The sequence below is a fragment of the Paraburkholderia caledonica genome (assembly GCF_000383275.1).
GTDB lineage: Bacteria > Pseudomonadota > Gammaproteobacteria > Burkholderiales > Burkholderiaceae > Paraburkholderia > Paraburkholderia caledonica.
The window spans coordinates 458,622-516,292 of record NZ_KB911037.1 but is presented as its reverse complement, the minus strand read 5'-3'; the positions used below and the strand labels follow the sequence as shown (position 1 = coordinate 516,292).

Here is a 57,671-nt window from a genome sequence, read left to right as displayed (position 1 = left end):
GCCGAAGAGCAGGCGCGCATGACCGGTTGCACGGTCAGCGCGGCGAATGTGATCCTCACGGCGGGCGCGCAAAACGGCGTGTTTGCCACGTCGCTTTGTCTGCTCGAAGCAGGCGACGAGGTTATCGTGCCCGAGCCGATGTACCTCACCTACGAAGCTTGCGTGCGCGCCGCAGGTGCGACGCTCGTGCCGGTGCCGGTCGATCCTGCGCGTGCATTTCACCTGGATTGCGACGCGCTCGAACGAGCCGTGACACCGCGCACCAAGGCGATTTTCTTCGCTACGCCGTGCAATCCAACAGGTGTCGTGATGCCGCGCGCGGACCTCGAACGCATTGCGCGGCTCGCGTGCGAGCACGACCTGTGGGTGCTGTCCGACGAGGTCTACGCCGATCTCACGTTCGAGCGCGAACATGTGAGCATCATGTCGCTGCCCGGCATGGCGGAGCGCACGGTCACACTCGGCAGCCTGTCCAAATCGCATGCAATGGCGGGGTGGCGCGTAGGCTGGGCGATCGGACCCACGCAACTGATCGAACACATGGGACGCCTCGCGCTTGCCATGCTGTATGGCTTGCCGGGCTTCATCCAGCAGGCCGCATTGACGGCGTTACAGGAGAAGTCGAGCATCGTCGCGCAGATGCGCGACATCTACAGGCGCCGTCGCGACGTCGTGTTCGAGCGTTTGAGCCGGGTCCCGCGATTGCGCTGCCTGCTGCCCGAAGCGGGCATGTTCATGATGGTCGACGTGAGCGGCACGGGCCTCGATACCGTCGATTTCACATGGCAGCTGTTTCGCGCGCAAGGCGTGTCGGTGCTCGACGCGAGTGCTTTTGGCGAGACCGCGAACGGTTTCGTCCGGTTGGGCTTTGTCGTCGACGAAGCGCGGCTTGCCGAGGCGTGCGAGCGGATTGCGGCGTTTGTCGCGGCGTTGCCGTTGGAATCGAACCCGTGAGTACGCGCTCGCAGCGAAAATCGCGCAGGGCGCCCAACGGTATAATTCATTCGCTCCCGTTTAGCTCTGTCGCGTCGCATACTGCCGCTAACGAATCATCCTGAACAACCGGCTTTGCCAGCCGTAGCCTATGCACTTTCGCCCGATCCAGTCTTTCACGCGCAAACGGCTCTCCGACGTCGTCGCAGATCAGATCAAGCAATTGATCTCCGACGGCACGCTGATGCCGGGCGACCGGCTGCCCGCTGAGCGCGATCTGGCGACGCAACTGGCGGTGTCGCGGCCTTCGTTGCGCGAAGCGCTGATCAGGCTGGAATCAGATGGCTATATCGCCACGTCGGGGCGGGGCGGCTTTACGGTGGTCGATCTGACGGCGCCGATCATTTCGAAGCCGCTCGCCGAACTGCTTTTGCAAAATCCGCGCACCAGTGCCGACATTCTCGAGTTGCGCCAGGGGCTCGAATCGATTTCGACCGTATATGCCGCGGAGCGCGCGACCGCCGCCGATCTTCGCAAGATCAAGACTGCGTTCGACGCACTGAAGGCGGCCTCGCAGTCGCAAGATCGCGTCAATCTGGCGGAGCTGGATGCCGCTTTTCACCTGGCGATTGCCGACTCTACGCACAACATCGCGCTCGCCCATGTCATGCATGGCATTCACACGCTGATTCGCGAAGGCATGCGTCAATACCATCGGCTGATCGATTACGACGAGGCGATGGAAAAGCAGTTGATGAGTCAGCATCAGGCCATCTACGACGCCGTCGTCGCACGCGACGCACAAAAGGCACGCAAGGCGGCCGAACGGCACCTGGCCTTCGTGCGCGAGATTTATCAGGAAGACGCCGCGAAGCTTTAGGCGTCGCATTTCGCGTGGCCATCTAACGATTGACACGCTCGGGCGACTTCCTTATATTTTGGTCAGACCAACAATACCAGTCTGACTGGCGACGATCTTACGCGTCCCGAGTCTGCGTGCCCCATTCCCTGTAATGAGCTTATGAAAGTCGCCCTCTTTATCCCTTGCTTCATCGACGCGTTTTATCCCGAGGTCGGCATTGCCACGCTCGAACTGCTCGAACGCTTCGGCATTCAGGTCGATTACCCGCAGGAGCAGACCTGCTGTGGCCAGCCCATGGGAAACAGCGGCGCGCATGCAGAAGCGGCTGGCGCGGAGCGGGTGTTCGCGCGCAACTTTGCGGGCTACGACTACATCGTCGGACCATCGGCGAGCTGCATTCACCACGTGCGCGAGCATCTCACCGCGATCGATCAGACGGACGAAGTCAAAAAGGTGCGGGCGAGCGCTTATGAACTCGTCGAGTTTCTGCACGACGTGGTGGGCGCGCGTGAATTTCCGTGGGCCGAGTTTCCGTATCGGGTAGGTCTGCACAATAGTTGCAGCGCGTTGCGGCATCTGAAAGAGGCGTCGATTTCGGAAGTGGCGGGCCAGCCATTTTCCAAGCCGCGCGCGTTGCTTGAAGGCGTGAAGGGTATCGAGTTCGTCAAGCCGTCTCGCCCCGACGAATGTTGCGGTTTCGGCGGCACGTTCTCGGTGACGGAAGAGCCGGTGTCGGTCCGCATGGGGCAGGACAAGGTCCGCGATCATCTGAATGCGGGTGCGCAATACATTGTGTCGGGCGACATGTCGTGCCTGATGCATCAGCAAGGCTGTGCGGAACGCATGAAGGCGGACGCACGCTTCATTCATATTGCACAAGTGTTGAACGGGGCGTGCGCATGAGCCGGATCGACCACGCGAAGGCAGCAGGCGAGTTCATCAAAAAGACGGAACATGTGGCGTTTCACGACAAGCGCCTGTGGGATTTGCGCGAGAAACGCGACGCCCAGGCGCACGGCATTGCCGAGTGGGAGACGCTGCGCGAACTGGCATCCGGTATCAAGGAACACACGCTGTCGCATTTGTCGGAGTACCTCGAACAGTTCGCGGCCTCGGCCGAGGCGAACGGTGTCGTGGTCCACTGGGCAGCGACGGCCGAAGAGCACAACGCGCTCGTACATAAGATCATGTCCGAGCGCGGAATGACCACGCTCGTCAAAAGCAAGTCGATGCTCACCGACGAATGCAAGATGCGCGAGTATCTCGAACCGCGCGGCATTACCGTAATGGAAACGGATCTGGGCGAACGCATCCAGCAACTCGATCATCAGGACCCGAGCCACATGGTGGTGCCGGCGGTCCACAAGCTGCGTGCCGATGTCGCCGAACTGTTTGGCCGAACCATCGGCACTGATCCGCACAATAGCGACATTCACTACCTCGCGGAAAGTCAGCGCATGAATACGCGGCCGTATTTCGTACGCGAGAAAACGGCCGGCATGACCGGCTGCAATTTCGCGGTCGCGGAAACGGGCACGGTTGTGGTTTGCACGAACGAAGGCAACGCCGATCTTTCGGCAAACGTGCCGCCGCTGCATATCGCATCGATCGGTATCGAGAAGCTGATTCCAAAGGTCTCGGATCTCGGTGTGTTTATTCGCATGCTCTCGCGCAGTGCGCTTGGTTCGCCGATCACGCAATACACCTCGCATTTCCGTGCGCCGCGTCCGGGCACGGAGATGCATTTCATCCTCGTCGATCATGGCCGCTCGGAACGGCTCGCGATGGACGACTTCTGGTACTCGCTCAAATGCATCCGCTGCGGAGCCTGCATGAACACGTGTCCCGTGTATCGGCGCAGCGGCGGGCTGTCGTATGGCGGTACTTACTCGGGGCCGATCGGCGCGATCATCAACCCAACCTTCGACCTGAAACGTTATAGCGCGCTGCCGTTCGCGTCCACGCTCAACGGCAGTTGCACGAACGTGTGTCCGGTGAAGATCAATATCCACGAGCAGATCTATAAATGGCGCACGGTGATTGCCGAGCGCCACGAAGTGCCGTTCGTGAAGCAGGAAGTATTGAAGATGGCAGGGCGGCTGCTCGCGAGCCCGACGCTGTATCGGGCAACCGTAGCTTCAATGAGCGGCGCATTGCGGCGGCTACCGAACTTCGTACTCTATAACCCGCTGAATATCTGGGGCAGACAACGCGAATTGCCCGATGCGCCGAAACAGACCTTCCATGCGTGGTACAAGCAAAACCGCGGAGGTGGCGATGGCAACGCGTGAGGCCTTTATCGCGAAAGTGCGGCAGGCGCAACCGGCGGCGCGCCCGCGCCCCGACGTGCCGTTGTTTAGCGCGGTCGGTGGCGATCTGCGCGCGCGCTTCACGTCGGCATTGCAAACGATGGGCGGGACTTGCGTCGAAGCGGATGCCGCGTCGGAAGTTGCGAGTCTGATCCGCGAGCGATTTGGCGCAACTGTGTCGATCGCTTCAGCCACTGCCGAAGTGTCCGGCACGCGCCTGCTCACGGCCGACACCGAACCCTCGTCGTTACAGGATATCGACGTCGGCGTGGTGCGTGCGCGTTTCGGTGTCGCGGAGACCGGCTCGGTGTGGTTCAGCGAACGCGAGTACGTGGTCAATGCGTTGGGCTATATCGTGCAGCATCTCGTGGTTCTGCTCGATCCGGCGCAACTGGTCGACGGCTTGCAGGACGTTTATCGCCGCGACGACTTTCGCGACGCCCGTTACGCGGCACTCGTCACGGGACCTTCCGCGACCGCGGACATCGAGGGCGTTCTGATTCGCGGCGCGCAGGGCGTGCGGTCGCTGACGGTGGTGTGGCTGGCCGCTGAGTAGGCGCGGCGGTGGAGTTTGCTATCATTACTGTATAAACGTACAGGTCATGCAAACTCCGTGGCAACCGATGCTCCGCCGGATTCCCTCGCCGGCGATCCTTACTATCTGCTGAATTTCGAGCGTGCGCTCGCCTGGCTCGCGCAACGCTACGACGATCTGCTCGACGCGAGCGAGCGCGCTTTTCTCGACACATTCGCGCGCTTGCCGCAGGCGTCGCGCGCATTGTTGGTCCGGATGCTCATGCGCAAAGGCGCATTGTTTCGTGCAAGTCGTCTTGCCTACGGCGAAATCGGCTGCCCGTTGCAAGCCGCTGCGCCCGTCTCGGCGCTCGGCTGGGTAAATCCCGCGCCACACCTGACGCTTGACGATCTGTTCGCCCTCACCACGCGCGCCGAATTACTGGACATCTTCGCCGAGGCGCTTTCACTGATTCCGGGCGCACGGAGTCTGCGCAAGCCCGAATTGCTGGAAGCATTACGTCCGTTCTATCCCGAGCGGGACGAGTTGGACGGGCATGACACCGATAGCTGCATCGCGCGCCCGTTGTCCGCATGGCACCCCCGAACGACCGATTGCGTGTTTCGCGTGGACATTGCGCCGCTGTGCGACCGTCTGCGTCTGATGTTCTTTGGCAATCTGCAGCAGGACTGGTCCGAATTCGTGCTCGCCGATCTCGGCGTATTCAGGTACGAAAGGGTGGCTTTCGGGCCTGCGTCGCGAGCGTTTCAGCAGCGCGCAGATGTCGATGTTTACCTCGCTTTGCAAGCATGTCGTGACGAACTGGACTCGATAGCAACGTCCGGCGCGCTGATCGGTCTGGAAGTAGAAAACGCTGCGCTCAATGACCTCGTGGCTCGGGTTCAAAGCGTGGAAACGTGCAACTCGTGGCTCGAATTGCGACGCGCCAAGCTGCTCTTTCGCATCGGCCAGCATTGCGAGCGCCGACAGATGTGGCCCACCGCGCTCGCGGTGTACGAGGTTTGCGCGTGGCCCGGCGCGCGACATCGGCGTGTACGCGTGCTTGAACGAGCCGAGCGTTTCGAAGCTGCGCTTTCGCTAGCGTTGAGCGCTGCAGCATCGCCCGAAAGCGAGGAAGAGGCACAGCGCATCGCGCGCATGCTCCCGCGCCTGCGTCGCAAGCTTGGTGGGCCGGCGGTGCGCGCGGCCGCTGCGCGAGCGGCCGAACGTAGTACGTTGCTATTGCCCAGACCCCAAGCGCCGCAGTCCGTTGAATACGTCGTGCGCGATCATCTGACATGCGAGTCGGCGCCGGTGCATTACGTCGAAAATGCATTAATCAACTCGCTGTTCGGACTGCTTTGCTGGGAACCGGTATTCGTGGCGCTGCCCGGTGCGTTTTTTCATCCGTTTCAACGCGGCCCCGCTGATCTTCACGCGCCGGACTTTTATGCGCGTCGAGCCGAACAGTTCGCTGCGTGCCTTGCTCAACTCGATAGCGGCGCGTATCGCGAGACGATTGCCCGGCATCTGCACGGCAAAGCAGGCGTGCAATCGCCGTTCGTGTTCTGGGGAATGCTTACGCCGGAGCTTGTCACGACGGCGCTCGACTGCTTGCCCGCCGCGCATCTGAAATTGTGGTTCGAGCGTTTGCTGCTCGATATTCGCGGCAATCGCTCGGGTTTGCCCGACCTGATCCGCTTCTGGCCCGCCGAGCGGCGCTATGAATTGATCGAAGTGAAAGGGCCCGGCGACCGCTTGCAGGACAACCAGATTCGCTGGCTAGCTTACTGCGTGCAGCACGGCATGCCGGTGCGCGTGGTCGACGTGCGTTGGGCTGACGAAGCGCTTGACCATGCGATCGCCGATCCATCCGTCGGCGCGCAGGCGCACGTCACGCTGATCGCGGAGCGCACCGCATGAGCTACGTCGTCGCCGTGCGAGCCATGTGCGAATTCACTGCGCGACGCGGCGACCTCGATCTGCGATTCACACCCGCGCCCACTTCGCTGGAAGGCATGGCGGGGCACATCACGGTTGCGGGCCGCCGCGCAAGCGGATACGAAACCGAAATCACGCTGACCGGTACGCATCGCAATCTCACCGTGAGGGGTCGTGCGGACGGCTACGATCCGGTGGCGCACCGCCTGGAAGAAGTGAAGACGTATCGAGGCGATCTCGAGCGCATGCCTGACAATCATCGCACGCTGCATTGGGCGCAGGCGCTGGTGTACGGACATTTGATGTGCCGCGCACGTGGATTCACGGAGTTGACGGTCGGGCTGGTTTACTTCGACATCGGCAGTCAGAAGGAAACGTTACTCACGCAAACGCACACGGCGCGCGCACTGGAGATTTTTTTCGTCGAGCAATGCGAGCGGTTTCTGGACTGGTCGGTGCAGGAGGAGGCGCATCGTGTCGCGCGCGACACGGCGCTCAACGCGTTGCAGTTTCCGCATGCGCAGTTTCGCTGCGGGCAGCGCGAACTGGCGGTGTCCGTCTACCGTGCAGCGCGCGACGGTAAGCCGCTGATGGCGCAGGCGCCAACCGGCATCGGTAAGACACTCGCCACGGTCTTTCCGCTATTGAAGGCGTGCGCGACGGATCAGATCGATCGCGTGTTCTTTCTGACCGCGAAGACGCCTGGCCGTGCGCTCGCGCTCGACGCGATCGAAACGCTTCGCCGGAGCGCCGGGTCTTTACCGTTGAGAACGCTTGAACTGGTGGCGCGCGACAAAGCCTGTGAGCACCCCGACAAAGCCTGCAACGGCGAGTCGTGTCCGCTCGCGCGCGGCTTCTATGACCGGCTCGACGCGGCACGTAGCACGGCGCTCGCGGGCGAAAGGCTCGATCGCGCCGCGGTGCGCGAAGCGGCGCTTGCGCATGACGTCTGCCCGTATTATCTGGGCCAGGAACTCGCGCGTTGGGCCGACGTGGTGGTGGGCGACTACAACTACTACTACGACAGCAGCGCAATGCTCTACGCGCTCACGCAGATCAACCAGTGGCGCATTGGCGTGCTGGTGGACGAGGCGCATAACCTGCTCGACCGTGCGCGCCGCATGTACACGGCGTCGCTCGATCAGGCGGCGTTGCGGATCGCGCGCAAGACGGCGCCGCCTGGCTTGCGCAAGCCGCTTGAACGGTTGCAGCGCGAATGGAATGCGGTCAAGCGGGCGCAAACTGCGTCGTATCAGGTCTATCCAGATGTGCCTGGCAAGCTGCTCTCGGCCGCGCAAAATCTGATTGGCGCGGTGACGGATCAGCTCGCGGACGCGCCGCTCTCAATCGACGAGACGTCGCTGCGTTTTTTCTTCGACGCGATGCATTTCGTCGCTCTCGCAGAGCAATTCGGCGAGCATTCCATTTTCGATATCACGCTGACAACAGATCGCCACGCGCCACGCGACAAGACCAGTTGCACGCTCTGCGTGCGCAACGTGGTTCCTGCTCCGTTTCTCGCGCCGCGATATGCAGCGGCGCGCACGACCGTGATGTTTTCGGGCACGCTTAGTCCGCATCATTTCTACCGCGATACGTTGGGTCTTGCACAGGAGACGCAATGGCTCGACGTTGAAGGGCCGTTTCGCGCGGAGCAGTTACAGGTGCATGTCGCCGGCAACGTGTCGACGCGCTGGCGCGATCGCGAACGTTCGCTCGAGCCCATTGTCGATCTGATCGCAAAGCAGTACACCGCGCAGCCCGGCAATTACCTGGGTTTCCTGAGCAGTTTCGATTACCTGCAGCAGGTGGTCGCGCTCATGCGCGAGCGTCATCCCGGATTGCCGGTCTGGGCGCAGGAACCGGGCATGGACGAAGCGGCACGCGACGCGTTTCTCGCGCGGTTTCGAAGCGCGAACCAGGGCATCGGATTTGCGGTGCTTGGCGGCGCGTTTTCGGAAGGCGTCGACCTGGTCGGGCAACAGCTGATCGGCGCTTTCATTGCGACGTTGGGCCTGCCGCAAATGAACGAGGTCAACGAACAGATGCGGCGCACGATGGACGCGCGTTTTGGCAATGGCTACGAATACATGTACCTGTACCCCGGTTTGCAAAAGGTGGTGCAGGCGGCGGGGCGCGTGATCCGCACCGAGCTCGACGAAGGCGTCGTGCATCTGATCGACGACCGGTACAGGCGGCCCGAGGTGCGCCGCCTGTTGCCTCGGTGGTGGCAGGTCCGGTAATTCAATCGACGCGCGCAGCCCGTACCTCATTCGTGCGGCGACGTTGCTCCCGGGTTTGACGGTGTGCCGGGTCCGCCCGCAGGCTTCGAGTCGACAGGGATCTGGTCTTCCACTGGCGCGTCACCCTTCGAAGCGCCGTCAGGCGATACACCCGCCGATGCGCCGTCGGCGGACGGGCTGCTCGAAGGCGCTTGCTCAGGCTCCTGTTTTGGAGGCTCGCCCGCTTCGACGCGGGGCGCGACGCTGTCCGGGTCCCACGTCAGCAGATTGCGCTGCGGGTTCGCGATTTCGATGCCGCGCTCGCGGAACTGGTCGAGAATGCGCCGGTTGAATTCGCGCTGCACACCCCAGCGCGCCGAATCGCGGCACTGCATCTGTCCGGCCAGCGTAACGGCCGAGCCGTCCACGGCGTCCACGCCCCAGAAGCTGAAGTCGGACAGAATGCCGTCCTTGAACTTCTCTTCTTCGCGCAGCGCGGCCCCGATTTCCTTGAGCGTGTCGATCGCGAGATCCACGTCCTGGCCGAATACGATATTCACGCGAACCGCCGCATTGCCGATGCCGCGATTCGTGTTGTTCACTGTCGATACCGAACTGAACGGCACGGTGAAAAGCGAACCGTCGCTGCCGCGCAGCCGCACTGTGCGGATCGACAGATATTCGACGGTGCCGGATACGCCCGCGAGCGTCACCCAGTCGCCGACTTGCATCGCGTTTTCCATCAGCAGGAAGATGCCCGTGATGAAATCCTGCACGAGCTTTTGCGAGCCGAAGCCGAGCGCCACGCCGAAGATACTCGCGCCTGCAAGAAGCGGCCCGATGTTCACGCCAAGTTCGCTCAGGCCCGTGAGCACGACCACCAGTGCGATCACGCAGAAAAGCCCGGTGCGCAACATGGGCAGCAGCGTGCGCAGACGTGCGGCGCGCACGAGGTCGCCGCTCGTCGTCCAGCGATCCAGCCGCTGCTCGACCGACACATTTACGCTTTCCCACACGATGAGCGCGATCACCGCCGCGACGCCGATCGTCACGATGGCTGACGCGAGGCGGTGGCCGACACTGCCGTCGCGGAACAACTCGCCCACATCGACGCCCCACACCTGGAGCAACGCGAGCGCGGTGACGATGCCGATGATCCACGAGACCACTCGCCGCAGCAGCGGGTAATAGCGGAACGCATGCTGATGCACGAGCGACTTGCCGGCGGCGTCTTCGTGTCCGTTGAAGAGCCGCGCGAGGCCGCCGAAGATGACGATGGCGAGCACCCGAGCGCCCACCAGCACGGCGAGCGACATGCCGCCGAGATGCAGCAGCGCGTGATAACCATTTTGCACGTCGAGCGCCCAGATGAACCACAGAGCCATTACGACGAAGACCGAGAGCCACGCCCATGCATCGGCGAGTGCATTGCCGACCATTTCAAGCGACTTGCGCGCGGCCATGCGCTGGCGAATGAGTTCGCCGACCGGTTTCGCGCATTGCAGGATCAGGATCGAGATCATCACGTGGCCGACGAGCGCCACGACCTTCATCAACGCGAGATGCGCCGCCTCGCTCAGGCCGAGCGAGTGCGCGATTTCCGCAATCGCGGAGCCCACGCCGACGACGCTGACAATGCGAATCACCCAGCGATGTACAAACGCGGCCCATGCATCGCTCATGCGCAGCAGACGCAGACGCGGTGCCGTGGGCTGCAGGAAAAAGCCGCTGATGATCACGATCACGCGGCACAGCACGTAGATATCGACGAGCGAATCGAGGGCGCGGTCTTGCGGCGTGCCGTCGTCGGTGAAGATCGACATGAGCGCGCTCGCCGCGCCGACGAATACCGCGAGCGGCAGCAGACGCAGAACCGTGATCAATAGCGCGCGCGGCAGGCGCTGCAGAAGCGTCCAGTGATGCGTGGCGTTCTGCTTGCCCTTGGCTTCCGTGACCTTGCCGTTCGCGGCCGTGGTTGAAGGCGCAGGCGTGACGGCAGGCTGTCCGGTTGCCGGTGACGTTGCCGCGCTTGCCGCAGGTTCTGTTTTCGCCTCCGCTCTGGCCTGCGCTTCCGCCCGTATCTCGGCGACCGGCGGGGCAGGCAGCGGCGGAGCGGCGTTCGCAGCGTCGGCGGGCTGCGGTTCGACGTCTACCGGTAAGTCGGTGCGTGGTGCGTCTGCGGCGTCGGCACGTTCGCGGCGCGCAGCGAGCGCGAGATACGCGCGACGCAACAGACGGCGCGCGAGCCATTCGAGCACAAGCGCGGGCAGCAGTGCGGCCAGCAGCGACCACGCAACGTGCGCGAGAATCGAGCGCGCCTGCGGATTTGTCGACTGCCAGTTCCACCACGCGCGCACCGAAGCGACGTCGAGGAGCGCCGTAATCGAGTTGCGCAGCGACGCGCCCAGATTGACGGCCCAGTGCGCGCCCTGACGAGCCAGTTGGGACGCGAGTCCGTTGGATTTGAACGCGTTCGGCACGAGAGCGGCGGCGCCGCTTGCAGCAGCCGGCGCCGAGGCGGCCGGCGCGGCGGAGGCCGGTGTGCTCAGCGCGCCGGCAGCAGCGATGGCCTGCAAGGTATCGGCCACCTGCGCGCGGCGCTTGGGATCGTTGAGGACTGAGAGCGCTTGGCGCGCCTGTTCAGGGGTCAGGGTGACAGTAGCGCCCGAGGCGGGCGTGGCAGCCGTCACCGCCGCGAAGACGGCCGGGGCGCCAAGAAGGAGGAAAAAGAGGAAGCAGGCGTGTAGTAATTTGCGCATAGGGTGTAAGACGGGCTGCGGGTGCCGATGGCGTGCGAAACATCGGTCGGTCTGGCGGTTTGATCGACGCCTTAACCGACACGGCTTTTGTCGCACAAGTTCCTTTGACTGCGGCCGCGTTGTAAAGGAAGACCGCGCTGGCGGGCGTGAGCCGGCCTAAGGCAATTGGCGAAAGCAAATTGCTTGCCTGAGTCTGCCGGACTCTACGCGAAGGGGATCATAACAAGGCGTGCCGCGGTGCCGCGCGGCATCGACGAGTGGGAACCTGACTGCCCGGACGGGCGGGGAGGTCGATGCGGGCATGCTGCTGCCGGTGGCGGACTTGCCGCAGCCGATCGCCGGAGGGCTGCGGCCCGCCCAAAAACCCCGCGAGAACTAGGCAGAAGCCGCCGACATAGGAATAGGCATGCGAGGCTCGCGTTCGCCGTCTGCGTCCCCGTCGAGGTCCGCGTTCGACGTGCGCCCGCCTGACGGCTCCGCATGCAGCCGATCCGCGTGCATCAGCCGGTATAGCGTGGCGCGGGAAATGCCGAGCTCGGCCGCCGCCTCCGACAACTTGTAGCCGTGCCGCTGCAGCGCATGTTCGATCGCGTCTTTCTCGGCTTTGCTGCGAATCTCTGCGAGCGTGACGGCCGGCCCATTGTCCGTCTCGGGCAAACCCAGGTCGCTCGCGTTGATGAAGCGGCCCTCGCTCATCACGACGGCGCGCCGCACGCAGTTGATCAGTTCGCGCACGTTGCCGGGCCACGCATAATTCGACATCGCGACGATCGCGTCGCTGGACAGTCCGCGCAGCTTGCGCGCGCCGTCCTGCTTGTACATGCTCAGCGCATAGTTCGCGAGCAGCTTGATGTCGCCGCCGCGCTCGCGCAACGGGGGCTCGACGAGGCGCAGCACGCACAGCCGGTGATACAGGTCGGACCGGAAACGGCCTTCTTTGACCGCCTTGTCGAGGTCGACGTGCGTTGCCGAGATGACCCGCACATTCACGTGGATCGGCCCGTTGCCGCCGAGCCGCTCGATCGTGCCTTCCTGCAGAAAGCGCAGCAACACGGCCTGGCATTCGTGCGGCATGTCGCCGATTTCATCGAGAAAGAGCGTGCCTTCGTGCGCGCTTTCGATTCGCCCGATCTTGCGTTGAAGCGCGCCGGTAAAGGCACCGCGCTCGTGGCCGAACAGTTCCGCTTGCAACAGGGTTGGCGGAATCGCCGCGCAATTGATGGCGACGAACGGCCGGCCGGCGCGCGGCGAGCGTTCGTGGATCGCGCGCGCGGTCAACTCCTTGCCCGTGCCCGACTCGCCGGCGACGAACACCGGCGCTTCTGTCGTGCCGCATTTGTCGATGCGCCGGTACAACTGCTGCATAGCCTCGCACTGGCCGACCATGCCGTGCCGTCCGAGCGACGGTTCCGGCGTTACATGCGCTTGTCGCAGCGCCGACAGCCCGTGCGCATGACCCAGCGCGAATACGAGCCGCTCATTGAGCCACGGCCGTGTGACGAAGTCGAAGCAGTAATCGAGGATGAAACGGCTGATCAGTTCGTCATCCGCCTGACCCGGCGCAATTTGAGCGACCCAGTTCGTTTCTGGCCGGCGCATGCACGAGGCTAGGGCGGACAGTTGCTGCGACGTACAGTCTTCCGGCAGTTCAATGAGGCCGACCTTGATATTGTCGCGCTCGATCATGCGTTCTGCGCTCGCGGTGGTTTTTGCGTGTACGGCGTGCCATGCGGATGCGGCGAGGAAGTCGGCGAGTTTCTTATCGGGCGAGTTCGACACGTAAAGAACGGTGCGTTCGGTGTCCGCAGATGCGAAAGTCATATTCATTACCCCCGATTCGGTGCTGCTTTCAAGACTGCTGTTCGACGTTGTCAAGGATCGCAAGCCTGACCGGGCCTGCGGAATAACTGAGCCAGCAGCCTGGTTGCAACCCCGGGCACGAAGCTCTGAGCCGTCGCGGGCGCTACTGCCCTACTGGGGGCGACGGCCGATCGACTGTAAGGTCATAGCGGGGCAAGCAGCGCAGCGTGAACTGCGAGGTGCAGCCTATTGGCGGCAGACAGGTGAACGTTTCGCGTTGCACCGGCCGGAGTATTTCATCCCCGAATCACTTGTACCGTTTCTTATCTCCTTGGCTTTTTTGTTCGCGCTCTAAACGGCGCGTGACTTAAACATAAGCGAAAGCGCTTTGGAATGCTATACAAACAAATCAGGAAGCCGGCAGTTTGCCCTCCTGACGGGCGTTTATTCGATTCCGGCTGATAGCGGCGCGATTGCGGCCGGACAGTTGCCCGATTGCCGGCCTAATGCGCGCATAACCGGAAGCCGTTCGGACAGCACACGTCAAGCCCCGTTATGCGCGGTGGAGTACACAACGCGTGGACGAACCCTGAGCGAGCAGGTCCGTTACGCGATTTTCGATGTTTCAGGTATGCAACATAATCGACAGCGCGTTTTCCACGGCATCTGGATCGATTCTATCTGCTGCTATGTCGGCAGATTCGTTCAGAACTTGAACGCAAACCGCGAAGGGGCGCGGTGTACCCGGCTTTAACGCTTATATGAAGCGCATATTCCGTGCGTTCAATTGACGTTTTACGCACGATGGCGGCCTCGATGAGCGTCTCGTATACGAATCATCGGAGCTATGGCACGGCGGCGAAAAAACCGGCCAAAGCCGCGCATGCCGGCGAACGCCTTGTGGCACAGGACTTCGACCCGCATGGCATGGCCATTGCAATAAGCGAGTCACAGCGAATCTGTTGCTGCCGGTCGGTGAGGGAGAGGGGAAGTCGAAAAAAACGACCGGCAGCACAACGACTCGCGGACGCGGCCGGGGAAAGCCAATGCGTTCTGCGAGGCTGCGGCGGGGTCATGGACAAGCGGACGTCACATAACACGGGGCGAATGACCGATGCGAAACGGTCGTTCGCCACCCGGCGACGCAAATCTTTGACCTCGTCGATTTTTTCGTCTGTGGAGGTGCAGGTGGCGGAGACATAACGACAGGTACCTCGCGCGGCAACGTTTGCGCGAGCGACATGCAAACGGGGAAAGGGCAGCGCACGGTCTGGACCAACCGGCGCGACGAAACGGGGAGAAGGCCAGAGCTTCCATAGAGAAGCGCACAAGCGAGGTGGACCGGGCGCCGTGTTCGCGTGTTTAGCGTGAGCACGGCGGACCTGGAAGGCTGCATGCAGCCGTCAGCATGTCACCGAACGGGGATGTCATGAAAACGCACGTTATCGGCCCGGTGTGCAGGCCGCGCCACGACCATCCAGCCACGGCACGTAGTGGCGAAGTTATCCGTCTTCGTTACCGGGCGCACGTTGGTGCGCCGCGCGGACTGTTTGCCGCACCGCCGGTGGATCTGCTCACGCTCGTGATTGCCGACGCAATGAAGCGCAAGGCGCAGGCGGAGATTCAGCGCCCGGAATTGCGCGATGCATACGAGATGCCGGTTTCGCGCGAGAGGAACGCCGATCGCGATGCGGACATCAGTCAGCGGGAATACGACGAATCGGACTGAGCGCTGCTGGTGAGTTGAGGGAGTTGAGGGTGGCTTGCGCGAGCATCCCGAACGATGACAGAACATTCGAACCGCTGCGCCGACGTGCTGGCCGCTTCACGCTTCGTGGCATCATGTAGAGACTGCCACAGTCAGCGAGCCGGGCGCGGCGTCCTCCATGGCCAACGAATCCAGCGGTTTTAGCGGCATTTCTTCGATCCTCTCGAATCCGATTCTCAACACGGACTCGTATAAGGCATCGCACTATCTGCAGTACCCGCCGGGAGCGTCGGCGATGTTCTCGTACATCGAATCGCGCGGCGGGCGCTACGATTGCACGCTCTTTTTCGGCCTGCAGATGCTGATCAAGGAGTATCTGTGCCGGCCCATCACAGCGGCAATGATCGAGCAGGCGAAGGCGTTTTTCAGCGCGCATGGCGAGCCGTTCAACGAAGCCGGTTGGCGTCATATCGTCGAGCATCACAACGGGTATTTGCCGGTGCGGATTCGCGCAGTGCCCGAGGGTTCGGTGGTGCCTACGCATAACGTGCTCGTCACCGTCGAGTGCGACGATCCGCTGGTATTCTGGCTCGCCTCATATCTGGAAACCATGCTGCTGCGCGTGTGGTATCCGGTCACGGTAGCGACCCAAAGCTGGCATCTGCGCAAGACGATTCACGCCTATCTGTCAAAGACGAGCGACGACCTCACGCAACTGCCGTTCAAGCTGCATGATTTCGGGGCGCGCGGCGTGTCGAGCGCGGAGTCGGCGGCAATCGGCGGCGCCGCGCATCTCGTGAGCTTCATGGGCTCCGACACGGTGCTCGGCGTGGTCGCGGCGAATCACTACTACAACGAGAGCATGGCCGCTTTCTCGGTGCCGGCCGCCGAGCACAGCACGGTCACCTCATGGGGCCGCGAGCGCGAGACCGACGCGTATCGGAACATGATCGCGAAGTTCGCCAGGCCGGGCGCAATCGTTTCGGTGGTATCGGACTCCTACGATCTGTACGCGGCGCTCAAGGTTTGGGGCACCGATCTGAAGCAGGCCGTGCTCGATTCCGGCGGCACGCTTGTAATCAGACCGGATTCGGGCGATCCGCAATCTATCGTCTTGCAGACCTTGCATGCGCTGGAGGCGTCGTTTGGATCGGTCCTGAACAGCAAGGGGCGCCGCGTGCTCAACAACGTGCGAGTGATTCAGGGCGACGGCGTGAATCCCGACTCGCTCGAGGCCATTCTCGCCGCAATGGACCATGCGGGCTTCGCGGCGGACAACATCGTGTTCGGCATGGGCGGCGCGCTGTTGCAGCAGATCAATCGCGACACTCAGCGTTTTGCGATGAAGTGCTCGGCAATCCGCCTCGGGGATACATGGCACGACGTATCGAAAGATCCGGTGACGGACACAAGCAAACGGTCGATGAAAGGACGCCTCACGCTGTTGCGCAACCGTCGAACGGGCGACTACCGCACGGCGACGCTGCCGCTCGCGCCAGCAGTGAACGCGGCGGCAGGTGAAGGCGATTGGGAAGATGCGATGATCACCGTATTCGATTCGGGCAAGCTGCTGGTCGACGTTTCGCTGTCGGAAATCCGCGCTCGCGCGCATGCGCACGAGGCATAGCGGCTGCGCATGCAGGCCCGCAGCGGCAAGGATTCGATACAATCCGGCGAGTTGCGGTTAGCGGTTATCGCTGGCTGTAACGCGGCTTCAACGCGGGTGCAACTCGGCTGCAACGCGGCTGCAACTCGCGCTCCAATACGGGCAACGCAAATACCAGAACAATGAGCCACTCCAATATTCAACTGATCGAGCGCTTCTACACCGCGTTCCAGCGGCGCGACGCCGACACCATGATCGCCTGCTACGCCGACGACGTCGTTTTCAGCGACCCCGCATTCGGTGAACTGCACGGCGACGAAGTGCGCGACATGTGGCGCATGCTCGTCACGCGCGCGCAGGATTTTTCGCTGACATTCGACAGCATCGAAGCCGACGAACATAGCGGCCGCGCGCATTGGACCGCTGGCTACGTGTTTAGCCAGACGGGCCGGCCGGTGGTCAACCAGATCGATGCGCGCTTTGCATTCCGCGATGGGCTGATCGTCGAGCATCGCGACAGTTTCGATTTGTGGGCGTGGATGCGTCAGGCGCTGGGCGCGCGAGGCGCGCTGCTCGGTTGGTCGCCGCTCGTGCATCGCTCGATCCGGTCGCGGGCGAGAAGAGGGCTTGCACTCTATCGGCGCCAGGACCATAACACCTGAGCGCGTGGGTTGGGGCCGATGCAGTATCCTTGTTTCATCGATTAGCGGGGACACGTATGCCGGTAGTGGATGCCGCGTGGCACGAATGGCTGCGCACGAACGCAGCGCGTGGCTGCACGATCGACTCGATGATCGAGGCCATGACGCAAGCCGGTTTTGCCGCCGAGGCAGCCGGCGAAGCGGTGCGCGCCGCCTTTGGTCCAAGTACGGCGAGCGAGACGAGCGCGCCCACGGCGGCCGCCTCAGCGGCGGGTGGTACCGAAGCGGCGTTGCCGCAAAAGACGCCACACACATACCGGTACGACGACGCGCCGGTCGCGCAGGGTAATACGATCCACGCCCATGACCGGGACGTGCAGGTATTGGCGCGCTGCGAGCGGCCGCAGGTGATCGTGTTCGCGAACGTGCTGTCCGTGCAGGAGTGCAGCGAGATGATCGAGCGTTCGCGGCATCGGTTGAAACGATCGACCACCGTCAATCCCGCGACCGGTCAGGAAGACGTGATCCGCAACCGCACGAGTGAGGGCATCTGGTATCAACGCGGCGAAGACCCGTTGATCGAAAGGTTGGAACAGCGCATTGCGAGCCTGATGAACTGGCCGGTCGAGAACGGCGAAGGTCTGCAGGTTCTGCACTATGGCCCTACCGGCGAATACCGGCCGCATTACGACTATTTCCCGCCCGATCAACCGGGCAGCGCGGTCCATACGGCGCGCGGCGGCCAGCGCGTGGCGACGCTCGTCATCTATCTGAATGACGTGCCTGAAGGCGGCGAAACGATCTTCCCTGAAGCGGGCTTGTCGGTGGCGGCGAACCGGGGCGGTGCCGTGTATTTCCGCTTCATGAACGGTCAGCGCCAACTCGATCCGCTGACCTTGCACGGCGGCGCACCGGTGCTTGCCGGCGAAAAGTGGATCGTGACCAAGTGGGTGCGTGAGCGCGCGTACGTCTGATCTCAATATCTGGGCGCGCGTTGGCGCATTCGAACTTCGTGCTCAGGTGCTGCCGTAGACGTCCGGGTCGTGTACTTCCATGAACAGCGCCGGGTTCGACAAAGCCTTGAACCCGTGTGGCCGATACACGTGGTGCGCGTCTGTCGTTGCCAGCATGATTCTCCTCAAACCCTGCAGCGACTCGCTCGCGAAAAGTTGCGTGAGCAACGCGTGTGCGTATCCGTTGCCGCGATACTCGGGCAGCACGAACACATCGCACAGGTACGCGAAAGTCGCGTGATCCGTGACCACGCGCGCAAACGCGACCTGCTTGCCCCCGACATAGCCGCCAAAACACAGCGACCCGGCAATCGCGCGTTCGAGCGTTTCGCGGGGCATGCCTTTCGCCCACGGCGTTTCTTGCGACAGAAACGCGTGCACCATTGCGACGTCGAGCTTGTCCTTGTCGCTGGAAACTTCAAGTTCGCTCAGTTCATTAGGGGTCGCCACGCCGTCTCCTGAAATCTGTTAACCCTTGGCCGGGCCTTCCGCGCCGCGCGAACCGCCGCCGATGCTCTGGCCCGCATCGCGTGAAAGACCCATGTAGCCGATCACCGACACGAGCGTCAACACGCCCGCAAGTAAAAACGCGAGGCGGAAATCGTCGAGCGTGAACACGCGGCCCGTCGTCTCGCCGTTGAAGAACGCCGCGGCCCGCAGTGAAACCGCGCCGAACGCAATGCCGAGGCCGATGGTCATCTGAGCCGCTGCGCTCCATAGCGTGCTGGCCGCGCTCATTTGCGGCTGCGCGACGTCGGCGTAGGCCAGTGTGGCGAGTGTCGAAAACTGCATCGAGCGCGCTACGCCGTACACGAACACGACGATCAGCACGAGCGCAAGCGGAACGTCCGGCGTCAGCAACCCGCACGCAATGATGAAAATGCCGGCCACCGTCACATCGACAATCGACACCATGCGAAAGCCGAAACGTTGCAGGATTCGCGTGGTCAGCGCCTTCATGCCGAGATTGCCGAGCGCGCTGGCGAGCAGCAGCAGCCCGGACTTGAACGCCGACAAGCCGAAGCCGACCTGGAACAGCAGCGGCATCAGATAAGGTACCGCGCCGATGCCAATGCGCGTGAATGAGCCCGTTATGACCGTCACCGAAAACGTGGGGATTTTCAGCGTGGAAACGTCGATCAACGGATGCGGATGCCGCTTGGCATGCTGGAACGCGACGGCACCCACCACCAGGCCCAGGACGATGATCGCCCCACCGATCCACGGGTTCTCGGCGGGCTGGCTTGCCAGTTCCGCGCCGTACAGAATCGCAGTGAGCGCGGTGCCGCTCAGCAGCAAACCGACGACGTCGAGCGGCTTGCGTTCGCTGCCGCGCAGGTTGGGCACCAACGCGAGCGCCACGGCCATGGCCGCGAGACCGAACGGCACATTGAGCAGGAAAATCCAGCGCCACGACGCATAAGTGGTAATGAAGCCGCCGACTGGCGGGCCGATTACCGGCGCGGCGATTGCGGGCCACGTTATCGTTGAAATGGCCTGCATCATGCGGCTTTTCTCGGTGCTGCGAACCACGATCAGCCGGCCGACCGGCACCATCATCGCGCCTCCGATGCCTTGCAGCAAACGCGCGGCGGTGAATTCTGCGACGTTCTGCGACAGCCCGCACAGCACCGAGGCGACCGTGAACACGCCGATCGCGCTGAAGAACACGGTGCGCGAGCCGCAGCGGTCGGCGACCCAGCCGCTCGCCGGGATGAAAATCGCCAGCGCCAGCATGTAGGCCGTCATGCCGAGACTGATGCTGTTGGGCCCGACGCCGAACGAGTGCGCCATCTGCGGCAGCGCGGTTGCGATCACCGTGGTGTCGAGGTATTCCATGAAAAACGTCGCCGCGACGATATACGGCAACCAGCCGGCATGCTTCAGAGGCGTGCTGCTTGCGTTCATTGCATGGCCCCCGGCAGCGTGCGCGTGTGTACGTCGCGAAGGCCGCGAGCGCATGGGCGAATTCCACGCGAAATACGCAATGCTATGCACTTCATGTTTTTGACTTTCTCTCGAATACGTGTTTTCGCCGTCCCTGCAAAGCGGACGAGCGACAGGAACGGGGCCGGGGGAACGCGTCGGTCATGCTGCTAGCAGAATGACTTGCACTGGACGCGTGCCGCGGTGATATATCGCCGGCTCTGAATCCTATCGCAATCGGGGGCGCTGCATAGGTGATGCGTGGCACAGACCAATGCGTCCAGTCCAAACAGCGCGCCGACTCGTGCTGACTTGTGCTGACTCATGTATGACTCATGCCGAGCACGTCGCGTGCCGTGCCCGGCCGTCAGCAAACACGTTTCGATGCGACCCGCGGTTCAGTCCTTCGCCGCGTATTCGCGGTCCAGCCGGTCATACAACGGCTTGTTCACGAGACGCTGGCGCTCGCTGAACGGAGCGACGAGCGTCGCGTCCTCGTCGAGGCGGCCGTTGCTCTTCAGGCTGCCGAGCGCGCGTTGCATGCCGAGCACCGCACCTTGCAAGGCGGCGTTCGCGTACAGCACGATGCCGTAGCCGAGCTTCGCGAGCGCTTCACGTGACTGCACCGGTGTCTTGCCGCCGATCACGATGTTGATCAGCTGCGGCTTGTCGAACAGCGACGGCAAACGCTCGATGTCCGCCAGCGACTCCGTTGCTTCGATGAAGAGAATGTCGGCGCCCGCCTCGATAAAGCGATGACCGCGCTCGATCGCGTCTTCGATACCGTGGACTGCCGCGGCGTCGGTGCGCGCCATGATCTGCAGATTCCCGTCCTCGCGAGCGTCGACCGCCGCGCGGATCTTGCCTGCCATTTCGCTGGCGCCGATCACTTCCTTGCCGGAAAAGTGCCCGCACTTCTTCGGCATCACCTGGTCTTCGAACTGGATCACGTCGGCTCCGCTGCGCTCCAGCACGCGCACGGTCTGGCGTACGTTCAACGCGTTGCCAAAGCCGGTGTCCGCGTCGACGATCAGCGGTAGCGCAACCGCATCGCGAATTCGCGCGGTGTGCTCGGCGACCTCTGCAAGACCAATGAAGCCGAGGTCGGGCAAGCCGAGCGACATGTTGGTGACGCCCGCGCCGGTGATGTAGATCGCCTCGAAACCGGCGTCCTCGATAACGCGAGCGCTCATCGCGTTGAACGCGCCTGGCACGAGCAGGCCCTGGCGTTCGTTGACCTTGGCGCGGAAGGCGGCGCGGCGCGCGGCGGAAGTTGTCATGACGGGTGTCTCCGGAGGGAAAGCTCAGTAAGGGTGGCCTCGAAAAGGCAGAAAGTATGCCAACGAGTCGGCGCTGACAAGTAACGTCGTGAAATCAATCGCTTAGTGAAGCGAGGCTCGCAGTCGGCGTTTCGTGGCAGAATGGTTGACTGTTCCATGAAACGTTTCCTGAAACGATCGTGGAACGTTTCAACCGCCTCTTCTGGAGCGTTTCACATGTCGACCTTTGCGCCGTCTCTCGTCAACGCAGATTCGGGCCGCCCGGGGATTGCACTGGTAAGTATCAGCCGCCTCGAATCGCTTTGCGAGACGATTGCACCGCGCTACGCCGGCCGTGCGAGATTTTTCTCGATTCGCGAAGGCTATGGCTCGGCTGTCACCGCGCTGCAGGCGTACGTCGACGTGGGCTCCGTCGACGTCGTGCTCGCGGCGGGCTCGAACGGTGCGTATTTGCGCGACCACCTGAGCGTGCCTGTCGTCATGGTCAAGGTGAACGGCTTCGACGTCCTGAGCGCGATCACCCGCGCCACCACCGTTTGGCCCAACGAGCCGATCGGGCTCGTGCTGCACGAAACGATCTCGCATGAACTGGCCGATCTCAGCGGCTGGCTGAGCGTCGGCCTGAAACAGCGCGCCTACCGCTCGGTCGATGAGGTCAGAACCGCAGTGAGGGATCTCGCCGCCGAAGGCTGCCGCGTAATCATCGGACCGGGCATGGCTTGCGATCTCGCGCAGCAGGAGGGTCTGGAGAGCGTGTTCCTGTACTCGCTTGGCGCCGTCGAGGAAGCGTTCGAGCGCTCGGTCGAACTCGCGCGCGTGAGCCGCCAGAAGGAGTCGAAGCGCGTGCGCCTGAACACGATCGTCGCGCATCTGCGCGACGGCGTGGCCGCCTTCGACGACGCAGGCCGGCTCGAAGCCGTCAACCCCGCGATGCTCGAGCTACTGGGCCTCGACCGTGACCGGGACGTTTCGGCGCAACTCGCGCGGACGGTCGGCCCGTGGCTGCGCAAGGCGCTGCAAGGCGACGGCGCGCTCGACGAGCGCATCGAGCAGATCGGCGAGCGCTCGCTGATCGTCAATTGTGTGCCGATAGTCGAGCAGGGCGCGCGCTCGGGCGTCGTCGTGACGGGGCAGGACGCGCTGGTCGCGCAGCGGATCGACCGGTCGTTGCGCACCAGTCAGCGGCCGAGGCATCTGGTTGCGCGGCATCGGCTGGACGATCTGATCGGCGAATCGGCGGCGCTCGAACGCGTGCGCCGGCTCGCGCGCGCCGGCGCGGCGCACGATGTCACCGTCTTATTGACCGGCGAAAGCGGCACCGGCAAGGAACTGGTCGCGCAGGGCATCCACAATGCAAGCCCGCGGCGCGGCAATCCGTTCGTCGCGTTCAATTGCGCGGCGCTTCCCGAGGGGCTGATCGAAAGCGAACTGTTCGGTCACGAGGAAGGCGCGTTCACCGGCGCGCGGCGCGGCGGCAAGCCCGGCCTGTTTGAAATGGCTCACACCGGCACTATTTTTCTCGATGAAATCGGCGAAATGCCGCCCGCGCTGCAAAGCCGGCTGCTGCGCGTGCTCCAGGAACGCGAGGTGATGAAGCTCGGCTCGGGCCGCGCGACACCCGTCGACGTGCGGGTGATAGCCGCCACGCACCGCGACCTGCACGCGCTCGTCGACGAGGGCGGGTTTCGCGCGGATCTGTATTTTCGTCTGAATCTGCTTCAGATAGAATTGCCGCCGCTGCGTGAGCGGCGCGCCGACGTCGCTTTGCTGGCGCGGCACTTGTTAAGCCGTGATGCGCTCCAATATGGATTGTCTGAAGCGGCAAGCGACCGGGTTCTGCAGTTTCTGACGCCGCTCTTCGAGCGCTACGCGTGGCCGGGCAACGTGCGGGAACTGGAAAATCTGCTGGCGCGCGCAGCGATCTATCTCGGCGATGCAGCGAGTGAGCAGCGCGTCGATCCTGATGGCAACGTTCAGCGCGACCTGTTGGCGCTGTTTCCCGAATTCAGCCGTATGGAGCAAGCGGGCGGCAACGGGAGGCTTGTTAGAATTTCCGCAGACGCCGCCACGCCCGGCGCCGCCCGCGCCGCGCCGAGCCGCGACGACGCACTGGAAGCACTGGCACGCTGCGGCGGCAACCGTGCAGCGGCAAGCCGGGCGCTGGGCATCGGCCGCACTACGCTGTGGCGGCTGCTTAAAGCGGATGGCGCGCGATAGCCGACGGGGCCGGATCAGATAGCACAAATCTATCAATATAATTAAAACAATCCACTTTACCTATTAAGCGCCGTCTGACATACTGACTCCACTTTCCAACCACTCAGAAAGAGGACTCAGTAAATGCCGATCATCAATAGTCAAGTCAAACCGTTCAAGGCACAGGCTTATCACAACGGCGATTTCGTGACCGTCACTGAAGAAAGCCTGAAGGGCAAGTGGTCGGTTTTCGTTTTCTATCCGGCCGACTTCACGTTCGTTTGCCCGACCGAACTGGGTGACCTGGCCGATCGCTACGCCGATTTCCAGAAGCTCGGCGTTGAAATCTACAGCGTGTCGACCGACACGCACTTCACGCACAAGGCATGGCACGACACGTCGGACACGATCCAGAAGATCAAGTATCCGATGATCGCTGACCCGACCCTCGCGATCTCGCGCAATTTCGACGTGCTGATCGAAGAAGAAGGTCTGGCGCTGCGCGGCACGTTCGTGATCAACCCGGAAGGCGAGATCAAGCTGTGCGAAGTCCATGACAACGGCATCGGCCGTGACGCTGGCGAACTGCTGCGCAAGGTGCAAGCTGCGCAATACATCGCAGCACATCCGGGTGAAGTCTGCCCCGCCAAGTGGACGCCGGGCGCTGAAACGCTGACCCCGTCGCTCGACCTGATCGGCAAGATCTAAGGTTCGGCAGCTTCAAAGCCTCAGGCAGTACTAGCGCCTTAGCGGCGCATCGGCGTGCGGGCCGCTTCTTACAGCGGTTCGCGCGTCCCCGGTTCGCCTGTGTCCTATCGGACACAGGCGGGGCCGGGAACCCAACACCCCATCGTCACGGAATCGAATAGCCATGCTTGATGCCAATCTCAAGACTCAGTTGAAAACGTACCTCGAAAAGGTTAGCAGGCCTATCGAGATCGTCGCCTCGCTCGACGACAGCGCGAAATCGCAAGAGCTGCTGGCATTGCTGAACGATATCGCGACGTTGTCGGAACGTGTCACCGTGATCGAACGTCGCGGCGACAGCGAACGCAAGCCGTCGTTTTCGATCGGCGAGCCCGGCAAGGACATCGGCATCCGCTTCGCGGGCATTCCGATGGGGCATGAATTCACGTCGCTCGTCCTCGCATTGCTGCAGGTCGGCGGCCATCCGGTCAAACTCGATGACGCGGTGATCGAACAGATCCGCAGTCTCGACGGCGACTATCAGTTCGAAACGTATTTCTCGCTGTCGTGCCAGAACTGCCCGGAAGTCGTGCAGGCGCTGAACGTCATGGCGCTCATCAACCCGCGCATTCGCCACGTGGCGATCGACGGCGCGCTGTTCCAGAACGAAGTCGACGCACGCCAGATCATGGCCGTGCCGACCATGTTTCTCAATGGCGAAGTGTTCGGCCAGGGTCGTAGCGGCGTGAAGGAAATTCTCGCAAAGCTCGATACCAACGCCGGTGCACGTGCCGCGAAGGAACTTGAAAATAAGCCGGTGTTCGACACGCTCATCGTCGGCGGCGGTCCCGCTGGCGCGGCTGCCGCGATTTATTCGGCGCGCAAGGGAATTGCGACCGGCGTCGTCGCGGAACGCTTCGGCGGTCAGGTACTCGACACGCTGGCGATCGAGAACTTCGTCTCCGTCACGGAAACCGAAGGGCCGAAGTTCGCTACGGCGCTCGAACAGCACGTGAAAACGTATGAAGTCGACATCATGGACGTGCAGCGCGCCGAAGCGCTGATTCCCGGCCGCATCAACGAAGTGCGCCTCGCAAACGGCGCGGTGCTGAAGGCCAAAACGATCATTCTGGCCACGGGCGCCCGCTGGCGCGAAATCAACGTGCCGGGCGAGCGCGAGTACCGCAATCACGGCGTGGCGTATTGCCCGCACTGCGACGGTCCGCTCTTCAAGGGCAAGCGTGTCGCGGTGATCGGCGGCGGCAACTCGGGCGTGGAAGCGGCAATCGACCTCGCGGGTATCGTGCGTGAAGTCACGCTGTTCGAATTCGGCGCGACGCTGCGTGCCGACGAAGTGCTGCAGCGCAAGTTGCGCAGCCTCGCCAACGTGACCATCGTCACGCAGGCGCAGACTACCGAAATCACCGGCGACGGCAAGAAGGTCAACGGTCTCGTCTACAAGGACCTGCGTTCGGGCGAAGTGAAGAACGTCGAACTGGAAGGCGTATTCGTGCAGATCGGTCTGGTGCCGAACACCGAGTGGCTGAAGGGCACGGTGGAGTTGTCGAAGCACGGCGAGATTGTCGTCGACGCACGCGGTGCGACGTCGGTGCCGGGCGTGTTCGCGGCCGGCGACGTGACCACGGTGCCGTTCAAGCAGATCGTGATTGCAGTCGGCGAGGGCGCGAAAGCATCGCTCTCCGCGTTCGATCACCTGATCCGCAACAGCGAAGAAACGGAAACCGTTAGCGAAGTCGAAGCCGAAGCTGCGGTTTGACGATAAGATTTAGCTGGTAATGAAAGACGGCGGCCCGCGGGCCGCCGTTCTTATTTGTGGACGCGGATGTGTACTGGACATCCCGCCAGACTGCGCTGACAGCCAGCGCCAACGCGAAAAAAAAGCCGCCCGGTTGTGAAACCGGGCGGCTCTTGCTCAAGCGTAAGCCTGTGAAGACGAACGGCTTAGCCCCACAAGTCCGACACTTCGTTATCGCGCAGGTCGAACACCAGTACTTCTGCGTCGCGGCCTTGGGTGAAGGTCAGTGCTTCTTCGCCGCGCACACGGGCGCCGTCGCCTTCACCGAGTTCCACGCCGTTCACAGTGACGCTGCCGCGCGCCACATGGACGTATGCATAACGGTTGCTCGCCAGTTGCAGCTGCGCCGTTTCGTCGCCGTTGAAGAGTCCGGCATAGACGCGTGCGTCCTGTTGCAACACCAGCGAACCGCTCGCGCCGTCCGGCGACAGAACGAGGCGCAGCACACCGCGCTTGTCGTCCGCGCTGAAGTGCTGCTGCTGATAGCGTGGCTCGGTTCCCTTTTTCGCCGGCGCTATCCAGATCTGCAGGAAGTGCACCGGCTCGCTCTTCGAATGGTTGTATTCGCTGTGCGCCACGCCGGTTCCTGCGCTCATCAACTGGACGTCGCCGGGCACGATCACCGAGCCGGTTCCCATGGTGTCCTTATGCTCGAGCGCGCCTTCCAGCACGTACGAGAAAATTTCCATATCGCGATGCGGGTGCTTGCCGAAGCCTTGAGCCGGCGCGACACGGTCGTCGTTGATCACGAGCAGATCGGAGAAGCCGTTTTGCTTCGGATCGTGATAGTTCGCGAACGAAAACGTATGACGCGAGCTGAGCCAGCCGTGTTCCGCGCGGCCGCGTTGATTGGCGTGTCTGATTTCAAGCATCTCTTTCTCCTGTCGACCAGAGGTTGCGCGACGCGCATGTTCTGGGTCCATGCAACTTTCGTTGCGGGCGATCCGGGCAACTGCTTGTCCGTGATCCATGAACGACAGTTTAGGTCAACTTGAACGGCTTTAATCGGGCTAAAATCAGAAACACCGTCTCATATCAGTGGACAATGACAATGCAACTCGATGACATGCGGATCTTCGTCGCTGCGGTCGACGCTCATAACTTCACCGCTGCCGCCAAGCGCCTGTCGCTGTCGAAGCAGTTCGTCAGCCGCCGGGTTATGGCGCTCGAAGAAGCGCTCGGCGTGCCGCTCCTCGTGCGCAACACGCGCAAGCTGGCCGTGACAGAACTGGGACAGGAGTTCTACGAGCGCGCCAGACGCATTCTGGGCGAGGTGGAGGAAGCGGAGCAGGCCATGTCGCTGCGGCGAGCCGGGCCGCGTGGGCTGCTGAGGGTGAGCGCGCCGATGTCGTTCGGCATGATGCATCTGTCGCCGCTCGTCGCCGACTTCCTGCGCGAGCATGGCGACGTGCGCTTCGACATGGAGTTGAGCGACCGCACCGTCGACGTGGTCGGTGAGGGGTTCGACATGGCGGTGCGAATCGGCGTGCTGCCTGACTCCACGCTCATCGCGCAAAAACTGGTGGATGTGAATCTCGTCGCGTGTTGCAGCCCGGGCTATCTGCGCCGTCGCGGCGCGCCCGCTACGCCTGCCGACCTCGCGCGCCATTCATGTCTGCTCTACGGACACGGCGGCGTGGTGACGTGGGATTTTGCAGTAGATGGCGCGTTGAAGGGCTTCGAAGTACACGGGCCGCTGCGCGCCAACAATGGCGACCTGATCCGCGATGCGGCGGTAGCCGGCCTCGGAATAGTTCGGCTTCCTGATTTTATTGTCGCCGGCGCGCTGCGAAGCGGCCAGCTCGTCACCGTGCTCGATGACTTCCTGCCGAGCGCGACGGGTGTCTATGCCGTCTACCCGCAGCATCGGCAAAGCTCGCTGACCATTCGTGCTTTCGTCGACTTTCTGCACAAACATCTGAAAAAGCGTCTTGCAGCGTAGCGACCGGCGGCAACGGCCCCACGTTCGAAAACGGACGCGGGCCGCTGCATGTCTCGCGATGATCAGCCGTCGCGGAAGATAAAGCTATAGCCGTTCAGGGCAGGCACGCCGCCGAGATGCGCATAGAGCACGCGCGAGCCCTCGGGAAATTCGCCATTGCGCACCATGTCGATCATTCCGTGCATCGACTTGCCTTCGTACACCGGGTCGGTGAGCACGCCTTCCAGACGGGCGCACAGGCGGATCGCCTCTAGCGTGCCGTCGTTCGGCAGGCCGTATTCGGGGCCGCCGAAGCGTTCGTCGAGCACGACGTCGTTAGCCGTGATATCTCGGCCGAGGCCCACTTTCTCCGCGGTGCGACTCGCGATTCGCGTGATCTGCTCGCGGGTCTGCGCCGGTTTCGCCGACGCGTCGATGCCGATCACGCGATCTGCGCGGCCGTCGGCGGCGAAACCCACCACCATGCCTGCCTGTGTGCTGCCCGTCACCGAGCACACCACGATGTAGTCGAACTTGAAGCCGAGTTCCGCCTCCTGCTGGCGCACTTCTTCGGCGAAACCGACAAAGCCGAGACCGCCCAGCGGATGGTCGGAGCAGCCTGCCGGAATCGCGTATGGCTTGCCGCCGGCGGCGCGCACGCTTTCGAGCGCGTCTTCCCAGCTCTTACGAAAGCCAATGTCGAAGCCGTCCGGCACGAGGCGCACGTCCGCGCCCAAGATGCGCGACATCTGAATGTTGCCGACGCGGTCGTACACGGCGTCCGAATAGTTGACCCAGTTTTCCTGCACGAGTACGCACTTCATGCCGAGATGCGCGGCCACTGCCGCGACCTGGCGCGTCTGGTTCGACTGGATGCCGCCGATCGACACGAGCGTATCGCAGCCTTGCGCGAGTGCTTCGGGAATCAGATATTCGAGCTTGCGCGTCTTGTTGCCGCCGAACGCGAAGCCGCTGTTGCAGTCCTCGCGCTTGGCATAGAGATGCACCTTGCCGCCCAGATGATCGCTCAGCCGCTTGAGCGGCTGGATGGGTGTTGGCCCGAAGGTGAGCGGATAGCGGGGAAATCGTTGCAAGTTCATGGTATCTCCGGTGTCGGTTGGTTCGGCGCGGTGCGTGGCAACCGCGGTCAACACATGGTAGGAAAAACGCCGGGAAATGAGCTTGCGAATAAAATCGTGCAAGCAAAATTTTGGTAATGTAACAATGAGATAGGCCTATCGAAATTGTGCACGGAAGCAAATGAACAAAACTAAAGTTCGCGGCCTTGCCGCAACCCGCGCCACGGCAACTGCGGAAGCCGATCCGCTGCAATCGCTCGATCGCATCGACCGGGCGATCCTGCGTCACTTGCAAACGGACGCGTCGATCTCGAACGTCGCGCTGGCTGCGAAGGTGAAACTGAGCGCGCCGGCTTGCTTGCGGCGAGTCGAGCGGCTCAAGGAATCGGGATTGATTCGCGGCGTTGTCGCGTTGATCGACCCGAAGGCGGCGGGCGCCGGCATGCTCGTCATCATCGGCGTGGTGCTCGATCGCTCAACGCCCGAATCGTTCGCCGAGTTCGAGAGAGCCGCGCAGAAGGTGGCCGGTTGCATGGAGTGCCACGTCGTGACCGGCGAATTCGATTACTTCATGACGATTCGCACGCGCGACAGCGACAGCTTCAACCGTCTTCACGCGGAACAGCTGCTTTATTTGCCGGGCGTGCGGCAAATTCGCTCGTTTATGGTGCTCAAGGAGATCTTGTCGACCACCCGATTCCCGCTCTGACGCCCGTGCCATCAGGCACGAAGCCGCAAACGGGCGCATGCTGTCGGGGTGCATGTCATTAACGCGCCGCATGTGCGACTAACACTGTGGACACTCGGGTCATACGCAATCCGCGCCGGCAAGAGTGAACCGCGTGCCTTTGCGAAGGCGGAATCAGGACAGGACATCATGAACATGGACAAACATATCGACCGCAAGAGCGTCCGCTCCCGTGCGGCCAGACTTTCACTCTCCGTTGGTTTCGGTGCGCTCGCGCTGCTGCTTGCACAACGAATGGCGTTTTCATCCGAGGGCGCAGTGGCCATCGCGCCCCCCGCGCTCGATGAGCCGGTCGCCGCGGCCACGGCTCACGAAGAAACCGCCGTGTTCGCAGGCGGCTGCTTCTGGGGCGTGCAAGGCGTATTTCAGCATGTGCGGGGCGTAAAGCAGGCCGTGTCGGGCTATTCGGGCGGCCAGCGCGACACCGCCAACTATGAAACGGTGAGCGGCGGCGCGACCGGGCACGCGGAATCCGTGCAGGTCACGTTCGACCCCACTCAGGTCACCTACGGCCAGTTGTTGCAGGTGTATTTCTCGGTGATTCACGACCCGACGCAACTCGATCGCCAGGGGCCCGACAGCGGCACGCAGTATCGCTCGGCGGTGTTTCCGCTGAACGATATGCAGCGGCGCGTCGCACAGGGCTACATCGCGCAGCTCCAGAAGGCGCATGCATTCGCAGCGCCAATCGTGACGAAGGCGGAGCCGTTCAAAGGCTTCTACCCCGCGGAGTTCTATCACCAGAACTATCTGACGCAGCATCCGAACTCGGGGTACATCGCGCTATATGACATGCCGAAGGTGGCCAATCTGAAACGTATGTTCCCCAATCTGTATCGCGACACGCCAGTGCTGGTTCAGGCAGCGCAATAGAAACGCCGGAAGCGCTGAAGTCGTGCTTATTGTGCGCGTGTAGGAGCGCCGCCCCTGAGCGGCGCTTTTCTATTACAAGGCTTTCTGCCGACGATCGCCGCCGCGTTCGGCAGCCATCGACCGTGACCCGCCAAGCACCGTCTGCAAGGCAATGGAGGCATGCTTCAATCGCTTGGGCCCATATCTTGCACTAGCTCGTCCGTCGGCAAAACTTTCGCATGGTCTGTTATGACGAATACGTGGGCAGGAAGCTTGTTCCTCCTATCGGCAGACCTTCAATTTGCGCGTTTTGCCGTGCAATGCGTGTCGGTTGCTGAAAAACTTACATGCTGCGCGTAGCAACGCGGCGGTCGGCCCGACTCTTGTGCTGCGCGGGTGAGCCGGGCCGGAAAAGATAAACCCTCTTCGCGATACGCGAGATTGGAGGCATTGGTGTTGAACAGCCGTAGAAAGCGGATCGGCAAGGTCCGCAATAAACAAACAGGCATCGCGGCTACTTCCATGGTGGCCATGACTATTGGCGGCTTTGCCGCGCTACCGGGGGTTGCGTCTGCGCAGACGCCTTCGCCGTTGGGCGAGTGGCAATACTCGGTCGGTATTCCGCTGCAAAAGATGTGGCAGCCGAACATTCCCGACTGGCAGGTGCGCGTTGGCGCCGCTACGTCTTTCCAGCCGCGCTACGAAGGCTCGGAGCGGTATCACCTGATGGCGGGTCCCAGCATCGACGTCCGCTATAAAGACCTGTTCTTCCTGTCGAGCGGCGAAGGTTTCGGGGCGAACTTCGCACAAGGCGAGAACTGGCGTGCAAGCCTCGCCGTGGTGTACGACCTCGGTCGTCGCGCTCACGACGATCCGCAGGAACTGAACGGTCTCGGCAACATCAATCCGGCGCCGGGTTTGAAGCTCTCGGGCGAATACGTTGTATCGAGAGACTTTCCGCTCGTGCTGCGCGCAGCCGTGCGCCGCTATTTCGGAGGCTCAAACGGGTGGATCGGCGATCTCGGAGCGTATATGCCAATGCCGGGCAGTTCGAAGAAATTCTTCTGGTTCGCCGGCCCCAACGTGACGCTCGCGGACTCCACTTATATGAACAGCTGGTTCGGCGTGAACCAGAACCAGGCCGCCCATTCCAAATTCCCTCAGTACCACGCGAGTGCGGGTTTCAAGTCGGTCGGCTTCGGCGTTAGTGCTGTATGGCTGTTCGACAAGCACTGGTTTGCTACCGCCGACGGCGCGTTCCAGCAACTCGTCGGCAGTGCCGGGAATAGCCCGATCACGCACCGCAAGGCCAATGGCGTTGCGGACGTCTCGATCAACTACCGGTTCTGAGCGAAGCGCAACCGTGGCGGTTGCGCAACCGTCACGGTTACGGATTCACGCGCGTGCCCTGCAGCCGGTGCGTGTTTTTGGACGCGGCAGCGGCGGACGCTGCCGCTGCCGATACGCCCGCCGGACCGGCTGGAATATCGCTTGGGCGTGAAGTGCCCGCGGCTTGCGGATAAAGCGCGAGCAGTGTGCGCAACACGCCGTTTGTCCAGCCGAAGCCGTCCTGCAACGGATACTCGCCGCCGCCCGCGGACACGCCGGGCGACGCTGCATCCACATCGTATTTTTCGACGAGCTTGCCCGTGTGCTGATAGTACGAGACGTTGGTTTTGATCCAGCGCGTCGCGATGGTTTGCGCGAGCGCCGGTTCGCTATAGCGACGCAGCCCGATCACCGCGAGGTATTGCAACGGCGCCCAGCCATTTGGCGCGTCCCATTGCTGACCGGTCGCGACCCTGGTGGTAGCAAGGCCGCCGGGGCGCAACAGCTCGCGCTGCAACGTCGCGGCGACGGCCTTCGCCTGCTGACGGCTCGCAACCCCCGTGTACAGCGGATAAACAGTGGCCGCGGTCAGCCTGTGCGTGAGCGTGCGATGTACGAAGTCATAGTCGCCGAATGCCTGCAATTGCGGGTCCCACAGCACACGTCGAATCGTGTCGGCTCGTGTGGCGGCGCGCTGCGACATGTTCTCCGCATGCGTGACGTCGCCGCGCACGCGGTACGCCTTCGCGAGTGCGCGTTCGAGATCGACGATCAGGCAATTCAGGTCGATCGGCGCGAGCGACGTCACATCGACCGTGGCAAGCGTCTTGCCGTCGGCAAACCAGCGCGAGCTGAAATCCCAACCCGTTTCGCCGCCTGCGCGCAGGTTGCGCCACAGATCGTCCGCGTTGCGTTGCGGCGTTTGCTGCGAGGTCGCAATGTCTTCACGATACGACTCGTCGCGCGGCGCCGCGCGTTCGTCCCAATAGCGGTTGAGGAGCGAGCCGTCCGCGAGGCGCACCACGTGCCGGTTCGCGTGACCCGCGGGCAGCCCCTCGCTGCCGTCCATCCAGTAAGCGTATTCGCGTTGCAGTTCCGGCAGGTATTGCGCGTAGACGGCGTCGCCGTCTTTCTCGGCCACGAGCCGCACCATCTGCGCGAAGAACGGCGGTTGCGAGCGGCTCAGGTAGTAAGTGCGATTGCCGTTCGGTATGTGGCCATAGCGATTGATCAGCGTCGCAAAGTTCTTCAGTTCGTCGACGACCCACGCATGGTGTCCGCTTGCTTCCAGACCCAGCATGATGAAGTACGAGTCCCAGTAGTAAATCTCGTCGAAGCGGTCGCCCGGAACGATGTAGGCATCGGGCAGCGGCAGCAGCGACGACCACGGACTCGCCGCGGCATCCGGCTCACGGCGCAGCACGTTCCACAGCGTATCGATATGACTCACCACGTCCTCGTTCGGATCGGACACATAGCTCTTCGACATACGAACGGGCAGCGTGAAATTGCGCTTCACGAAGTCGCCGAGGTTAAAACCCGGTTGCTGCCTGGCGGTTTCGTACGCCGCGGCAATTTGCGCCGGCGGCGCGAGCGGCACCATGTCGGCGAAGGTCTTGCTGTCGGGATAGAGGTGAGCCAGTTGCACGTCCCGGTAGAGGTCGGGGTATTGCTCGGAGGGCGGCACCGGTACCACCGGCGACGCCTGCACGGGGGGCTCGACGTGCAATGCGACACGCGTGATGCCGCTTGCTTGCGGCGCTGCATCGGCAGCCGGGGCTGCAGCCGCGATCGACGCATGCAACATGAGCGCGGCGGCGAGCGCGGCCACATGGGCAGCCACAGGCGTGGTACCAAGCCAGGCGCCAGGCCGCGCGACATGCAGGGTCAGCGCGCGACGCAGATGGAGACGGGCAACAGCGGCGAAAGCGTGAACTGTCATCGGCAGGAGAAAGGACGTCGAAGCATGAATGGGTCAAAGAGGTGGACAGGGTTCGCATCATTGACCGCGCGCGCCCCGGCAAAGTTGCGTGTATCTGCTCGGCCTTGTCCAGCAAGGCGGAGCGCGGTGGCGCACGCAAAATGCAAAGTCCGTCCTGTATGATTATGCGGCTGTGTAAGAACCCGAAAACACCACGCGGAAAACCCGAAAAATATTCCGGATCGCAATGATCCGTTTTGCTGAATATAGAAAAAATGACCGCATCTCAGGTTGTCGACGAACGTTACTTTCGCGGCATCGTCCGCCGCAACATCGCCTTACCTCTCTTTGTCGGCCTGATCACGATAGCCGTGTTTGTCGGGCTCATCGGATACCTGGTTTCCACCACGAATTGGGCTGAGCATTCCGAGCGCGTGGTCGGCAAGGCCAACGAAATGTTGCGGCTCGCCGTCGATCGTGAATCGTCGATGCGCGGCTTTCTGATCACCGGAAACGAAAGTTTCCTCGCGCAGTACGAAAACGGCGGACCGCAGTTCAAGGCGCAAATGGAAGACCTGCAGCGCCTCGTTGCCGATAATCCGCCGCAAGTCGAGAAGCTCAGGCAGATTCAGGCAATTCAGGACCGCTGGACTCGCTTCGCCGAAAGCATGATCGATGCGCGCCGCAGAATGCAGGACGTCACGAGTGCCGTGGCGAGCGGGCGCGGCAAGATGGAATTCGACGAGACTCGAAAGGAGTTCAACGATTTTCTCGAAGTCGAATTGCGCTTGCGTCAGGAGCGCAGCGAGGCATCGCGCCGCGTCACCGGGATACTGGTCAGCGTGTTCCTGATCTTCAGCATCGGCGTGAACGGTCTGCTTGCATGGATGGGCCGGCGCGAACTGCTCAACCTGGCGGGGACCTACGACAAAGCGATACGCCAGCAAGCCGAACAGACGGAAGCGCTGGAAAAGCAGGTCTGGTTGCGCTCCGGTCAACGCATGCTGGCCGAGCGAGTGGTTGGCGCGGCCACGCCGCAACTCGTCGGCCGTGCAATGCTCGACTGCCTTGCGCAGTACATGGAGGCTGCCGTCGGCGCCGTTTATGTGCGCGACAAGCGGCACGGCACGTTGCGCCGCATCGCGACTTACGGCTTTAGCCGCGAGGGCGAGCAGGCCACCGGGCGCGATCTCAGCGAGGCCGACACGCTGGTCGGCGAAGCCGCACTTTCGCGCCGTATGGTCGTGATGCGCGATGTGCCGGAAAACTATGTGCAAGTCGTTTCTGCAACCGGCAAAGCTTCGCCGAAGAACCTGATCATCATGCCGATCAGGAGCGAAGGCGAAGTCAACGGCGTCGTGGAACTGGGCTTTATCCGCGCACTTGCGCCGCGTGACGAAGAGTTCATCGAACTCGTCAGCGACAGCATGGGCGATTTCATCGAAGCGGCGCTGTATCGCGAGCGACTGCAAGATGCGCTGATCGAAACGCAGCAGTTGAACGAGGAGCTTCAGGTTCAGCAGGAGGAATTGCGCGTTTCGAACGAAGGGCTCGAAGAGCGCGGCCGCGCGCTGCTCGAATCGCAAACGCGCCTGGAAGCGCAGCAGGCCGAGCTCGAACAGACCAACGTGCAACTCGAAGAGTATGCGCAGCGCCTCGAGCGGCAGAAAGCGGATCTGCTGCGCGCGCAGGACGACCTTGCGGCAAACGCCGAGCGCCTCGAGCAATCGAGCCGCTACAAATCCGAGTTCCTCGCCAACATGTCGCACGAGTTGCGCACGCCGCTGAACAGTTCGCTGATTCTCGCGAAGTTGCTGCAACAGAACCGCAGCGGCAATCTGACTGAGGAGCAGGTGCGCTATGCGGAAACCATCCACGCATCCAATAGCGACCTGCTGGTGCTGATCAACGACATCCTCGATCTGTCGAAGGTCGAGGCGGGGCAGGTGACTGTCGAACTCGAAACCGTGTCGCTCGACGCAACGCTGCAATCGCTCAAAGAGATGTTCAAGCCGATGGCGGATGCGAAGCACCTGAGCCTCGCGTTCGACCGCTCGCCGGGTGTGCCGGATACGTTCATCGGCGACGGCCAGCGTGTCACGCAGATATTGCGCAATCTGCTGTCCAACGCGGTGAAGTTCACCCAGCGCGGCGAGGTTGCGCTATCGGTCGCACCTGCGGACGGCGACATGCTGCGTATCGATGTGCGCGATTCCGGCATCGGCATCGCGGCCGACAAGCTGGAGATGATTTTCGAAGCGTTCCAGCAAGCTGACGGATCCACCAGTCGTCAGTACGGCGGCAGCGGACTCGGCCTGTCCATTTCGCGGGAATTTGCGCGGCTGATGGGCGGCCGGATCACCGTTGTCAGCGAAGTGGGCAAGGGTAGCGTCTTCACGCTGTGGTTGCCGCTCGACGCGCGCGCAGCGTTGGCGGCCGACGGCGAGAACACAGCCGCCGCGGCTGGTACGGCTACGGCAACCGCCGCGGCGCAGGGTCGGGCGGCAGGCAACGCAGAGACCGCCGGTGACACGCGGGGCGAGCCGCTGCTTGCTGCTACGTCATGGAGCGGCGGTGCGTCGACAGTCATTACTCCGGCCAACGGATTGATGACAGAAGCGCGTCACAACGGAGCAAGCGTGGCGTATGCGGGCGATGCGGGGAGCGCGCCGGATACAGCCGCGGCGTCGATTGCCGACGACCGCAACAACCGCACGCGTGCGGGCCGTCTGATCGTCGCGGTGGAAGACGACCTCGCGTTCGCCGAAATCCTTCGCGATCTCGTGCATGAACTCGACTTCGACTTCGTGCATGCGAGCAGCGCGGCGAGCGGTCTCGCTCTCGTGCGCGACATGCGCCCTGCGGCGGTGCTGCTCGACGTGGGCTTGCCGGATCGTTCGGGCCTCACCGTGCTCGAATGGCTGAAGAACGATCCGCTCACGCGTCATATTCCAATCCACATCGTGTCTGCCACCGACCACGCGGACAAGGCGCTGCATCTCGGCGCAATCGGCTATACGCTCAAGCCGACGGCGCGCTCCACGATGGAAGCCGCGATCCGCCGGCTCGAAGCGCGCTTGCAGCAGCACCTCAAACGCGTACTGGTGATCGAAGACGACGCAGCGATGCGCGAAAGCATCCGCGCGTTGCTGCAAAGTGAAAACACCGAGATCGTGGCGGTCGCCACGTTGGCCGAAGCGCTCGAACACATCGAAACTTTCTCGTTCGATTGCGTGGTAACCGATCTCGCGCTGCCCGACGGCACCGGCTACGATCTGCTGGAACGCCTGGCCGGAAACGCCGAGCATGCGTCATTGCCGGTGATCGTCTACACGGGGCGAATGCTCTCCGATGAAGACGAACACCGCCTGCGCCGCTATTCGAAATCCATCATTATCAAAGGCGCAAAGTCGCCTGAACGCCTGCTCGACGAAGTGACGCTGTTCCTGCACAGCGTGGAGTCGTCGCTCGCGCCGGAGCAGCAGCGCATGCTGCGCACCGTGCGGCAACGCGACAACGCCTTCGAAGGCCGCACAATCCTGCTTGCCGAAGACGACGTGCGCAACATCTTCGCGCTCTCGCATGTGATCGAGCCGCTCGGTGCGAAGTTGCAGATTGCGCGCAATGGCCGCGAAGCGCTCGAAGCGCTGGAAAACGGCCCCGAAGTGCATCTCATACTGATGGACATCATGATGCCGGAGATGGACGGTCTAACCGCAATGGGCGAGATTCGGCGCAATCCGCGCTTTGCGCATCTGCCGATCATCGCGTTGACGGCAAAGGCGATGGCGAACGATCGCCTGCGTTGTCTCGAAGCGGGCGCCGACGACTACGTGTCCAAGCCGATCGACGTGGACAAGCTCGTTGCGCTCTGCCGTGTCTGGCTGCGCCAACGCTAACAGCTGAGACAACGGTCCAGACACGGAAAAAGCAATGAGCCAGTTCGAACTAGACGCACGGCAACGCATGAGCGATTTCGACATAGAGTTGAAATTGCTGCTGGAGGCTATCTACCTCAAATACCAGCACGATTTCCGTCACTACGCGATGTCGTCGCTGCGTCGCCGTCTGTCTCAGGCACTGGATGAATTTGGACTGAGCACGCTGTCGCAATTGCAGGACCGCATCATGCGCGATAGCGACCAGTTTTCGCGGCTGTTCCAGTACCTCACTGTGCAGGTCAGCGATATGTTTCGCGATCCTGCGTATTTTCTCGCGCTGCGCGAGCACGTGTTGCCGCGCCTTCGCACGTATCCGTCCATCAAGGTGTGGGTGGCCGGTTGCAGCACCGGCGAGGAGTTGTGGTCGCTAAAAATTCTTTTCGACGAAGAGGGCTTGACCGAGCGCACGCTGTTCTATGCAACCGATATCAGCCCGGACGCGCTCGCGCGCGCCGAGGCCGGGATCTACGCGCTGGATCGCGTTCAAGGCTTCACGCAGAATTACCTCGCGGCCGGCGGCAAGCGCTCGCTGTCGGACTATTATCACGCGGCCTATAACGGTGCGCGCTTTGCCGGTTCGCTTAAAGGCCGCGTGGTGTTCGCCGACCATAGCCTCTCGACCGACGAGGTCTTTCTCGAAGCGCATCTCGTGTCGTGCCGCAACGTGCTGATCTATTTCGATCGCGGTTTGCAGGACCGCGCGTTGGGACTCTTCGAGAATGCGCTGGTACGGCGCGGTTTTCTCGGCCTGGGCAGCAAGGAGACGCTGCGTTTTTCAAGCCATTACGAAGCCTTCGACGAGTTTCGTCCGGGCGAGCGTATTTACCAGAAACGCTGACACCACCGTGATCCCACGCACATCGATCCAGTCGCCCGAAGACGCTCCGCGAGGCGCGCGAAATGGGCGCACCTGCGAGCTCGTCCTGATCGGCGGCTCGGCAGGCGGCATGGAAGTCCTCAACCTGCTGCTTGCCTCGCTGCCAGCGAGCTTTGCGCCCGCCGTGATGGTCGTCATGCATCTGCCGCCCGATCCGCCGAGCTATCTCGTTCACGCGTTGGCGCACCGCTGCCTGCTTCCCGTGGTCGAGCCCGACGCGGGCGAACAGATCATGCCGGGCCGCGTGCATGTAGCACCGCCCGGCTATCACATGCTGGTGGAAGTGGACCGGACAGTTGCACTGTCAACAGACGCAGCAGTGCGCTTCTCCCGGCCTTCCATCGACGTGTTGTTCGAGTCCGCGGCGAGCGTCTATCGCGATCAATTGCTGGCCATGCTGCTCTCCGGCGCCAACGACGACGGCGCGCGCGGTCTGCAGCGAGTGCGCGCGTTCGGCGGCCTTACGTGGGTGCAGGCACCGGACACCGCCACTTCGCCGGAAATGCCGCGTACCGCAATTGAACGCGGTGCGGCCGATTACATCTTCTCTCCCGAAACAATGGCACGGCAGCTTGCAGCTCTGCCGGCCTCTCTCTGACCCGATGCCATGTCGAACCCACCCGTGAACATTCTGATTGTCGACGACATCGCTCACAACATTACTGCGCTCAAGGCGTTGCTGACACGGCCAGACGTCGCCGTGCTCGTAGCCGATTCCGGCACCGCCGCGCTCGACCTGCTGCTCAAGCACGAAGTCGCGCTCGCGATTCTCGACGTCAACATGCCCGGCATGAACGGTTTCGAACTGGCGGCGCTGATGCGCGGCAGCCCTCGCACGACACATGTGCCGATCATCTTTTTGACGGCAACCGCGCACGACGCGTCGCGCACGTTTCGCGGTTATGAAGCAGGCGCGGTCGATTTTCTATACAAGCCGTTCGACCCGCGCATTCTGCAATCGAAGGTGGACGTGTTCGTTCAGCTCGAACAGCAGAAGCGCCAGCTTGCCGCGCAACTCGTGACCACGCGTCAGATGCTCGAAGCCAATGAGATGCTGATGGCGGTGCTTAGCCACGATTTGCGTACGCCGCTCGGCGCGGTGCTCGCGTCTGCGGAATATCTGATGCGCACCGCCGCCGACCCGCAATCGGCAACGGTTGCCGCGCGTGTGAAAAACAGTTCGCTGCGCATGGCGCGCATGGTCGAGCAGTTGCTGAATCTCGCGCGTCTGCAAGGCGGACGTCTGCCATTGCAACCTCGTTCGATCGAACTCGCGACCCTATGCAGATCGGTAATCGACGAATTCACTTCGCGCGAGAACGGCAAGCGTATCGTGTTCGCGAGCCGCGGCAATACGGCGGGCGCATGGGATACGGATCTCGTCTGGCAGGCAGTGTCGAATCTGGTGAGCAACGCGCTGCATCACGGCGCTGAGGGCGGCGACGTCAGCGTCGAGGTGGACGGCGAAGCCGCCGACTGCGTTCGCCTGAAGGTGGCCAACCGCGGCGTGATTCCTGCTGAAGTTTTCCCGCATCTATTCAAGGCATTCGGCCCGAACAACAGCGGCTCCCGCTCACGCGAAGGCCTCGGGCTCGGTCTGCATATCGTGCAGGAGATTGCGCGGATGCACGGCGGTGGCGTCAGCGTGAAGTCGGACGAAGCGGACGGCACGGTCTTCACGATCGAACTCCCGCGAATGGTGACGCTGCAACGCGGCTCGTTTTCAGGGAAATAAGCTCGAACACAAATGCAGCGCGTAGGCGGCAACGGCGCTGCGAATACTGCCGTCGATACCAGCGCCGCGCTGTGCTACGCTTGGCGCAACACAATCCACGCCGCGCGAGCACGAAGCCATCATGCGTTCATGGCGCATTTCCCCGCCGCATCGAAGCGAACAGGTCAGCACCGCGCGTGCGGCCGAGCTCGTCATGTCGATTTCGCACAGCGACGCCGACTCACTTGCCGCCAGCATGCTCAAAACCGTGGGCGATATGCTGCCGGTTTCGCAGTGCACCGTGTTTGCGTACGAATTCGACGCGCGACCGCGCACTATTTCCGCCGCCGATCATCGGGGCGGACGTTTTCTGCGCGACGTTGCAGAACGCTACGCGACGCACTTTTATGCACTGGACGGCAATAGGGCGATCATCGGAAACGCGCGCGGCGCGCGATCGAACGACGCGCTAGTTCTGCATCAGCAGCAAAGCGAAGAAATCCCGAACGAAGCGTATCGCGCAGCGTGCTACTCGCAGCCCAACGTATCCGACCGCTTGTCGCTGCTCCTGCAGCCCGTGGAAAACGTGTGGCTGTCCATCAACCTATACCGTGATCGCGCGTACGGCACGTTCAGCGCGGGCGAGCTGGAACGGGTCGAGAGCCTCGCGCATCTGTTTGCGCACGCAGCGAAAGGGCATTACGCGCTTCATGGGCAGCATCAGGAAGGCCCGGCAGCGGCCATGCTTGCACGCGTCAGACGAATCTGTCCCGCGCTTACGCCACGTGAGCTCGTCGTGCTTCGCGGCACGCTCGATGGCGCGACAGCGGTCGAGATCGCCGCGCAAATGGGCGTCAAGCCCACGAGCGTTATCACTTATCAGAAGCGTGCATACGCGCGGCTTGGCATTTCCAGTCAGAGGCAACTGTTCGCGCTGTGCTTAGCGCCTCAACGCGGCTGAGATGGGGATCTTGCCGAGCCGTACTCAACCCTTTTTCAACCGCGTCTCGCGCGCGCATCGGCTTGCGTCTCGCGGTCCCAGCGTTTGAGCCACGGCAACAGGAAATCAGCAAAGCCGGCCGCAGGCGGTGACAGCGCGCGTTCGGTCGAGCGATACACGCAAACCTCGCGGATGGTCTCCGGCTCGACGATCCGCTTCATGATCAGCCCAAAAGTGAGCGCAAGCGGCGCGACGTAGGCCGGCGCGAGCGTCACCGCAAGTCCGCGCGAAGCGATGCCGAAAGCGGTCGTCACGTTGTCCACCACATCGACTGGAACGATGCGTGCCTCGACCGGCAGGTTTGCAAGCATCTGGTCGACCGCGCGTTCGTGATCGCGGCCTGTAGCGACGATAGGGATATCGCGCAACTGCTGCCACTGCACACGCCTTCGCGTGCCGAGCGGATGCGACGGCGCGCACCACATCACCCACGGACTTGCGAATGCGGAGTCGCGGCGCACGCGTGCACCGCTTGGCCTGTCGGGGCCAACCGCGAGATCTACGTCCGCGCTCTCCACACGCTCCACGAGTTGCTCGACCACCGTGTCGCAAATGCGCACGACCACCTTCGGCTTGTCGCGCGCGTACTCGGCAATCGCCTCCGGCAACGCAGTGGACGCCAGCACCAGCGGCGCGCCGATCCGGACAATGCCGGCCGCGCGGTTGCGGATATCGTCGGCGGATTGGGCGGCGGCGCGCACGTGACGCAACACCGATTCCGCCGACGCGAGGAAGTCTTGCCCCGCGCTCGACAGATTTACACGCCGCGTGGTCCGGTCGAACAGGCGAAAGCCCAGTTCCGTTTCAAGCTCGGCGAGCAACTGACTGACTGCCGACGAAGTGAGGCCGAGCCGCTGCGCTGCCGCGCCGATGCTTTGAAGATCGACAATGGCGAGAAACGCCTCGAATTGACGGATGGTGATGCGAGTAAGTGCCATCGCTCGATTCTAAAGAAAAACTTACGAATCGTGAAAAATCCGTTGATTGTTGATTGGGGCGCGTTCGTCGACACTTGTCCCAATCGACGGGAGCACGTAAAGACGCTTAGACTTTCAGTCTCGCCCGGCCGTCGACGCAATGTCGGCGCAACATCTCAGGGCTCCTTTCAAGGAAATGCCATGTTCGAACATATCCCCGCTTATCCCGGCGATCCGATTCTGAGTCTCAACGAAGACTTCCAGCTCGATCCACGCCAGAACAAAGTCAACCTGAGCATCGGCATCTATTTCGACGACGCCGGCAAGCTGCCCGTCATGGACGCGGTGCGCCGCGCAGAAACGGCGTTGCTCGACGCAATCGGCCCGCGTTCCTATCTGCCGATGGCGGGCTTGCCGCTCTATCGCGAGACCGCACAGGCGCTGGTATTCGGCGAAGACAGCGAAGCACGCGCCGCAGGCCGCATCGCGACGTTGCAGACCATTGGCGGCTCTGGCGCGCTCAAAGTCGGCGCCGATTTCCTGCGACGCTATTTCCCGGGTTCGCAAATGTGGATCAGCGACCCGAGCTGGGAGAATCACCGCGTCGTATTCGAGGGCGCGGGCCTAACGGTCAACACCTATCCGTATTACGACGAACAGACGGGCGGCCTGCGTTTCGCCGATATGATCGACACCATCGACCGTTTGCCCGAGCGCAGCGTCGTGTTGCTGCACGCGTGCTGCCACAACCCCACCGGCGTCGATCTCAGCGTCGAGCAATGGACCGAACTCGTGCCGGTCCTGCAGCGTCGCAAGCTGATCGCCTTTGTCGATATGGCTTACCAGGGCTTTGGCGCGGGCCTCGAAGAAGACGCCGCTTGCGTTCGTATGCTGGCCGAGGCCGGCGTACCGCTGATCGCTGCCAATTCGTTTTCGAAGAATTTTTCGCTGTACGGCGAGCGGTGCGGCGCACTGAGCGTTGTGTGCAAGAACGCCGACGAAGCGAGCCGCGTGCTCGGTCAGCTGATGTCCGCCGTGCGCGCGAACTACAGCAATCCGCCGACGCACGGCGCGCGCCTCGTCGCGAACGTGCTGTCCGATGTGTCGTTGCGCGCTTCGTGGGAAGCGGAACTCGCCACCATGCGCGAGCGCATTCTTGCGATGCGCGGCACGATTCACGCAGGGCTCGCCGGCCGCGTCGATGAAGTGATGCGTGCGCGTTACGTCGCGCAACGCGGCATGTTCACCTATACGGGCTTGACCGCAAGCCAGGTCGAGCGTTTGCGCGACGAACACGCGGTGTACGTTTTGCGCTCAGGACGCATGTGCGTAGCAGGCTTGAATGCGCGCAATGCGGACTACGTCGCATCGTCCATTGCCGCGGTCGTATCGGGCACATAACGGCGGCACGTAACGACGGCGCATAACGGCGGCGCACAACGGCAGATACGCACATTTGCAGCCAGCAGATAACCATGGAGAGATCGATGACGACACTTGATATGCCAGCGGCGAGTGCGCCGAAGAGCACCGGAATGCACCCCGACGAATGGCAGTCGCGCGTTCAGCTGGCTGCGTGCTACCGGATTTTCGACATGCTCGGGTGGACCGAGATGATCTACAACCACATCACGTTGCGTGTGCCGGAAAGCGTAAGCGGCGGCGAGCGGCAGTTTCTGATCAATCCGTTCGGCTTGCACTACAGCGAAGTCACGGCGAGCAATCTCGTGAAGATCGACGCGCAGGGCCGCGTGCTGGACGACTCGCGTTATCCCGTCAATCCGGCCGGCTTCGTCGTGCACGCGGCGATCCATGAAGGCGTGCCCGACGCGCATTGCGTGATGCACACACACACCACGGCGGGCGTCGCGGTGGCGTGCCTCGAAGACGGCTTGCAGCAGACCAATTTTTACAGCGCTCAGTTGCACGACCGGATCGCGTATCACGATTTCGAGGGCATCACCGTGCATGCGGAAGAAGGGCCGCGGCTCGTCGAACATATCGGCAACCGGCAGGCGGTGATTTTGCGCAACCACGGACTGCTTGCGTGGGGCCGCACGTTGCCGCAGACTTTTGCGATTCTCTGGACACTGAACCGCGCGTGCGAAATTCAGATGGCGACGTTCTCGATGGGCAAGGCGCGGCCGGTCCCCGAAGAAGTGGCGATCCGCTGTTCGCGCGACGCGCTCCAGTTCGATCCGCGTCATGGCGCGGGGCAGGATGTGTACGATGCGCTGGTGCGTCGCGTGGAGCGCATCGACGCGAGTTACAAGGAATGAATCAATGAAAGCAGTGATTTACGGCGCAGGCGCGATTGGCGGATGGATGGGCGTGAAGCTCGCGCAAGCGGGCCACGAGATCGGTGTGGTGGCGCGCGGCGCGACGCTCGCCGCGTTGCGCGAGCATGGCCTGCGTTTGATCGAAGGCGGCGAAACGCAGACGGTTCGCGTGAGAGCGGCCGAAGATTCCGCGGAACTCGGCGTTCAGGATCTCGTGGTGGTGGCGGTCAAGGGTCCTGCCATGGCGTCGGTGGCCGCGCATATCGCGCCGCTGCTCGGGCCGCAAACCCTCGTGCTCACCGCCATGAACGGCGTGCCGTGGTGGTTCTGCGACGGGCTCGGCGGCGATTTCGCGGGCAAGCGGCTCAAGTCGGTCGATCCCGACGGCGCCATCGCCGCGGCGATTCCGGGCGAGCAGACGGTGGGCTGCGTGGTGCATGCGAGCTGCCTCGTCGAGGCGCCTGGCGTGATCCGGCATCATCAGGGCAATGGGTTGATCGTCGGCGAGGCTGCCGGCCGGCCGAGCGAACGCGTCAAGGCGTTGACTGAAGCGCTCGTCGCAGCCGGCTTCAATGCGTCGATGTCGGAGCAGATCCAGCGCGATGTCTGGTACAAGCTCTGGGGCAACATGACAATGAACCCCATCAGCGCAATGACCGGCGCGACTACCGACCGCATTCTCAGCGACGAACTGGTGCGCAACTTCGTCACGAGCATCATGCTCGAAGCGAAGGAGATCGGCGCGCGCTTCGGCATTCCGATCGATCAGGCACCGCAGGACCGGCATGCGGTCACGCTCAAACTCGGGGCGATGAAAACGTCGATGCTGCAGGACGTAGAGGCGCGCAAGCCCGTGGAACTGGACGCACTCGTGAGCGCGGTGCGCGAACTCGGACAACTGACCGGTGTTCAAACGCCATACACGGACGCGCTGCTCGGTCTCGCGCGTTTGCATGCGAGCACGCTGGGTTTGTACTGAAGCCGATATAGCCGATCTAGCAGATATAGCAGTGGTGCTTCGCTGAAGCAGAAAGCCGCCGCGGGTCAACTCGCGGCGGCTTTTTTGTGCCTGGTTCGTCGTGCTCTCTTCAACCTATGTCGCCGTGACTGCTCCCGGCGAAGGCAGGCGAGCCGCCTCGATGAGGGACAAAGCGCGTTGCGTGTCATCGAGTTCGGTCATGCAGAGCAGTGCAAGGCGGGCGAGATAGAGCGGTGCCTGCGCTTCACCTTCGGCCGTGATGTTCTGGCAAAGCGTCGTATATATGTGCTCGAGATCGCTATCGGTCATGACTGTCTCTCCTTGCTCCGAATGTTCAGTGCGGCGATAAGCGCGCTGTGTGTCGCGGCTGCCGTGCCGTCGCGCCAGCGCGCGAGCACATGGCCATCCGGGCGGATCAGATAGACGGTGCCCGGGGTTGCGTCGAGCATGTGATGCAGGCGGCCGCTGTGATCGATAACGGCAGTGCTGTCTGCACCCAGATTGACGTTCGTGTCGACGACGATGATCGTGTTGAATGGAATCGCACGACTCTTCAGATCGTCCTGCATGCGCTGCCATTCGGCATCTTGCGAAGAATCCATGCCGAAGCGCAGCGCCGTGAAGCGGGGTGCCAGCAGATCGGTAACGTGCATATCGACCGTCTTGCCGTCGCTAATGCGCTGCAGCCTGCACTCCGGTAACACGCTGCCAGGCGCGGGACCGCTGGCAAATCGGCTCGCCACGGGCAATGCGCCGGCTGCCTGCACGCAGTCTGCCGCAACGCGATTGAGCGGCGATTCGACATACGCGATCGGGTGCGTTTGCCGCGGATTGATCAGCGGCCGCACAGCGGGATGATGTTCGGCGAGCCCAAGCACCGCTGTTCTCATCAACTCGAACCCGAACGTGGGCGGCGCCATGAACTCGGTGCTTTTCATCCCGTAGCTCAGATTCTCGCGCGCGGCGAACACGCGCTCGTCGCTATAACTGTCGAGCAGATCGGGCGATGCAATGCCGTTGACCACGCAGCCGAGTTTCCAGCCGAGGTTGTCGGCGTCGTCAATGCCTGAATTGGCGCCGCGCACGCCGAAGATCGGCACAAGATGCGCCGCGTCGCCGGCGAACAGTATCGAGCCGTGGCGATAACGCTCCAATGTCAACGCGTTTGCCTTGTAGACCGTGATCCAGATCGGCGACCATTCGCCCGTTTCGCCCATTGCGTCGAGCACGCTCTGAACGCGTGGAATTACATTATCCGGCTCGATGGCCGCCTGTGGATCTTCGTCATCGCGAAGCTGGTAGTCGATACGCCAAACGTCGTCCGGCTGTTTGTGCACGAGCACCGTGGAACCCGGATTCGACGGCGGATCGAAATAGGCGAGGCGCTCGGTCGCGCGCTCGCTGTGCAAGGCGATATCGACGATCACGTAGCGACCTTCGTACGTGGTGCCGGTGAGCTTCAGACCGAGCGCTTCACGTACGGTGCTGCGCCCGCCGTCGCACGCCACGACCCAATCGGCGTGCATGCGCCACGCGGTGTCGCCGGTGCGCAGCGCGAGTGTTGCGCCGCGCGGCGCGTCGGAACCGTCGGATTGCTCGATGCCGGTCACGCGAGTTTGCCAGCGGATGTCGATCAGATCCGCATGCCGCTCCAGTTCGTCGAGCAGGAACTGCTCGATCTGATATTGCGCGATGTTGATCATCGGCGGCAACGATTGCTCGTCGTCCTGATGCATCGTGAAGCGGAACACTTCGGTGTCGCGATAGAAGCTACGGCCTCCCGTCCACGGCAGACCTTTTTGCAGGAAGCCTTGCACGGCGCCAAGGCGCTTGAGTATTTCCAGGCTGCGCCGCGAAATGCAGATTGCGCGGCTGCCGGTGCATACGCTGTCGTCGGCCTCGATCAGCACCGAGCGCACGCCTTGCCGGGCGAGGGCGAGCGCGAGCGTCATGCCGACCGGCCCGCCGCCGACTATCGCCACAGGCCGCCGCACGGGATCGTTTCCGTCGATGAGCGGGGGCGCCGCGCCCTCGTAATGGCGCGGCGCAAAGGGGTAGGGTTTGAAACTGCGCGTCATGCATGTCTCCTCGATTTTCGCCGCGTTTTCGGGTGCGCCGCGCCTGTGAGTGTTTTAGACGCGCGGCGATACGAAAAAAGCGATGAGCGAAGTATGGAGGAGAGCTTACGCGCGCCTGTCCTCATTTTGGGTACAGGCGCGCCACGATTCGATCCACGCTAACGGGCGCGCGGTTGGCCAATCACCGTGCTCAATCCGCGCTGCTCGCCACGTGCGAATGCTGACGCGTGTGAAGCGACGAGGCCGCCAGCTGGCATTCCTCGATCATCGCGCGGAAGGTCGGTGCCGAGTGTGAAGCGGCAGTCGCACCCGTTCCTGTCTCATGCCCGTTTTCCGCGGTGCCGCCGACGCCGACCACGAGTGCCGCTCTCGGCCGCCATTGGCGTGTGCGTCGAAGCATATTGCGCAGATACGGCGGCGATTCCGGAGCGTCGAGCGTGACGATGCAGATGATCGGCGCGTTCTTGTAGCTCGGCTCGTCGGCGTGCGCGCTGCGGTAGCCCGAGTGCGTCGCCATGATCGGCGCAAAACCGAAGCGTCCGAGCAGTTGCACCGCGATGGCCGTCGTGACTTCGTCGAACGCGCCGCGTCCGGGCACGCAGAGCACCGCCGCTTTTTCGCTGTCACTCTGTGGTGAAGCATGCGCTCGCGTCGAACTATCGTTCCGCTCGGAAAGATCCGCTGAGGAAGCCGCGACGAGCGCTTCTGGAGACTCGGCGCGTATCAGCCGGTCCGGCAAACCATCGGCGATTTCCAGATTTTCGACGATGTCCACCAGCGCTTCGTTCACGCGGGCCAACTGGTCCGGCATCAGCACGCCGCGCATCGCGTCGTTGCGCGCGAGCTTGAGCCCTTCGAGCGCGACGGTGTCGTAGTAGTCGATTAGCGACATCTCGCGCAGCAGACGCTCCGCCTGCACGATCGCCTCATGCGGATCGTCCGCAAGAAGCCGCTGATAGAAATTCTGCGCGGGCGTGAGCGCCGGCTGGTCGCCGAGCAGCACCGTCAGAAAGTTCAGACGATCCGCGTAGCGCCCAAGCGTCACGACGCACAGCGTGAGCGGCGTGGACAGCACGAGGCCTATCGGCCCCCACAGCCAGCTCCAGAAAATCGCCGCGACGACCACCGCGAGCGGCGACAGCCCCGAACGGTGGCCATAAAGCAGCGGCTCCGCGATCTGCCCGGCGACCACATCCACGACGATAAAGAGAATCAGTGTGTAGACCGCCATCGTCCATTGCGGCTGGATGGCTGCCGCGAGAAACACCGCGAGAATCGCCGCGATCCAGATGCCGATATATGGCACGAAGCGCAGCAGCGCCGCTATCACGCCGAACAGCAACGCGCCTGGCACGCCGATGATAGCGAGCCCGATCGCGATCACACCGCCTGCGCTCAGGTTCACGCCGAGTTGCGCGACGAAATAGCGGCTCAGGCGCACCGCGGCGTCGTTGATCGCTGTCGTCGTGCGATGCAGATCGCGAGAGCCGAAGAGACTGATCAGGCGGTCGCGCAGGTCCTCGCGCTGCAGCAGAATGAAGATCGTGACCACCAGCACGATGAAGGTGGTTTCAATCGGCGCGATGGCTGGCGACAGCGCACGCTGCGCGAGTTGCAACGGCGTGGGCGAAGGCTCGTGGACTTCGACGGGTGTGGGCACAGCCGGGGCGTTGCGCGCCGCCCGGCCAGTGGGCCGTGGCGGCGGCTTCGAAGGCGCAACGCGTTGCAGCGTGGCCGCCGCGCGGCTCATCAGAGAATCGGCGCGACCGATCGTTTTCTCCTGCACGGTTTCAATCTTGCGTTCGATGGCAACCTGGTACTGCGGCAGGTCGCCCGCCAGTTGAACGAGCTGCGCGCCGATCAGCGCCCCCACGGCGAGCAGTGCGGCCAGGGCGAACAGCACCGCGATGAAAATGGACGGCAACTGGCCCATATGCAGCCGCCGCAACATCTGCACGAGCGGCGCGAGCAGAAAACTGAGCAGCACGGAGAGCGTGATCGGAATCAGCACCGCGCGGCCGAAGTAAAGCGCGCAGACCACGACCACGCCGGTAATGACCGACGCGAGACCATGCAAACTCGGAGCGGCGGGCGGATAAACGCGGTTCGACCGCCCATGCGGCGGTAAGGATATTTTCATGAGCACACTGTCCGTTTGAGTGGCGCGGCCGCTTCCGCGGTCGCTTGTAGTCTCGCGCGCGGTAGATGCGGCGGCGGCACGGTGCCGTATGGGCCACTGCGGCTGAGCAAACCCTATGCCCGGATTGTAGGCGCTTTGCGTCGCGGTTCGCCAGAACTGCCGGCTCAGCCAATATGCATGCGCAGCAAGTCGAATACTAGCGAGCTTCCATAGAGCAGCAAGCCGATGAAGCCGCCGACCACGGTCCCGTTGATGCGGATATATTGCAGGTCCTTGCCGATGTTCAGTTCGATCTGCCGCGACATCTCATGCGGGTCCCAGTTCTTCACGGTGTCGCTGATATGCCGTGTGAGGAATTGCGCGAACTCGGGCGCCGTTGCGCGTGCTGCGTCTTCGAGGTGATCGTTGAGCGACTGGCGCAGCGCCGGGTCGTTCGCGAGTTCGCGGCCTACCCATTGGCCCGCCGCGACGACTCGCGCATGCAACGCCGATTCGCTGCTTTGCAGATCGCGCTTGAGCCACGCGCGAAGTTCGCCCCACATGTCCTTCACATACAAGGCGAGCGCTTCGCCTTCCACCAGATAACGCTTGAATTCCTCGCCTTTTTCCAGAAAGGCCGGATCGCTTTTGAGCTTGACGATCAGCTTGTGCGCGGCGTCGTCGAACTTCTGGCGCAACTGGTGCGTTGGGTTTTCGCTGACCTGTTCGAGCATCCGGTTTACCGCGTTCGCGATAGTCTCGGCACCTTTCTCGCCGAGCCACGCGGAGGGCAGGATTTTCTCCATCTTCGGATATTCGCTCTTGACCCAATCGACGATACGTTCCGCAATGAACTGGCGCGCCTGCGGTTCGCGCAGCAATGCGACGACCTGTTCGATGCCCGCGTCGAGAAGTTCCTGGTGGCGGCCGTCCTTGGTGAGCGTGTCGAGAATCGAGCCCATTGACTGCGAGAGGTCGACCTTGGCGAGCACATCGCGCAATGCGTCCTTGATGAACACCTGAATGCGCACGTCGTCGGTCAGATCGAGAATGCCGCTCGTCAGTTTCACGACGTAATTGCCGAGGCGCGCGGTGTTGGCGGGCTCGGTCAGCCAGCGCGTGATGCTCTGTGCCGGATCGTGCTTCTTGATCAGACCGACGAGCGACGGCACGTCGAGAAACTTGTCCTGCACGAACACGGCGAGGTTGTCGGCAATCTTGTGCTTGTTGCGCGGAATGATCGCCGTGTGAGCCGATACCACTGGAATCGGCACGCGCCTGAACAGCGCGGCGACTGCGAACCAGTCGGCGAGCGCGCCGACCATCGCGGCTTCGGCCACTGCCTTGATACCGTCGATCCAGACGCCGCGCGGCATCAATGCCGTGACGACGAAAACGCAGGCCGCCGCGGCAAGGAGCAGCAACGGCGTGCGTTTGGCCTTCTTCAGTTCGAGTGCTTTGTTCATCGGCGAGAGAGCCAGGGTCCGGAAACGCGAGTTTAGCGCCGCGCGCCGCGCGGTGTGTAGGGCGAGTCGAGCCGCGCTGAATGATGCCGGATGATGGCGAATGACGTTGAAGAGCGCGGCATCGCGCCGCTTGAGCGCGATCCGGCCGTTTTGGTCGCTGTTTGCGCCGCCGGCGCGGTAACATCGAGGGTTGAACCGCGGCGGCGTGAGCAGCATGCGCCGCGCGGGAATGCATTTGAACGCAATGGAGGCACAGTGATCAGGTTTCTGCATACCGCAGACTGGCAAATCGGCACGCAGTTCGGCCAGTTCGAGCCGGAGGAGGCCGCGCATCTGGCACAGGCGCGCTTCGACACCGTGCGCCGCATCGCCGACGAGGCAGCCGCGCGCCAGGTCGACGCGGTGCTGGTGGCAGGCGACGTGTTCGATCTGCAGACGGTATCCGATACGGTGATTCGCCGCCTGTTCGCCGCACTGCAAGCCTTCGCGGGCCCCTGGATCATGCTGCCTGGCAATCACGACGCGGCGCTCGTGGAAAGCGTCTGGACGCGTGCGCAGCGTCTCAATTGCGTGCCGCCGAACGTGCGCCTCGTGCTCGCACCCGGCGTCGTGTTGCTGGACGCATGCCGTTGCGCGGTGCTGTGCGCGCCGCTCACGCAGCGCATTACTTACGACGACACCACCGGCTTTTTCGATACCGTCGAGACGCCGCCGGGTTATCACCGTGTGGGCCTCGCGCATGGCAGCGTGAGCGGCATTCTGCAGGAAGGCATCGACTCCTCGAACCCGATTTCGCCGACGCGCGCCGCGAGCGCGCGTCTCGACTACCTCGCGCTCGGCGACTGGCACGGCCACTTTCGCGTCGACGAGCGCACCTGGTACGCGGGCACGCACGAGCAGGACCGTTTTCGCGCGAACGATCCCGGCTTCATGCTCGACGTCACGCTGAGCGAGCCCGGCGCACAGCCCGCGGTCGAGGCGGTGCGAGTCGGGCAATACCAGTGGCATCGCTGGGACGAAACGATTTCCGTGCCGACCGATGTGGATTCGCTGAAGACGCGCCTCGCCACGTTGGGCAGCAGCGACGTGCTGCGCGTTTGGGTGAGCGGCACGGCCGCGCTGGCCGACGCCGAGGCGCTTCATGTCGCCGTCGAAGAGACCCGTGCGCGCGTGCGTGCATTGCGTGTCGATCTGAGCGGTTTGCAGGTGCTACCCACTACAGAGGATCTTGCCGAACTCGGCGCGCAAAGCGGCTATCTGGCAAAAGTCGTCGCGCGTTTGCGAGGCATGCAGGAGGACCCGCAGTCGGACCCGCAACAGGTCAAGCGCGCGGCAGAGGCATTATTGCTGCTGGCGCGGTTTCAACGTGAATTGCCGCGCGAAGCGAGGTCCGCATGAAGCTTCAGAGCATCGCGATAGAGGAATTCAAACAATTCACCGGGCGTCTTTTTATCGACGACCTGCAGCCCGGTCTCAATCTTTTCGTGGGACCGAACGAGGCCGGAAAGAGCACGATTGCCGAGGCCGTGCGTGCGGTATTTCTCGAACGCTACAAGGCCTCGCATCTGAAGGAGTTGCTGCCTTGGGGCAAGGCGAGCGGGCAGCCGTCGGTCGAGGTGAGCTTCGATCTCGACGGCGTTGCATGCCGCCTGTCGAAGCAGTTCGTCACGCGTCAGCGCTGTGAGTTGAAGATCGGCCAGGCCGTTTTCGGCGAAGACGAAGCGGAAGACAAGCTCGCCGCACTGCTCGGCTTTTCGCGTGCCGCGCGCGGGCCGTTGAAGGCGGAAAACGCGGGTGTTCCGGGGCTGCTGTGGGTGCAGCAGGGCGGCACGCAGGATATGCGCGACTCGACAGGTCACGCGGCGCAGTATCTGCGCGATGCGTTGTCGCAATTGTCCGGCAGCCGCGAATCGGCGGGCGAGGATGCGTTGATCGCCGCCGTGCAACGCGAGCTTCGGCAACTGCTGACCGCACGCACGCAGAAATCCACCGGGCCGCTCGCGGAAGCTGAAGCCGCGCTCGCCGCGCTGATCGCGGAGCGCGACGATCTGAACCGGCAGCGCGAACAGTTCGATGAAAACATCGCGCGGCTTGCCGCGCAGCAGCAGGCCTTCGAGGAAACCGAACGCAAACGGCCGTGGGAACTCCACGAGGAGAAGGCCGTGCTCGCGCAAAAACGCGCCGATGCGGCTGCGGAACTCGAACGCAGCGTAGACCAACTCGCGCAGGCGTTGAAAGTCAGCGAGGCTGAACTCGCGCTACCGTTGCAGCACGAACAGGCCGCGGTGGAACTGGAAACAGCGGTGATGCGTGAGCGTCAGCAACTCGACACGGCGCGCGCGAACGTGGCGGCGGTCGAAACCGGATATGCGCAGGCGGCAACCCGCGTCGCGCAACTTGAGCAGGCTTTTACCGATGCAAACCGCGCGCTCGAACTGGCGAACGCGGCGGTGAGTGCTGCGGATCTGCGCAACCAGATCGGTCTTCATCGTGCTGAACTGGAACGGCTCGAAACGGCGATTGCCGCCGCGAGCGAAGCCAACGAAGCGCTCGTAGCAGCCGCGCGCGCTGCAGCCGCCCTTGAAATAGACGAGGCGAAGCTCAAGCGCCTCGCATCGCTCGATGCGTCGCTGACCGTGTTGCGTGCGCGCACCGAAGCGGCCATGACGCGCATCGAATACCGGTTGAGTGGGCCGATTACGGTGGGCGATGCGTCCATCAGCGGCACGGGCGTATTGCGTGTCGACGAAGAAAAGCGGATTGGCCTCGGCGAGCTTGGTGAACTGCACGTGATTCCGGGCGTTTCGGATCTCTCCGCGCGAATCACGGAACTCGCCGCGCTCGAAGCGCAGCATGCGCAGTTGTTGCAAGCGCTCGGCGTCGCTTCGCTTGCCGAAGCCGAATCGAGGCACGAACAGTGGAAGGCGCTCGTCGGGCAGCAGAAGAGTCACGCGAAGGTGCTGGAAGCGTACGCGCCGCAGGGCATCGACGCGCTGCGCGCCGCGTTGGCTTCGGCCGCCGCGCGCTCGCAGGCCGCCAACGAGCGGTTGACGAGTTTGCCCGACGTCTCGGCCGCGCTGCCGCTCGACGAAGCGCGGCGCAGCGCCGAAATCGCAGCCTCCGCGCTGGAGAGTGCCCGCAAGATACTGAACGAGGCAACCGAGAAGCGTTCCACCGGCATTGCGACGGCTGAATCGCTCGCGCTTCAGTTGCAGCGCAAGGAAGCGCAATTGAGCGACCCGGCGTTCTGTCGCAGCCGCGCGCAGTGGCAGGCGAAGATCGTCGAACAACGTGTGCAGGTCGAGGCGCTGACAAAGCAGCGCGAAGCGCGGGCGCGCGAACTCGAAGCCGTGCGTCTGGACGACCCGGCGGCCGAGGCGAAGCGCTATCGCGCGTCGGCGGAACTTGCGCGTCAGGACCAGCACGAGCGGCAGGTCAGCATCGCGCGTTTGCGCAGCCAGCTGGAGACCGTGGGCGCGTCAGGGCTCGGCGAGCGTCTTGCAGCGCTCGACGCAAAAGTGGAGCAGGCCATCCGCCGCAAAGAGGAACTGAGCTTGCGCGCCGGCGCGTTGAGTCTGCTCGACGAAGTGCTCGTCGCGGAACGCGATGCGGCGGTCGCCCAATTGCGTGCGCCGTTAACGGAACGGCTCGGCCACTATCTGAAGCGGATCTTTCCGCAGTCGACCATCGCGCTCGGCGACGATCTGAGTCCCGCGACGCTCGATCGTTTTGGCCGCGCAGACACGCTCGAAGCGCTGAGCTTCGGCACGCGCGAGCAACTCGGCATTCTCACGCGGCTCGCGTATGCCGATCTGCTGAAGGCGTCCGGCCGGCCCACGTTGCTGATGCTCGACGATGCGGCCGTGCATACCGACGCCGCACGGCGGGATGCGATCAAGCGGGCGCTGATCGACGCTGCCACGCGGCATCAGATTCTGGTGTTCACCTGCCATCCGGAACTGTGGGACGACCTGGGCGTGAGGCAGCGCGCGATCGACGATATGAAGGCCGCGGCGTAACTATCCGTCGGGGCTTACTCGTACCAGCGCGGCGTGTAGACCCACTGCACGCCCCTGGTGAAGCGGCGCGTGGTGGAGGAGCCCACGATCAGCATCGTGCGCATATCGACATCCGCTGAGCGCAGCTCGCCCAGGGTCACCGTGCGCAGCGTTGCGCCCGGCCTGCCGATGTCGCGGCCGAGCACGACCTGCGTATGCGCCGCCCGATATTCACGAACGATATCGAGCGCCTTATCGAGTTGCCACGGACGCGCGCGCGAAATCGGGTTGTAGAACGCCATGACGAGGTCCGCTTGTGCGGCATGTCGCAAGCGTTTCTCGATGATGCTCCAGGGCTTCAGATTATCCGACAGCGACAGCATGCAGAAGTCGTGGCCGAGCGGCGCGCCGGCTTGCGCGGCGGTAGCCATTGCCGCCGATACACCCGGCACGATGCTGAGCTCGACAGCGGCCCACGCACTGTCCTCGGAGGCGTCGAGCGCTTCGAGCACGGCCGCGGCCATCGCGAACACGCCGGGGTCGCCGGACGACACCATCACCACTGACCGTCCCGCGCTCGCGAGTTCGAACGCATGGCGCGCGCGCTGCATTTCCTCGCGATTATCGGTGCCGTGCACGCGTTGGCCGGCGCGCAGCGGGCCGGCCATTTTCACGTACGTCTCATAGCCGAGAATATCGGTGGCATGGTCGAGCGCCTTACGCGCCGCGGGCACCATCAGTTCCGCGCTGCCGGGGCCGAGGCCGATCACCGTCAGCCGGCCGCGCGCCCGTCCTATCGTGCCGGGATCGACCGCGAGCGGCGATAGAGCGAGGGCGACGCCTTGCACAGGATCGTCGTGCAACGTTTCGTCGGGAATGCGCAGGGCGGCGCGTAAAAGGCTGGCCGGCGAGTCGCCGATTGCTGCGTCGCCGTCCGTAAAACGCAGCGGCACGTTCAGCAGCGCGGCCGCTTCGGCAAGCGCCGGTTCTGCCATGTGTTCCGATGAGCCAAGCAACGCGGCAAGCGAAAGGGACGCGAGGCCGTGCGCTTCGAGTGAGTTGCGCACACGAGCCGCGATTTCGGCGGCGGCGTCCTTGTCTGCGGTTGATGTCGCGGCGCTGTTTGCCTGTGCGGGCGTTGAAGCAGCCTCAAGCGTTACCGCTGCGACCACACTGCGAGGGTGAATCACAAGCTCGTCGTCGCGTCCATTCCACGCGCGAGGCGTGATGCGAATCGCCAGCCGCGCGGATGGCGAGCGCGGCAGTTGCGCATCGTCGAGCCATGGCGCGTCGCCTTCGACCCGCGTGCTTTCGCCGGCGAGCAGGTCCGACACGAAACGCTTACCCTGGCCGATATCGGCAAGCGCATAACCATCCGGCGGATTGAGCACACAGGTGCCGAACCGCAACTCGCCACTCGTGGTGATTGCAGGCGGTATGGCAAGTGCGGCGGCAATCTCGCGCGCCATCACGTTGACGCCGGCGAGGCCGCCGAGCAACGGCACGACGGCGCTGCCGTCTTCGGCGACGGCGAGCACCGGCGGCTCGGCGCCCTTGTTCGACAGCAGCGGCGCCACGCAGCGAATCACGATGCCGGCCGCGCACAGCGCGACAATGGGCGTGCCGCGTGCATACAGGTCGCGCAGATGCGGGCTCAGTTCGGCGTACGCGACGTCGGCTTCAACGCGGCCTTGCAGCGCATGCACCTGCGAATCCGCATACAGCGTCTGTATGCGCCGCGCGGTATCCAGCGCGCCCGCGCCGAGAATGACGATGGCGGGCGGCATCATCCTTGCCATTTTTCCCCCGGCACGACGAGCAGCGAGAAATACGGCGACGCCATCGGGTCCACTTCGGCGAGCGGGACGATACGCTGGTTGCCCATCGTCGCCCGCTCGACGTACAGCGCGCGGTGCGCGAGTCCGAGTTCGCCGAGCACGCGCCGCACCTTGTCGAAATTGCGCCCGAGTTTCATCACGACAGCGGCGTCTGCATCCGCAAGACGGCGGCGCAGTTCGTCTTCCGGCAGCACGCCCGAGAGCACCGACAGGCTCTGGTTGCGATACACGAGCGGCGCACCGAGCACGGCCGCGCCGCCGAGCATCGAGCAGACGCCCGGCACCACTTCGCTCTCGTAGCGCGCCGCGAGCCGGTCGTGCAGATACATGTACGAGCCGTAGAAGAACGGATCGCCTTCGCAGATCACGGCGACGTCGCGCCCCGCATCCAGATGCGCCCCG

At 63.0% G+C, this 57,671-nt stretch carries 44 protein-coding genes (2 of these 44 cut by a window edge); 28 read left to right on the top strand and 16 right to left on the bottom strand.

The annotated features are described in order from the left end of the window. The 7 genes from H281_RS0114985 to H281_RS0114955 all read left to right on the top strand — a co-directional run. Positions 1–954, top strand: the 3' portion of a protein-coding gene (locus H281_RS0114985; RefSeq protein ID WP_027804617.1) for a pyridoxal phosphate-dependent aminotransferase. 234 nt of this gene lie to the left of the window's left edge; 954 of the gene's 1,188 nt are visible here — the last part of the coding sequence; its start codon lies beyond the left edge, outside the window; it ends in the stop codon at positions 952–954. Positions 955–1,084: 130 nt separating this feature from the next. Then, positions 1,085–1,813, top strand: a complete 729-nt coding sequence (locus H281_RS0114980) for a FadR/GntR family transcriptional regulator (protein WP_020067938.1) — start codon at positions 1,085–1,087, stop codon at positions 1,811–1,813. A gap of 141 nt (positions 1,814–1,954) precedes the next feature. Beyond that, positions 1,955–2,698: a (Fe-S)-binding protein gene (locus H281_RS0114975; RefSeq protein WP_020067937.1), complete on the top strand. Its 744-nt coding sequence runs from the start codon at positions 1,955–1,957 to the stop codon at positions 2,696–2,698. Then, the gene (locus H281_RS0114970) at positions 2,695–4,086 is read left to right on the top strand and encodes a lactate utilization protein B (protein WP_027804616.1); all 1,392 of its coding nucleotides are present in this window, start codon (positions 2,695–2,697) and stop codon (positions 4,084–4,086) included. The genes H281_RS0114975 and H281_RS0114970 overlap by 4 nt, the downstream gene beginning before the upstream one ends. Further along, positions 4,073–4,660 carry a LutC/YkgG family protein gene (locus H281_RS0114965; protein ID WP_020067935.1) on the top strand — a complete coding sequence of 196 codons (588 nt, stop codon included), beginning with the start codon at positions 4,073–4,075 and terminating at the stop codon, positions 4,658–4,660. Before H281_RS0114970 ends, H281_RS0114965 begins: the two co-directional genes overlap by 14 nt. Positions 4,661–4,717: 57 nt before the next feature. After that, positions 4,718–6,541 carry a VRR-NUC domain-containing protein gene (locus H281_RS0114960; protein WP_020067934.1) on the top strand — a complete coding sequence of 608 codons (1,824 nt, stop codon included), beginning with the start codon at positions 4,718–4,720 and terminating at the stop codon, positions 6,539–6,541. After that, positions 6,538–8,802 (top strand): ATP-dependent DNA helicase, encoded by a 2,265-nt coding sequence (locus H281_RS0114955; RefSeq protein WP_020067933.1) that lies wholly within the window; start codon positions 6,538–6,540, stop codon positions 8,800–8,802. The genes H281_RS0114960 and H281_RS0114955 overlap by 4 nt, the downstream gene beginning before the upstream one ends. 26 nt (positions 8,803–8,828) lie before the next feature. Here the strand turns inward: H281_RS0114955 and H281_RS0114950 are convergent, their stop codons facing one another. After that, complete coding sequence (locus tag H281_RS0114950; protein ID WP_020067932.1) at positions 8,829–11,540, bottom strand: mechanosensitive ion channel family protein; 2,712 nt, start codon at positions 11,538–11,540, stop codon at positions 8,829–8,831. Positions 11,541–11,915: 375 nt separating this feature from the next. Then, entirely contained in the window at positions 11,916–13,367 is a 1,452-nt protein-coding gene (locus H281_RS0114945) for a sigma-54-dependent transcriptional regulator (RefSeq protein WP_020067931.1), read from the bottom strand. Between the two features lie 1,402 nt (positions 13,368–14,769). On the opposite strand from H281_RS0114945, the gene H281_RS0114940 reads away from it, so the two are divergent. From H281_RS0114940 to H281_RS0114925, 4 genes are all read left to right on the top strand, one after another. Then, the gene (locus tag H281_RS0114940) at positions 14,770–15,069 is read left to right on the top strand and encodes a hypothetical protein (RefSeq protein ID WP_020067930.1); all 300 of its coding nucleotides are present in this window, start codon (positions 14,770–14,772) and stop codon (positions 15,067–15,069) included. Positions 15,070–15,226: 157 nt separating this feature from the next. Beyond that, positions 15,227–16,675 (top strand): nicotinate phosphoribosyltransferase, encoded by a 1,449-nt coding sequence (locus H281_RS0114935; protein ID WP_020067929.1) that lies wholly within the window; start codon positions 15,227–15,229, stop codon positions 16,673–16,675. Between the two features lie 161 nt (positions 16,676–16,836). Beyond that, positions 16,837–17,316 (top strand): nuclear transport factor 2 family protein, encoded by a 480-nt coding sequence (locus tag H281_RS0114930; protein ID WP_020067928.1) that lies wholly within the window; start codon positions 16,837–16,839, stop codon positions 17,314–17,316. Between the two features lie 56 nt (positions 17,317–17,372). Then, positions 17,373–18,269 carry a 2OG-Fe(II) oxygenase gene (locus tag H281_RS0114925; protein ID WP_020067927.1) on the top strand — a complete coding sequence of 299 codons (897 nt, stop codon included), beginning with the start codon at positions 17,373–17,375 and terminating at the stop codon, positions 18,267–18,269. Between the two features lie 42 nt (positions 18,270–18,311). Here H281_RS0114925 and H281_RS0114920 read toward each other — a convergent pair whose 3' ends face one another. The 3 genes from H281_RS0114920 to H281_RS0114910 all read right to left on the bottom strand — a co-directional run bounded on the left by H281_RS0114920 (position 18,312) and on the right by H281_RS0114910 (position 21,514). Continuing rightward, entirely contained in the window at positions 18,312–18,692 is a 381-nt protein-coding gene (locus H281_RS0114920; protein ID WP_042319052.1) for a GNAT family N-acetyltransferase, read from the bottom strand. 84 nt (positions 18,693–18,776) lie between these two features. Continuing rightward, entirely contained in the window at positions 18,777–20,216 is a 1,440-nt protein-coding gene (locus H281_RS0114915) for an MFS transporter (protein WP_020067925.1), read from the bottom strand. A gap of 416 nt (positions 20,217–20,632) precedes the next feature. Beyond that, complete coding sequence (locus H281_RS0114910) at positions 20,633–21,514, bottom strand: isocitrate lyase/PEP mutase family protein (RefSeq protein WP_020067924.1); 882 nt, start codon at positions 21,512–21,514, stop codon at positions 20,633–20,635. Positions 21,515–21,730: 216 nt separating this feature from the next. Between H281_RS0114910 and prpR the strand changes: the two genes are divergently transcribed. The 3 genes from prpR (at position 21,731) to ahpF (ending at position 26,174) form a co-directional block, all read left to right on the top strand. After that, entirely contained in the window at positions 21,731–23,731 is a 2,001-nt protein-coding gene (gene prpR, locus H281_RS0114905) for a propionate catabolism operon regulatory protein PrpR (protein WP_020067923.1), read from the top strand. Positions 23,732–23,854: 123 nt separating this feature from the next. Then, on the top strand, positions 23,855–24,418 hold the full coding sequence (gene ahpC, locus H281_RS0114900) for an alkyl hydroperoxide reductase subunit C (protein WP_020067922.1): 564 nt from the start codon (positions 23,855–23,857) through the stop codon (positions 24,416–24,418). A 163-nt stretch (positions 24,419–24,581) separates the two neighbouring features. Then, positions 24,582–26,174 carry an alkyl hydroperoxide reductase subunit F gene (ahpF, locus tag H281_RS0114895; protein ID WP_020067921.1) on the top strand — a complete coding sequence of 531 codons (1,593 nt, stop codon included), beginning with the start codon at positions 24,582–24,584 and terminating at the stop codon, positions 26,172–26,174. A 185-nt stretch (positions 26,175–26,359) separates the two neighbouring features. Here ahpF and H281_RS0114890 read toward each other — a convergent pair whose 3' ends face one another. Further along, positions 26,360–27,085: a pirin family protein gene (locus tag H281_RS0114890; protein ID WP_020067920.1), complete on the bottom strand. Its 726-nt coding sequence runs from the start codon at positions 27,083–27,085 to the stop codon at positions 26,360–26,362. Positions 27,086–27,264: 179 nt separating this feature from the next. Here H281_RS0114890 and H281_RS0114885 point away from each other — a divergent pair, with 179 nt between their 5' ends. After that, complete coding sequence (locus H281_RS0114885) at positions 27,265–28,155, top strand: LysR family transcriptional regulator (protein ID WP_020067919.1); 891 nt, start codon at positions 27,265–27,267, stop codon at positions 28,153–28,155. Between the two features lie 62 nt (positions 28,156–28,217). Here the strand turns inward: H281_RS0114885 and H281_RS0114880 are convergent, their stop codons facing one another. Continuing rightward, positions 28,218–29,234 (bottom strand): 1-aminocyclopropane-1-carboxylate deaminase, encoded by a 1,017-nt coding sequence (locus tag H281_RS0114880; protein WP_020067918.1) that lies wholly within the window; start codon positions 29,232–29,234, stop codon positions 28,218–28,220. Between the two features lie 160 nt (positions 29,235–29,394). On the opposite strand from H281_RS0114880, the gene H281_RS0114875 reads away from it, so the two are divergent. Beyond that, on the top strand, positions 29,395–29,922 hold the full coding sequence (locus tag H281_RS0114875) for an Lrp/AsnC family transcriptional regulator (RefSeq protein WP_020067917.1): 528 nt from the start codon (positions 29,395–29,397) through the stop codon (positions 29,920–29,922). Positions 29,923–30,090: 168 nt separating this feature from the next. After that, positions 30,091–30,834, top strand: coding sequence for a peptide-methionine (S)-S-oxide reductase MsrA (gene msrA, locus H281_RS0114870; RefSeq protein ID WP_020067916.1), 744 nt, complete (start codon positions 30,091–30,093; stop codon positions 30,832–30,834). 275 nt (positions 30,835–31,109) lie between these two features. On the opposite strand, the gene H281_RS36850 is transcribed toward msrA, so the two are convergent. Next, positions 31,110–31,346 (bottom strand): hypothetical protein, encoded by a 237-nt coding sequence (locus H281_RS36850; protein ID WP_164701877.1) that lies wholly within the window; start codon positions 31,344–31,346, stop codon positions 31,110–31,112. On the opposite strand from H281_RS36850, the gene H281_RS0114865 reads away from it, so the two are divergent. Beyond that, positions 31,267–32,163, top strand: a complete 897-nt coding sequence (locus H281_RS0114865; RefSeq protein WP_027804615.1) for a MipA/OmpV family protein — start codon at positions 31,267–31,269, stop codon at positions 32,161–32,163. The genes H281_RS36850 and H281_RS0114865 overlap by 80 nt on opposite strands. A gap of 37 nt (positions 32,164–32,200) precedes the next feature. Here H281_RS0114865 and treF read toward each other — a convergent pair whose 3' ends face one another. Further along, a complete protein-coding gene (treF, locus tag H281_RS0114860; protein ID WP_241077885.1) occupies positions 32,201–33,949 on the bottom strand; it encodes an alpha,alpha-trehalase TreF in 1,749 nt (582 codons plus the stop codon). Between the two features lie 389 nt (positions 33,950–34,338). On the opposite strand from treF, the gene H281_RS0114855 reads away from it, so the two are divergent. The 5 genes from H281_RS0114855 to H281_RS0114835 all read left to right on the top strand — a co-directional run bounded on the left by H281_RS0114855 (position 34,339) and on the right by H281_RS0114835 (position 41,556). After that, complete coding sequence (locus tag H281_RS0114855; RefSeq protein ID WP_020067913.1) at positions 34,339–37,962, top strand: response regulator; 3,624 nt, start codon at positions 34,339–34,341, stop codon at positions 37,960–37,962. Between the two features lie 34 nt (positions 37,963–37,996). Further along, on the top strand, positions 37,997–38,842 hold the full coding sequence (locus H281_RS0114850) for a CheR family methyltransferase (protein WP_020067912.1): 846 nt from the start codon (positions 37,997–37,999) through the stop codon (positions 38,840–38,842). A 7-nt stretch (positions 38,843–38,849) separates the two neighbouring features. Then, positions 38,850–39,479, top strand: coding sequence for a chemotaxis protein CheB (locus tag H281_RS0114845; protein ID WP_020067911.1), 630 nt, complete (start codon positions 38,850–38,852; stop codon positions 39,477–39,479). 9 nt (positions 39,480–39,488) lie between these two features. Continuing rightward, positions 39,489–40,616: a hybrid sensor histidine kinase/response regulator gene (locus H281_RS0114840; RefSeq protein ID WP_027804612.1), complete on the top strand. Its 1,128-nt coding sequence runs from the start codon at positions 39,489–39,491 to the stop codon at positions 40,614–40,616. Between the two features lie 121 nt (positions 40,617–40,737). Next, positions 40,738–41,556 (top strand): helix-turn-helix transcriptional regulator, encoded by an 819-nt coding sequence (locus H281_RS0114835; RefSeq protein ID WP_020067909.1) that lies wholly within the window; start codon positions 40,738–40,740, stop codon positions 41,554–41,556. Between the two features lie 35 nt (positions 41,557–41,591). Here the strand turns inward: H281_RS0114835 and H281_RS0114830 are convergent, their stop codons facing one another. After that, complete coding sequence (locus tag H281_RS0114830) at positions 41,592–42,533, bottom strand: LysR family transcriptional regulator (RefSeq protein ID WP_020067908.1); 942 nt, start codon at positions 42,531–42,533, stop codon at positions 41,592–41,594. A gap of 180 nt (positions 42,534–42,713) precedes the next feature. Here H281_RS0114830 and H281_RS0114825 point away from each other — a divergent pair, with 180 nt between their 5' ends. The 3 genes from H281_RS0114825 (at position 42,714) to H281_RS0114815 (ending at position 45,770) form a co-directional block, all read left to right on the top strand. Beyond that, the gene (locus tag H281_RS0114825; protein WP_020067907.1) at positions 42,714–43,913 is read left to right on the top strand and encodes an amino acid aminotransferase; all 1,200 of its coding nucleotides are present in this window, start codon (positions 42,714–42,716) and stop codon (positions 43,911–43,913) included. 86 nt (positions 43,914–43,999) lie between these two features. Further along, on the top strand, positions 44,000–44,791 hold the full coding sequence (locus H281_RS0114820) for a class II aldolase/adducin family protein (protein WP_020067906.1): 792 nt from the start codon (positions 44,000–44,002) through the stop codon (positions 44,789–44,791). Positions 44,792–44,795: 4 nt separating this feature from the next. Next, complete coding sequence (locus H281_RS0114815; protein WP_020067905.1) at positions 44,796–45,770, top strand: 2-dehydropantoate 2-reductase; 975 nt, start codon at positions 44,796–44,798, stop codon at positions 45,768–45,770. 114 nt (positions 45,771–45,884) lie between these two features. Here H281_RS0114815 and H281_RS0114810 read toward each other — a convergent pair whose 3' ends face one another. From H281_RS0114810 to H281_RS0114795, 4 genes are all read right to left on the bottom strand, one after another. Next, positions 45,885–46,079 (bottom strand): hypothetical protein, encoded by a 195-nt coding sequence (locus H281_RS0114810; RefSeq protein WP_020067904.1) that lies wholly within the window; start codon positions 46,077–46,079, stop codon positions 45,885–45,887. Continuing rightward, positions 46,076–47,848, bottom strand: coding sequence for an FAD-dependent oxidoreductase (locus H281_RS0114805; RefSeq protein WP_020067903.1), 1,773 nt, complete (start codon positions 47,846–47,848; stop codon positions 46,076–46,078). The genes H281_RS0114810 and H281_RS0114805 overlap by 4 nt, the downstream gene beginning before the upstream one ends. 190 nt (positions 47,849–48,038) lie before the next feature. Then, positions 48,039–49,988 (bottom strand): AI-2E family transporter, encoded by a 1,950-nt coding sequence (locus H281_RS0114800; protein WP_020067902.1) that lies wholly within the window; start codon positions 49,986–49,988, stop codon positions 48,039–48,041. 164 nt (positions 49,989–50,152) lie between these two features. Then, positions 50,153–51,433 carry a DUF445 domain-containing protein gene (locus H281_RS0114795; RefSeq protein WP_033379576.1) on the bottom strand — a complete coding sequence of 427 codons (1,281 nt, stop codon included), beginning with the start codon at positions 51,431–51,433 and terminating at the stop codon, positions 50,153–50,155. Positions 51,434–51,688: 255 nt separating this feature from the next. Between H281_RS0114795 and H281_RS0114790 the strand changes: the two genes are divergently transcribed. Both H281_RS0114790 and H281_RS0114785 read left to right on the top strand, forming a co-directional pair. Next, complete coding sequence (locus H281_RS0114790) at positions 51,689–52,831, top strand: metallophosphoesterase family protein (protein WP_020067900.1); 1,143 nt, start codon at positions 51,689–51,691, stop codon at positions 52,829–52,831. Continuing rightward, complete coding sequence (locus H281_RS0114785) at positions 52,828–55,452, top strand: AAA family ATPase (RefSeq protein WP_020067899.1); 2,625 nt, start codon at positions 52,828–52,830, stop codon at positions 55,450–55,452. Before H281_RS0114790 ends, H281_RS0114785 begins: the two co-directional genes overlap by 4 nt. 14 nt (positions 55,453–55,466) lie before the next feature. On the opposite strand, the gene cobJ is transcribed toward H281_RS0114785, so the two are convergent. Both cobJ and H281_RS0114775 read right to left on the bottom strand, forming a co-directional pair. Beyond that, the gene (gene cobJ, locus H281_RS0114780; RefSeq protein ID WP_027804610.1) at positions 55,467–57,221 is read right to left on the bottom strand and encodes a precorrin-3B C(17)-methyltransferase; all 1,755 of its coding nucleotides are present in this window, start codon (positions 57,219–57,221) and stop codon (positions 55,467–55,469) included. After that, on the bottom strand, positions 57,218–57,671 hold the 3' portion of the coding sequence (locus H281_RS0114775; protein WP_020067897.1) for a precorrin-2 C(20)-methyltransferase. 287 nt of this gene lie beyond the right edge of the window; the window shows 454 of its 741 coding nt (coding positions 288–741); its start codon lies off the right edge, out of view — the gene reads right to left on this strand; its stop codon occupies positions 57,218–57,220. Before H281_RS0114775 ends, cobJ begins: the two co-directional genes overlap by 4 nt.

Excerpts from the sequence above, each read along its gene's own strand:
- H281_RS0114980 (WP_020067938.1), top strand. The coding sequence starts at position 1,085 with ATGCACTTTCGCCCGATCCAGTCTTTCACGCGCAAACGGCTCTCCGAC.
- H281_RS0114975 (WP_020067937.1), top strand. The coding sequence starts at position 1,955 with ATGAAAGTCGCCCTCTTTATCCCTTGCTTCATCGACGCGTTTTATCCC.
- H281_RS0114970 (WP_027804616.1), top strand. The coding sequence starts at position 2,695 with ATGAGCCGGATCGACCACGCGAAGGCAGCAGGCGAGTTCATCAAAAAG.
- H281_RS0114965 (WP_020067935.1), top strand. The coding sequence starts at position 4,073 with ATGGCAACGCGTGAGGCCTTTATCGCGAAAGTGCGGCAGGCGCAACCG.
- H281_RS0114955 (WP_020067933.1), top strand. The coding sequence starts at position 6,538 with ATGAGCTACGTCGTCGCCGTGCGAGCCATGTGCGAATTCACTGCGCGA.
- H281_RS0114950 (WP_020067932.1), bottom strand. The coding sequence starts at position 11,540 with ATGCGCAAATTACTACACGCCTGCTTCCTCTTTTTCCTCCTTCTTGGC.
- H281_RS0114945 (WP_020067931.1), bottom strand. The coding sequence starts at position 13,367 with ATGAATATGACTTTCGCATCTGCGGACACCGAACGCACCGTTCTTTAC.
- H281_RS0114940 (WP_020067930.1), top strand. The coding sequence starts at position 14,770 with ATGAAAACGCACGTTATCGGCCCGGTGTGCAGGCCGCGCCACGACCAT.
- H281_RS0114935 (WP_020067929.1), top strand. The coding sequence starts at position 15,227 with ATGGCCAACGAATCCAGCGGTTTTAGCGGCATTTCTTCGATCCTCTCG.
- H281_RS0114930 (WP_020067928.1), top strand. The coding sequence starts at position 16,837 with ATGAGCCACTCCAATATTCAACTGATCGAGCGCTTCTACACCGCGTTC.
- H281_RS0114925 (WP_020067927.1), top strand. The coding sequence starts at position 17,373 with ATGCCGGTAGTGGATGCCGCGTGGCACGAATGGCTGCGCACGAACGCA.
- H281_RS0114920 (WP_042319052.1), bottom strand. The coding sequence starts at position 18,692 with ATGGTGCACGCGTTTCTGTCGCAAGAAACGCCGTGGGCGAAAGGCATG.
- H281_RS0114915 (WP_020067925.1), bottom strand. The coding sequence starts at position 20,216 with ATGAACGCAAGCAGCACGCCTCTGAAGCATGCCGGCTGGTTGCCGTAT.
- H281_RS0114910 (WP_020067924.1), bottom strand. The coding sequence starts at position 21,514 with ATGACAACTTCCGCCGCGCGCCGCGCCGCCTTCCGCGCCAAGGTCAAC.
- prpR (WP_020067923.1), top strand. The coding sequence starts at position 21,731 with ATGTCGACCTTTGCGCCGTCTCTCGTCAACGCAGATTCGGGCCGCCCG.
- ahpC (WP_020067922.1), top strand. The coding sequence starts at position 23,855 with ATGCCGATCATCAATAGTCAAGTCAAACCGTTCAAGGCACAGGCTTAT.
- ahpF (WP_020067921.1), top strand. The coding sequence starts at position 24,582 with ATGCTTGATGCCAATCTCAAGACTCAGTTGAAAACGTACCTCGAAAAG.
- H281_RS0114890 (WP_020067920.1), bottom strand. The coding sequence starts at position 27,085 with ATGCTTGAAATCAGACACGCCAATCAACGCGGCCGCGCGGAACACGGC.
- H281_RS0114885 (WP_020067919.1), top strand. The coding sequence starts at position 27,265 with ATGCAACTCGATGACATGCGGATCTTCGTCGCTGCGGTCGACGCTCAT.
- H281_RS0114880 (WP_020067918.1), bottom strand. The coding sequence starts at position 29,234 with ATGAACTTGCAACGATTTCCCCGCTATCCGCTCACCTTCGGGCCAACA.
- H281_RS0114875 (WP_020067917.1), top strand. The coding sequence starts at position 29,395 with ATGAACAAAACTAAAGTTCGCGGCCTTGCCGCAACCCGCGCCACGGCA.
- msrA (WP_020067916.1), top strand. The coding sequence starts at position 30,091 with ATGAACATGGACAAACATATCGACCGCAAGAGCGTCCGCTCCCGTGCG.
- H281_RS36850 (WP_164701877.1), bottom strand. The coding sequence starts at position 31,346 with ATGGCCACCATGGAAGTAGCCGCGATGCCTGTTTGTTTATTGCGGACC.
- treF (WP_241077885.1), bottom strand. The coding sequence starts at position 33,949 with ATGTTGCATGCGTCGATCGCGGCTGCAGCCCCGGCTGCCGATGCAGCG.
- H281_RS0114855 (WP_020067913.1), top strand. The coding sequence starts at position 34,339 with ATGACCGCATCTCAGGTTGTCGACGAACGTTACTTTCGCGGCATCGTC.
- H281_RS0114850 (WP_020067912.1), top strand. The coding sequence starts at position 37,997 with ATGAGCCAGTTCGAACTAGACGCACGGCAACGCATGAGCGATTTCGAC.
- H281_RS0114840 (WP_027804612.1), top strand. The coding sequence starts at position 39,489 with ATGTCGAACCCACCCGTGAACATTCTGATTGTCGACGACATCGCTCAC.
- H281_RS0114835 (WP_020067909.1), top strand. The coding sequence starts at position 40,738 with ATGCGTTCATGGCGCATTTCCCCGCCGCATCGAAGCGAACAGGTCAGC.
- H281_RS0114830 (WP_020067908.1), bottom strand. The coding sequence starts at position 42,533 with ATGGCACTTACTCGCATCACCATCCGTCAATTCGAGGCGTTTCTCGCC.
- H281_RS0114825 (WP_020067907.1), top strand. The coding sequence starts at position 42,714 with ATGTTCGAACATATCCCCGCTTATCCCGGCGATCCGATTCTGAGTCTC.
- H281_RS0114820 (WP_020067906.1), top strand. The coding sequence starts at position 44,000 with ATGACGACACTTGATATGCCAGCGGCGAGTGCGCCGAAGAGCACCGGA.
- H281_RS0114815 (WP_020067905.1), top strand. The coding sequence starts at position 44,796 with ATGAAAGCAGTGATTTACGGCGCAGGCGCGATTGGCGGATGGATGGGC.
- H281_RS0114810 (WP_020067904.1), bottom strand. The coding sequence starts at position 46,079 with ATGACCGATAGCGATCTCGAGCACATATATACGACGCTTTGCCAGAAC.
- H281_RS0114805 (WP_020067903.1), bottom strand. The coding sequence starts at position 47,848 with ATGACGCGCAGTTTCAAACCCTACCCCTTTGCGCCGCGCCATTACGAG.
- H281_RS0114800 (WP_020067902.1), bottom strand. The coding sequence starts at position 49,988 with ATGAAAATATCCTTACCGCCGCATGGGCGGTCGAACCGCGTTTATCCG.
- H281_RS0114795 (WP_033379576.1), bottom strand. The coding sequence starts at position 51,433 with ATGAACAAAGCACTCGAACTGAAGAAGGCCAAACGCACGCCGTTGCTG.
- H281_RS0114785 (WP_020067899.1), top strand. The coding sequence starts at position 52,828 with ATGAAGCTTCAGAGCATCGCGATAGAGGAATTCAAACAATTCACCGGG.
- cobJ (WP_027804610.1), bottom strand. The coding sequence starts at position 57,221 with ATGATGCCGCCCGCCATCGTCATTCTCGGCGCGGGCGCGCTGGATACC.